This window comes from Saccharomonospora glauca K62, from assembly GCF_000243395.2.
Classification (GTDB): Bacteria; Actinomycetota; Actinomycetes; order Mycobacteriales; family Pseudonocardiaceae; genus Saccharomonospora; species Saccharomonospora glauca.
In genome coordinates, this window is sequence record NZ_CM001484.1 from 111256 (window position 1) to 167796 (window position 56541).

General features: G+C 69.3%; 54 protein-coding genes (2 of these 54 cut by a window edge). 31 read left to right on the forward strand and 23 right to left on the reverse strand.

Features of this window, described 5'->3' with window-relative positions:
• On the reverse strand, nt 1-294 hold the start of the coding sequence (locus SACGLDRAFT_RS00555; RefSeq protein WP_005460851.1) for a cytochrome P450. The gene continues 873 nt to the left of window position 1, outside the view; only the first 294 of its 1167 coding nucleotides appear in the window; the start codon lies at nt 292-294; its stop codon lies off the left edge, out of view.
• 31 nt (nt 295-325) lie between these two features.
• On the reverse strand, nt 326-913 hold the full coding sequence (locus tag SACGLDRAFT_RS00560) for a GNAT family N-acetyltransferase (protein WP_005460852.1): 588 nt from the start codon (nt 911-913) through the stop codon (nt 326-328).
• A 24-nt stretch (nt 914-937) separates the two neighbouring features.
• Here SACGLDRAFT_RS00560 and cutA point away from each other — a divergent pair, with 24 nt between their 5' ends.
• The 5 genes from cutA to SACGLDRAFT_RS00585 all read left to right on the forward strand — a co-directional run bounded on the left by cutA (nt 938) and on the right by SACGLDRAFT_RS00585 (nt 4135).
• Nucleotides 938-1264 carry a divalent-cation tolerance protein CutA gene (gene cutA, locus SACGLDRAFT_RS00565; protein ID WP_040918327.1) on the forward strand — a complete coding sequence of 109 codons (327 nt, stop codon included), beginning with the start codon at nt 938-940 and terminating at the stop codon, nt 1262-1264.
• A 106-nt stretch (nt 1265-1370) separates the two neighbouring features.
• Complete coding sequence (locus tag SACGLDRAFT_RS00570) at nt 1371-2249, forward strand: DUF5926 family protein (protein WP_005460854.1); 879 nt, start codon at nt 1371-1373, stop codon at nt 2247-2249.
• Nucleotides 2250-2263: 14 nt separating this feature from the next.
• Nucleotides 2264-2617 carry a DUF952 domain-containing protein gene (locus tag SACGLDRAFT_RS00575; RefSeq protein WP_005460857.1) on the forward strand — a complete coding sequence of 118 codons (354 nt, stop codon included), beginning with the start codon at nt 2264-2266 and terminating at the stop codon, nt 2615-2617.
• Nucleotides 2618-2714: 97 nt separating this feature from the next.
• The gene (locus SACGLDRAFT_RS00580) at nt 2715-3299 is read left to right on the forward strand and encodes a SigE family RNA polymerase sigma factor (RefSeq protein WP_005460858.1); all 585 of its coding nucleotides are present in this window, start codon (nt 2715-2717) and stop codon (nt 3297-3299) included.
• The gene (locus tag SACGLDRAFT_RS00585; protein ID WP_005460860.1) at nt 3296-4135 is read left to right on the forward strand and encodes a hypothetical protein; all 840 of its coding nucleotides are present in this window, start codon (nt 3296-3298) and stop codon (nt 4133-4135) included. Before SACGLDRAFT_RS00580 ends, SACGLDRAFT_RS00585 begins: the two co-directional genes overlap by 4 nt.
• Nucleotides 4136-4221: 86 nt before the next feature.
• Here SACGLDRAFT_RS00585 and SACGLDRAFT_RS00590 read toward each other — a convergent pair whose 3' ends face one another.
• From SACGLDRAFT_RS00590 to SACGLDRAFT_RS00605, 4 genes are all read right to left on the reverse strand, one after another.
• Nucleotides 4222-4770, reverse strand: a complete 549-nt coding sequence (locus SACGLDRAFT_RS00590; protein WP_005460861.1) for a ferritin — start codon at nt 4768-4770, stop codon at nt 4222-4224.
• Nucleotides 4771-4901: 131 nt separating this feature from the next.
• On the reverse strand, nt 4902-6155 hold the full coding sequence (arcA, locus tag SACGLDRAFT_RS00595) for an arginine deiminase (protein WP_005460862.1): 1254 nt from the start codon (nt 6153-6155) through the stop codon (nt 4902-4904).
• 147 nt (nt 6156-6302) lie between these two features.
• Nucleotides 6303-6494 (reverse strand): hypothetical protein, encoded by a 192-nt coding sequence (locus SACGLDRAFT_RS00600; RefSeq protein WP_005460863.1) that lies wholly within the window; start codon nt 6492-6494, stop codon nt 6303-6305.
• Between the two features lie 78 nt (nt 6495-6572).
• A complete protein-coding gene (locus SACGLDRAFT_RS00605; RefSeq protein WP_005460864.1) occupies nt 6573-7385 on the reverse strand; it encodes a CPBP family intramembrane glutamic endopeptidase in 813 nt (270 codons plus the stop codon).
• A 150-nt stretch (nt 7386-7535) separates the two neighbouring features.
• On the opposite strand from SACGLDRAFT_RS00605, the gene SACGLDRAFT_RS00610 reads away from it, so the two are divergent.
• Complete coding sequence (locus SACGLDRAFT_RS00610; RefSeq protein ID WP_005460866.1) at nt 7536-9239, forward strand: BCCT family transporter; 1704 nt, start codon at nt 7536-7538, stop codon at nt 9237-9239.
• Nucleotides 9240-9302: 63 nt separating this feature from the next.
• Here SACGLDRAFT_RS00610 and SACGLDRAFT_RS00615 read toward each other — a convergent pair whose 3' ends face one another.
• The gene (locus SACGLDRAFT_RS00615; protein ID WP_005460867.1) at nt 9303-10118 is read right to left on the reverse strand and encodes a DUF2470 domain-containing protein; all 816 of its coding nucleotides are present in this window, start codon (nt 10116-10118) and stop codon (nt 9303-9305) included.
• Between the two features lie 144 nt (nt 10119-10262).
• Between SACGLDRAFT_RS00615 and SACGLDRAFT_RS00620 the strand changes: the two genes are divergently transcribed.
• Nucleotides 10263-11117 (forward strand): hypothetical protein, encoded by an 855-nt coding sequence (locus SACGLDRAFT_RS00620; protein ID WP_005460868.1) that lies wholly within the window; start codon nt 10263-10265, stop codon nt 11115-11117.
• Entirely contained in the window at nt 11114-11746 is a 633-nt protein-coding gene (locus tag SACGLDRAFT_RS00625; protein ID WP_005460869.1) for an IclR family transcriptional regulator, read from the forward strand. Before SACGLDRAFT_RS00620 ends, SACGLDRAFT_RS00625 begins: the two co-directional genes overlap by 4 nt.
• Nucleotides 11747-11773: 27 nt before the next feature.
• Here SACGLDRAFT_RS00625 and SACGLDRAFT_RS00630 read toward each other — a convergent pair whose 3' ends face one another.
• Complete coding sequence (locus SACGLDRAFT_RS00630) at nt 11774-12376, reverse strand: TMEM165/GDT1 family protein (RefSeq protein WP_005460871.1); 603 nt, start codon at nt 12374-12376, stop codon at nt 11774-11776.
• Nucleotides 12377-12623: 247 nt separating this feature from the next.
• Between SACGLDRAFT_RS00630 and SACGLDRAFT_RS00635 the strand changes: the two genes are divergently transcribed.
• From SACGLDRAFT_RS00635 to SACGLDRAFT_RS00650, 4 genes are all read left to right on the forward strand, one after another.
• Nucleotides 12624-14117, forward strand: a complete 1494-nt coding sequence (locus SACGLDRAFT_RS00635; protein ID WP_005460873.1) for a cytochrome ubiquinol oxidase subunit I — start codon at nt 12624-12626, stop codon at nt 14115-14117.
• A gap of 144 nt (nt 14118-14261) precedes the next feature.
• Complete coding sequence (cydB, locus tag SACGLDRAFT_RS00640; RefSeq protein ID WP_005460874.1) at nt 14262-15272, forward strand: cytochrome d ubiquinol oxidase subunit II; 1011 nt, start codon at nt 14262-14264, stop codon at nt 15270-15272.
• Nucleotides 15269-18604 (forward strand): thiol reductant ABC exporter subunit CydD, encoded by a 3336-nt coding sequence (gene cydD / locus SACGLDRAFT_RS00645; protein ID WP_005460875.1) that lies wholly within the window; start codon nt 15269-15271, stop codon nt 18602-18604. Before cydB ends, cydD begins: the two co-directional genes overlap by 4 nt.
• Nucleotides 18605-18618: 14 nt before the next feature.
• A complete protein-coding gene (locus SACGLDRAFT_RS00650; protein WP_040919461.1) occupies nt 18619-19767 on the forward strand; it encodes a GAF domain-containing sensor histidine kinase in 1149 nt (382 codons plus the stop codon).
• Nucleotides 19768-19777: 10 nt separating this feature from the next.
• Here the strand turns inward: SACGLDRAFT_RS00650 and SACGLDRAFT_RS00655 are convergent, their stop codons facing one another.
• Nucleotides 19778-20425 carry a response regulator gene (locus SACGLDRAFT_RS00655; RefSeq protein ID WP_005460877.1) on the reverse strand — a complete coding sequence of 216 codons (648 nt, stop codon included), beginning with the start codon at nt 20423-20425 and terminating at the stop codon, nt 19778-19780.
• Between the two features lie 126 nt (nt 20426-20551).
• On the opposite strand from SACGLDRAFT_RS00655, the gene SACGLDRAFT_RS00660 reads away from it, so the two are divergent.
• From SACGLDRAFT_RS00660 to SACGLDRAFT_RS00670, 3 genes are all read left to right on the forward strand, one after another.
• Nucleotides 20552-21295 (forward strand): DUF427 domain-containing protein, encoded by a 744-nt coding sequence (locus tag SACGLDRAFT_RS00660; protein WP_005460878.1) that lies wholly within the window; start codon nt 20552-20554, stop codon nt 21293-21295.
• Between the two features lie 208 nt (nt 21296-21503).
• On the forward strand, nt 21504-23762 hold the full coding sequence (locus SACGLDRAFT_RS00665) for a hypothetical protein (protein ID WP_040918332.1): 2259 nt from the start codon (nt 21504-21506) through the stop codon (nt 23760-23762).
• Nucleotides 23759-24880: a hypothetical protein gene (locus SACGLDRAFT_RS00670; protein ID WP_005460881.1), complete on the forward strand. Its 1122-nt coding sequence runs from the start codon at nt 23759-23761 to the stop codon at nt 24878-24880. The genes SACGLDRAFT_RS00665 and SACGLDRAFT_RS00670 overlap by 4 nt, the downstream gene beginning before the upstream one ends.
• Before the next feature lies 1 nt (nt 24881).
• Here the strand turns inward: SACGLDRAFT_RS00670 and SACGLDRAFT_RS22435 are convergent, their stop codons facing one another.
• The 3 genes from SACGLDRAFT_RS22435 to coaA form a co-directional block, all read right to left on the reverse strand.
• Complete coding sequence (locus SACGLDRAFT_RS22435) at nt 24882-25025, reverse strand: hypothetical protein (protein ID WP_005460883.1); 144 nt, start codon at nt 25023-25025, stop codon at nt 24882-24884.
• Nucleotides 25026-25147: 122 nt separating this feature from the next.
• Nucleotides 25148-27880: an AfsR/SARP family transcriptional regulator gene (locus SACGLDRAFT_RS00675; protein ID WP_005460884.1), complete on the reverse strand. Its 2733-nt coding sequence runs from the start codon at nt 27878-27880 to the stop codon at nt 25148-25150.
• A gap of 55 nt (nt 27881-27935) precedes the next feature.
• Nucleotides 27936-28871, reverse strand: coding sequence for a type I pantothenate kinase (coaA, locus tag SACGLDRAFT_RS00680; protein ID WP_005460885.1), 936 nt, complete (start codon nt 28869-28871; stop codon nt 27936-27938).
• A 190-nt stretch (nt 28872-29061) separates the two neighbouring features.
• On the opposite strand from coaA, the gene SACGLDRAFT_RS00685 reads away from it, so the two are divergent.
• From SACGLDRAFT_RS00685 to SACGLDRAFT_RS00695, 3 genes are read left to right on the forward strand one after another with little or no spacing between them, the layout of a single operon-like run.
• On the forward strand, nt 29062-29607 hold the full coding sequence (locus tag SACGLDRAFT_RS00685) for a YbaB/EbfC family nucleoid-associated protein (RefSeq protein WP_005460886.1): 546 nt from the start codon (nt 29062-29064) through the stop codon (nt 29605-29607).
• 39 nt (nt 29608-29646) lie between these two features.
• Entirely contained in the window at nt 29647-29994 is a 348-nt protein-coding gene (locus SACGLDRAFT_RS00690) for a type VII secretion target (RefSeq protein WP_005460887.1), read from the forward strand.
• 14 nt (nt 29995-30008) lie between these two features.
• Nucleotides 30009-30962, forward strand: a complete 954-nt coding sequence (locus SACGLDRAFT_RS00695; protein ID WP_005460889.1) for a hypothetical protein — start codon at nt 30009-30011, stop codon at nt 30960-30962.
• Nucleotides 30963-31002: 40 nt separating this feature from the next.
• On the opposite strand, the gene SACGLDRAFT_RS00700 is transcribed toward SACGLDRAFT_RS00695, so the two are convergent.
• Nucleotides 31003-31614, reverse strand: coding sequence for a macro domain-containing protein (locus SACGLDRAFT_RS00700; protein ID WP_040918338.1), 612 nt, complete (start codon nt 31612-31614; stop codon nt 31003-31005).
• A 110-nt stretch (nt 31615-31724) separates the two neighbouring features.
• Between SACGLDRAFT_RS00700 and pheA the strand changes: the two genes are divergently transcribed.
• On the forward strand, nt 31725-32630 hold the full coding sequence (pheA, locus tag SACGLDRAFT_RS00705) for a prephenate dehydratase (RefSeq protein WP_005460900.1): 906 nt from the start codon (nt 31725-31727) through the stop codon (nt 32628-32630).
• Here pheA and SACGLDRAFT_RS00710 read toward each other — a convergent pair.
• From SACGLDRAFT_RS00710 to SACGLDRAFT_RS00720, 3 genes are read right to left on the reverse strand one after another with little or no spacing between them, the layout of a single operon-like run.
• Nucleotides 32608-33897 (reverse strand): MFS transporter, encoded by a 1290-nt coding sequence (locus SACGLDRAFT_RS00710; protein WP_005460903.1) that lies wholly within the window; start codon nt 33895-33897, stop codon nt 32608-32610. The two genes, pheA and SACGLDRAFT_RS00710, sit on opposite strands and share 23 nt — an antisense overlap.
• A gap of 5 nt (nt 33898-33902) precedes the next feature.
• A complete protein-coding gene (locus tag SACGLDRAFT_RS00715; RefSeq protein WP_005460904.1) occupies nt 33903-34253 on the reverse strand; it encodes a metallopeptidase family protein in 351 nt (116 codons plus the stop codon).
• 5 nt (nt 34254-34258) lie between these two features.
• Nucleotides 34259-35383 (reverse strand): septum formation family protein, encoded by a 1125-nt coding sequence (locus tag SACGLDRAFT_RS00720; protein WP_040918341.1) that lies wholly within the window; start codon nt 35381-35383, stop codon nt 34259-34261.
• A gap of 74 nt (nt 35384-35457) precedes the next feature.
• Here SACGLDRAFT_RS00720 and SACGLDRAFT_RS00725 point away from each other — a divergent pair, with 74 nt between their 5' ends.
• The 6 genes from SACGLDRAFT_RS00725 (at nt 35458) to SACGLDRAFT_RS00750 (ending at nt 40669) form a co-directional block, all read left to right on the forward strand.
• On the forward strand, nt 35458-36036 hold the full coding sequence (locus SACGLDRAFT_RS00725; protein WP_005460909.1) for a hypothetical protein: 579 nt from the start codon (nt 35458-35460) through the stop codon (nt 36034-36036).
• A 3-nt stretch (nt 36037-36039) separates the two neighbouring features.
• Nucleotides 36040-37206: a glutathionylspermidine synthase family protein gene (locus tag SACGLDRAFT_RS00730; RefSeq protein WP_005460912.1), complete on the forward strand. Its 1167-nt coding sequence runs from the start codon at nt 36040-36042 to the stop codon at nt 37204-37206.
• A 44-nt stretch (nt 37207-37250) separates the two neighbouring features.
• On the forward strand, nt 37251-37697 hold the full coding sequence (locus SACGLDRAFT_RS00735; protein WP_005460914.1) for a DUF350 domain-containing protein: 447 nt from the start codon (nt 37251-37253) through the stop codon (nt 37695-37697).
• A gap of 107 nt (nt 37698-37804) precedes the next feature.
• Nucleotides 37805-38725: a haloalkane dehalogenase gene (locus SACGLDRAFT_RS00740; RefSeq protein WP_040919468.1), complete on the forward strand. Its 921-nt coding sequence runs from the start codon at nt 37805-37807 to the stop codon at nt 38723-38725.
• A 54-nt stretch (nt 38726-38779) separates the two neighbouring features.
• Complete coding sequence (gene serS, locus SACGLDRAFT_RS00745) at nt 38780-40042, forward strand: serine--tRNA ligase (protein ID WP_005460919.1); 1263 nt, start codon at nt 38780-38782, stop codon at nt 40040-40042.
• A gap of 78 nt (nt 40043-40120) precedes the next feature.
• Entirely contained in the window at nt 40121-40669 is a 549-nt protein-coding gene (locus tag SACGLDRAFT_RS00750) for a DUF3558 family protein (RefSeq protein WP_005460921.1), read from the forward strand.
• Between the two features lie 24 nt (nt 40670-40693).
• Here the strand turns inward: SACGLDRAFT_RS00750 and lhgO are convergent, their stop codons facing one another.
• Nucleotides 40694-41884: an L-2-hydroxyglutarate oxidase gene (lhgO, locus tag SACGLDRAFT_RS00755; RefSeq protein WP_005460925.1), complete on the reverse strand. Its 1191-nt coding sequence runs from the start codon at nt 41882-41884 to the stop codon at nt 40694-40696.
• Between the two features lie 82 nt (nt 41885-41966).
• Entirely contained in the window at nt 41967-42902 is a 936-nt protein-coding gene (locus tag SACGLDRAFT_RS00760) for a hypothetical protein (RefSeq protein WP_005460926.1), read from the reverse strand.
• 246 nt (nt 42903-43148) lie between these two features.
• On the opposite strand from SACGLDRAFT_RS00760, the gene SACGLDRAFT_RS00765 reads away from it, so the two are divergent.
• On the forward strand, nt 43149-44849 hold the full coding sequence (locus SACGLDRAFT_RS00765) for a hypothetical protein (protein WP_005460927.1): 1701 nt from the start codon (nt 43149-43151) through the stop codon (nt 44847-44849).
• Here SACGLDRAFT_RS00765 and SACGLDRAFT_RS00770 read toward each other — a convergent pair.
• Complete coding sequence (locus SACGLDRAFT_RS00770) at nt 44846-45661, reverse strand: HAD family hydrolase (protein ID WP_005460928.1); 816 nt, start codon at nt 45659-45661, stop codon at nt 44846-44848. The two genes, SACGLDRAFT_RS00765 and SACGLDRAFT_RS00770, sit on opposite strands and share 4 nt — an antisense overlap.
• 80 nt (nt 45662-45741) lie before the next feature.
• On the opposite strand from SACGLDRAFT_RS00770, the gene SACGLDRAFT_RS00775 reads away from it, so the two are divergent.
• From SACGLDRAFT_RS00775 to SACGLDRAFT_RS00790, 4 genes are all read left to right on the forward strand, one after another.
• On the forward strand, nt 45742-46620 hold the full coding sequence (locus SACGLDRAFT_RS00775; protein ID WP_198283540.1) for an LLM class flavin-dependent oxidoreductase: 879 nt from the start codon (nt 45742-45744) through the stop codon (nt 46618-46620).
• A 201-nt stretch (nt 46621-46821) separates the two neighbouring features.
• A complete protein-coding gene (gene glf / locus SACGLDRAFT_RS00780) occupies nt 46822-48072 on the forward strand; it encodes a UDP-galactopyranose mutase (RefSeq protein ID WP_005460938.1) in 1251 nt (416 codons plus the stop codon).
• A complete protein-coding gene (locus SACGLDRAFT_RS00785; RefSeq protein ID WP_005460939.1) occupies nt 48065-48628 on the forward strand; it encodes a phosphatase PAP2 family protein in 564 nt (187 codons plus the stop codon). Before glf ends, SACGLDRAFT_RS00785 begins: the two co-directional genes overlap by 8 nt.
• Complete coding sequence (locus tag SACGLDRAFT_RS00790) at nt 48625-49554, forward strand: decaprenyl-phosphate phosphoribosyltransferase (RefSeq protein ID WP_005460940.1); 930 nt, start codon at nt 48625-48627, stop codon at nt 49552-49554. The genes SACGLDRAFT_RS00785 and SACGLDRAFT_RS00790 overlap by 4 nt, the downstream gene beginning before the upstream one ends.
• A 3-nt stretch (nt 49555-49557) precedes the next feature.
• Here SACGLDRAFT_RS00790 and SACGLDRAFT_RS00795 read toward each other — a convergent pair whose 3' ends face one another.
• Nucleotides 49558-52356 (reverse strand): arabinosyltransferase domain-containing protein, encoded by a 2799-nt coding sequence (locus tag SACGLDRAFT_RS00795; RefSeq protein ID WP_005460941.1) that lies wholly within the window; start codon nt 52354-52356, stop codon nt 49558-49560.
• A gap of 2 nt (nt 52357-52358) precedes the next feature.
• Between SACGLDRAFT_RS00795 and SACGLDRAFT_RS00800 the strand changes: the two genes are divergently transcribed.
• Nucleotides 52359-53912, forward strand: coding sequence for a hypothetical protein (locus tag SACGLDRAFT_RS00800; RefSeq protein WP_040918346.1), 1554 nt, complete (start codon nt 52359-52361; stop codon nt 53910-53912).
• A 7-nt stretch (nt 53913-53919) separates the two neighbouring features.
• On the opposite strand, the gene SACGLDRAFT_RS00805 is transcribed toward SACGLDRAFT_RS00800, so the two are convergent.
• The 3 genes in view from SACGLDRAFT_RS00805 to SACGLDRAFT_RS00815 are tightly spaced (each overlapping or abutting the next) and all read right to left on the reverse strand, a layout consistent with a single transcriptional unit that may run on beyond the window.
• The gene (locus tag SACGLDRAFT_RS00805; protein ID WP_005460947.1) at nt 53920-54534 is read right to left on the reverse strand and encodes a hypothetical protein; all 615 of its coding nucleotides are present in this window, start codon (nt 54532-54534) and stop codon (nt 53920-53922) included.
• Nucleotides 54534-55244 (reverse strand): hypothetical protein, encoded by a 711-nt coding sequence (locus tag SACGLDRAFT_RS00810; protein ID WP_005460949.1) that lies wholly within the window; start codon nt 55242-55244, stop codon nt 54534-54536. The genes SACGLDRAFT_RS00805 and SACGLDRAFT_RS00810 overlap by 1 nt, the downstream gene beginning before the upstream one ends.
• On the reverse strand, nt 55244-56541 hold the 3' portion of the coding sequence (locus tag SACGLDRAFT_RS00815; RefSeq protein WP_005460951.1) for a WXG100 family type VII secretion target. Its footprint extends 181 nt past the window's final position; 1298 of the gene's 1479 nt are visible here — the last part of the coding sequence; its start codon lies off the right edge, out of view — the gene reads right to left on this strand; it ends in the stop codon at nt 55244-55246. The genes SACGLDRAFT_RS00810 and SACGLDRAFT_RS00815 overlap by 1 nt, the downstream gene beginning before the upstream one ends.

A 56541-nucleotide genomic window follows, 5' to 3' on the forward strand; every position in this document is an offset into this window, starting at 1 on the left:
TCCCCGCGCGAAGGCGGAGGACACCAGGCGACGCAGTCGTGTGTGGGCCGGCGGTTCGTTCTCCAACAGCGAGTTGCGGTGGAGCATGTTGAACGACGCGAACTGTTCCGCGGGCGTGGCGTCCCGCCAGATCCGGCCGAGCCTGCGATCTCGCAGCACGGCCGAGGCGGAGGCGTGGGACACCGCGACGGCGAGGCCGAGTCCGTCGTGGCGGTGGACGGCGCCACGGGAACGGAGCTCGGCGAATACGGGATAGGGATCGGCGAGGAACTGCGGGTCACGAGGGTCGAACACCGGGAGAGCGTAAACCGGGGAAAAGCCCCGGTCACGTCTCGCGAGCGGTCCGCCACTCCGGGGCCAGCATGGAGAACAGCACCGAGTCGCGCCAGGCGCCGTTCGTGTGCACGTGGTCGCGCAGCACTCCCTCGCGGGTGAACCCCAGGTTCTTCACGAGCGCCATGCCGGCGCGGTTGTCGGGGCCGACCGCGGCGGTCACCCGATGCAGCCCCAGCGTCGTGAACGCGAAGTCCAGCACCGTGCGTACCGCGTCCCCCGCGTAGCCGCGGCCCTGGTGGTCGTAGGCGACGGCGTAGACGAGCCTGCCCGAGTACTCGTTGGTCCGATGAAGCCTGGTGAAGCCGACGGCCTTGTCGCGGTCGGCCGGAGTCTCGGGTTCGAGGGGCGTGATGGCGAGGTAGTACTCGCTGCGGGGACGTTCCCGTGCCCGCTCGACGATCATGCGGAGGAGTTCGTGCGCCTGCTCGTCGGTGCGGGTGTTGAACGAGAGGAAGTGGGTGACGCGGTCGTCCCCCACGATTCCCCGCACGCCGTCGAGGTCGTCGAGGGTGAACTCGCGCAGCCGGACCACGCGGCCGCTCAGTGCGACCGGTCCTTCGTCGTGCCGAGTCGTCACCTTCTCCAGGCTAGCCTGACGAGCATGGTCTCGGAACATCTTGTCGTGTCCACGACGACGGATTCGGAATCGGCCGCGCGGGAACTCGCTGCGGGAGCCGTCGAGGCGAGGCTGGGGGCCTGCGCGCAGGTGGTCGGTCCGATCACCAGCGTGTACCGCTGGGAGGGGCGGGTGAACACCGACCCCGAGTGGCGGGTGGAGATCAAGACGGCCGCCGACCGGGTCGACGAACTGGTGGCCTACCTCAAGAGGCACCACACCTACGACGTTCCGGAGGTCATCGCGACCCCGATCGTCACGGGGAGCGCCGAGTACCTGTCGTGGGTGGTGGAGGAGACCCGGTCCGCCTGATCGAAAGCCCGGTGACCGTCGGCCGCGCGAGACGGCCCCGTCACGCTTAGTCTGAACGCGGGTCGAGTAGCGTCAAGCTAACCGAACACGCAGGAGGGCGGCAACCGTGGGCAAGGGCGCACGTAGGAAGGGGCCGGGCAAGGCCGGCAAGCGGAAGGTTCGCGACGTCTTCGTGGCGCGTCCGTTCGAGGGGCTCGCGGCGGAACCGGAGCTCATCGCCCTACGCGAGTTCGTGCCGTCCGCCACCGCGTCGCTTCCCCTGAAGGACGCGGGCGACCGCACGGTGACACTCGCGTCCGTCCTGCCGGTGGCCGCCGCCGCGATGGTGCGGGGAGAAAGCGGCGAGATCCTCATCGGTATGCAGGTGCAGACCCGGTCGTCGGACATCAGCCGCGACCTCGGGCGCGCGCTGCGGTGGGCGCTGGAGGCCGAGCCGGGACAGGTGTTGTCGGTGCCCGACACCACCAGCGAACCGCAGCCGGGGGAGCGGTTGCAGGATCTGATCGACCCGAGTGCCGAGCTGGACGTCGAACTGCACTCCGACTTCAACTGGTGGCTCGCCGACGGCGTGCAGGCCACCGGTGAGGTCGCGATGTCGCTCGAACGCGCCAACGCCGCGATCATGCCCACCGAGCGGGTGCGTCCGGGCGCGTACTGGACGCTGGCCGGCGACAAGGCACATCTGCGTTGGGTGTGGCCCACCGACGAGAACAGGCTGCTCCAGGCCATGGCCCGGCTGTCGGCCGCGGGGGAGTTGTCCCTCGGCGAGGGCTCGCGTTACGCGGGTTCCTTCCGGGCGCACGGTCTGCTGGTTCCGGTGTGGGACCTCGACCCCGAGGCACACGCCAGGGAATGGAGCGAACCGGCCGAGCAGCTCGGCGCGCGCTTGGAGGCCGCGCTCAAGTCGTTGGACGACGAGCCGCTGAACGCCGCCGAACGGCGAGCCAGGGACGGTTTGATCGGGCGTCAGCTCACCCTCCGCTGACTACACTCCGTCGGGTGATCTTGCACTTCTGTCCCGCCCGCGACTGGGAGGCCGTGCCCGACGGTGGTTCGTACCGGGCCGCGTCGCTCGACGAGGTGGGTTTCATCCACTGTTCGGAGCGTGGCACCGTGCACCTGCCCGCCAACGCGGTGGCGGCGGGCCGGACCGATCTCGTCCTGCTGGGAATCGAGGAGGATCGGCTCGATACGCCCGTCCGGTGGGAGCCGGGAGACCCGGCCGAGCCGGAAGGCGCGTGGTTCCCCCACGTCTACGGGCCGATCCCCACGTCGGCAGTGGTATCGGTGGCTCCCTATCGTCCCGGCCCGGACGGGCGGTTCCGGCCTCCGTCCATGACGCCGGGCGGGTGACGGAGCCGACTCCGGGCAACCTGTCGACTCCTTCGCGCGTGACCACCGCGGCCGGAATGCCGAGGCGCACACACGTTCGCGTGAGGGAGGGATTACGGTGACTGCGTTCGTACCCGCTGCGCCCGCGCCCCCTCACGACGGCGGGTGGGCGACCATCGTCGGCCACAGGAAGGACTTGGTCGTGTCTGGCGACCTCACGGACTTCTCCGAGTTCGTGCAGGCCAGCCTGCCCTCGCTGCTGCGTTACGGGCATGCGTTGACGGGAAACCCGCACGATGCCGCCGATCTCGTGCAATCGGTCCTGGAGAAGGTCGGTTCGCGGTGGAACTCGGTGCTGCGCAAGACGGGCGACCCCATGGCCTACGTCCGTAGGGCGATGACGAACGCCCACATCAGTCGGTGGCGCCGGTTCCGGCGCGAGCGCCTCGTGGCCGAGGTGCCCGACTCCGGCGCGGTGGTGCATTCCGACCCGTTCGAGCACGAACCACTGTGGCAGGCGCTGCGAGAACTGCCGCCCCGACAGCGAGCGGTCATCGTGCTGCGGTACTACGAGGGCCTCAGCGAGGCGGAGATCGCCGCTTCGCTCGGAATCAGTCCGGGCACGGTGAAGAGCCAGGCGAGCAAGGCACTCACCACGCTGCGAGGCAAATTGCGCCGTGACGAGGGGAGGGAAGTGGCGTGAACACCTCCGACCCGGACTTCGACGACCTCGACGCCCGGTTGCGGGCGTTGTTCGCCGACTCTCGGCTCGACGTGACACTCGACGAGCGCGCCGGGGAACGGATCGTCGCGGGCGCGCGTCGCTTGCGCCGACGCAGGGCGGTGCTCGCGAGTGGCGGTACCACGCTCGGGATCGTGGCGGTGGCGGCGGCCGTCGTGGTCCTGGGGGCTCGTACGGCGGGGCAGGACGGCGAGACCCCCGTCGCGGCCTCACCCGCCGGGCCCCCGCCCGCCTCCGCGTCCGTGCTGTCGACGAGCGAATCGCCGGAGCCGCCCGAACTCCCGTCACCGGACGGCTCTCGGGAACCCGAGGCCGCGCCCTCCCCGCCGGACCTTCCCTCGAGCTCGTATCCGGGTGCCATGACGGCGATGAGCCCGCCGGTCCAGACCGGCTCGGTCCTGGCGGCCGACGCCGTCCTCGCTCCCGACGGCTACCGGGCGTTGAAGTTGGGCATGCCGTACCACGAGGCCGTGGCGACGAACATGCTCATGACCTCGGACGAGACCTCGCCGCCCTCGCCGTGCGCCGACTACGAGCTGGCGGAAGGCGACGAGTTGGTGCGAACGGTGACGATCTCCCGCCAGTACGGGGTCGTCGGTTTCGCCGCCAACAGCGCCGTCACCCCCGAGGGAGCGGGGGTCGGGACACCGTTCGACCAACTGAGGAGCCTGTATCCGAACGGCAGCCTGACCGAGGCGGCGTACACGGTGGCCACCGGTGCGGGCTTCTATGAGTTCCGGGTCCCCGACGGAGTCGTGGTGGAAGTCGCGTTGAAGGCCCGCGCGTCCGACTGCTGAAGCATCGGCCGCGGCCTCGGCCTCGGCCTCGGCCTCCCTTTCTCGGCGCCGAGGCGTGGGTGGGTCGTGCCGCGTCCGCTGGAGGGTCACAGCTTTCCACCGGCGACCGGAGGCATCGTCGGGTCGTTCTCGTCGCCCACCGATTCGCGGGCGAGGAACTGCTCGACACTGAACACGTCGCCCTTGGCCATGTCCACCACGTTGAGCAGTCGGCGCATGGAGGAGATCTCCTCGACCTGTTCCTTGAGGAACCACTGCACGAACTGCTCGCCCGTGTAGTCCTCCTCGTCGCGGGCCGCCTTCGCGAGTTGCTTGAAATCGTTCTCCACGCCGATTTCCTGATCGAGTGCGAGGGCGATCGGTTCCCGGATGTCGGAGAAATCGTTGCGCACTCGCGGGACCTCCGGGATCTCGACGTGGTGGTCGGTGTCGAGGAGGTACTGCACCAGCGCCATGGCGTGATTGCGTTCCTCCAGCGACTGCCGGTAGAAGTGCGCCGCCAGTCGGGGAAGATCGGAACCGTCGAACCACACTGCCGTCGCGAGGTACTGCTGGGAGGCGTGGAATTCGTTCCGGATCTGCGCCTGGAGCAGCTCGTAGAACCTCGACTGAGGGGTTTTCTTGAAGCTTGCCATGCCTCCACCATACGTGGAGAAAGCATTTCTCATCCACTTGGAATTGGTGATCTCGGTCCCATTTGGGTACAATTTATAAGATAAGCTTTCGCTTAATTAATTGAGCCTTCGCTTATTGTGAAAAGGCTTGCCTAACCGCTCGCCGAGACCGTTTCGCGCGCGATGGGGCAGGACATGCATCGCGGTCCGCCGCGGCCGGACCCCAGTTCGGAGCCCGCGATCCGAACGACCTCGATGCCGGCGTCCTCCAGGCGTTCGTTGGTCTCCGTGTTGCGCTCGTAGCCGATGACGACTCCGGGGGCGAGCGCGAGCGTGTTGTTGCCGTCGTCCCACTGCTCCCGCTCGGCCGTCACCGGGTCGAGGCCCGTGTCGATGACGTGCAACCGGTCGATGCCCATCGCCTCGGCTGCCGCCTCCAGGAACGGGGCGGGGCCGTGCACCCGCACGCCCTTCTCCTCGTCGGGGGTGAGCGTGTAGGCGATGAGGGAGTCCCTCGCCAGCGGATACATCACCACCGAGTCCGGTCCCACCATCGTGCAGACCGTGTCGAGGTGCATCGTGGCGCGGTCCTGGGCGATCGGCACGGCCAGCACCGTGTGCGCGAGATCGTCGGCGAACACGGAGCGCGCCAGCGACTCGGCGCCCGCCGGCGTGGTGCGCTCACCCACGCCCACGGCCAGCACACCGGGGGCGAGCACCAACACGTCGCCGCCCTCGACCGGGGCCGAGTGCGCGCCGTAGGCGCGAACCGCTCCCCGGAAACGCGGGTGGTAGGCGTAGATGAGATCCAGCAGGGCCGTCTCCCGCTTTCGGGCGGGCATCGCCAACGACGCGATGGCGACACGGTCGCCGATCCACACCGACGAGTCGCGCGTGAACAGCAGGTTCGGCAGCGGGTCGACCGCGAAGTCGTGCGCGTGGTGCATCCGGCGTACCAGCGAACCGCCCTCCGAGGTGGGCAGCTCCTCGAACGTCATGCCCGCCATGAGCACCTCGGCGAGCTCGGCGGGTGTCGCGCTCGACAGGTGTGACCGCAGCACGTCCGCGAGTTCGGCCCCCAGCCTCCTGTCGTCGACCGCGGCGTGGACCCCCGCCGCGTGAGCCCTCGGGTCCTCCAGTGCGGTCCGCAGCACGTCGGCGAGGAGCAGCACCTCCACGCCTCGGCTGCGTAGCACGGTGGCGAAGGCGTCGTGCTCCTCCTGGGCGCGGTCCACCCACGGGATGGAGTCGAACAGCAGTTGGTCGTTGTTGCGTGGGGTGAGCCGTCGGAGCTCGTTGCCGGGGCGGTGCAGCAGCACCGTCCGCAGCGGTCCCACTTCGCTGTCCACTCGGGTGGGGAGGCGCTCGGAAAGACTGCTGGAGCTGGAGGAAGTCGATTCGGTCACAGGGGCGAGATTAGTGACCGGGGCGCTCCCGCGCGGGATACGAAACGACACGGCGCGGCGTGGTAGCGCCTTCGGAACGAAAGGCTCTTTCGCCGCAACGAACAGGGCGCCCCGAGCGTGATTCGTTGCGTATCCCGGCGCACGGCGTCATTGGTGGGTGGCGGGCGTCCGCTCGGTGGAGCCGGTGGTGGACCCCACCGGTGTGTTGGTGTCCGGCACCGTGGTGAAGATCCAGTTGTGGACGCCGCCTCCCATGATCTCGGCGTACCGCTCCGCGGCGTCGCGGTGGGTGAAGCGGATCTGCTGACAGGTCACCCGGTGAGTGATCTCGCAAGCCATCGTCCCCTCCTGACCTGGCCGTGCCGGCGATTCGGCCGACCCGACGATTAGAACACGTGTTCGATTCGAAGGCAACTTTCACGGAAGCCAGTCGACGTGGTCGCGCAGTGCCGCGTAGCCGACGAAGGCCACCACGTCCAGTAGCAGATGCGCCACGACGAGTGGCCACAGACGGTTCGTTCGTTGCCACACCCTGCCGTAGACGAGTCCCATCACCACATTGCCGAGGAACCCGCCGAGCCCCTGGTAGAGGTGGTACGAACCGCGCAGCACTGCGGAGATCAGCAGGGAGGTGTTCTCGGAAAGGCCGAGTTGCCGCAGGCGCGTGAGCAGGTAGCCCACCACGAGCACTTCTTCGGCGAACGCGTTGCCGAACGCGGAGAGGGTCAGCGCGAAGGGACGCCACCATGCGTCATCCAAAGTGGATGGTTGTACGGCGAGGTTGAACCCGAGTTTCCATGCCACGAAGTAGAATGCCAGCCCCGGAATCCCGATTCCCGCCGCCAGTGCCGCGGCCCACGCCGTGTCCCTGCCGGGTCTCGTGAGGTCGAGACCGATGCGGGACAGTCGAATTCCCGCCCGCCACAACAGAAAGAGCCCGAGCGCTCCCCAGCCGACGAGTTGCACGACGCCGAGCAACTGCTTGAGCAGATCGATGAGGCCGAGTTCCGCTCGGGAGACGTTGATGGCGACCTGTTGCTGCGCAAGGGGTTCCGGACGGAACAAAGCGTCCAACAGGGATAACAGACTGCGCACACCGGAAAGACCCAGCGTGACCGAGAAAACGAGCACGAGTTCCACCACGAGCGTGCGTCGCTCGCGCGGGTCGGTGACGCGCTCGGGGAACACCGGGGGCTGCGGGAAGATCCAGTCGCGTGCTCGAAAGGCCACTGTGGCACGTTACATTAACTTGAATCTGTGCTGGTCAACGGCACGATCCGACGCCTCCGGGGCGCCTTTCTACATCATTTCGGGTTCATTCACCGCTGGAGACCACTAGGGTCTTACGGTCCGAAAAATCCCAAGAAGGAGGCAAGCCTCGTGACGGCGACGTCCGAAACTGAGGCCCAAGCGCCCTCGGGTTCGCGGCGGCCGTGGTACGCCACGGTGGCGCCGCGGGTCTTCTGGCCTTCGGCAGTGATCATCCTGGCCTTCGTGATCGTCACGGTCCTCGTTCCCGACACGATGACCGAGGTGATCGGCGACATCCAGGAGACGGTCATCGGGACGTTCAGCTGGTACTACATGCTGATCGTCTCGCTGTTCGTGGTCTTCTCGTTGTGGATCGGGTTGAGTCACTACGGTGACATCAAGCTGGGACCCGACGAGGAGGAACCCGAGTTCGGTCTGAAGTCGTGGTTCGCCATGCTCTTCGCGGCGGGCATGGGTATCGGCCTGGTGTTCTGGGGTGTGGCCGAGCCGCTGAACCACTACGCGGGCATCCCCAATCGCGCCACGGGGATCACGCAGGACGAGGAAGGCGCGCAGGGTGCCATCGTGCAGACGTTCCTGCACTGGGGACTGCACCCGTGGGCGATCTACGTGGTGGTGGGTGTGGCCATCGCGTACGCCATCCACCGCAAAAAGCGCCCCGTGTCCATCCGTTACGCGCTGGAGTCGCTCATCGGCAAGCGGGTCCACGGTTGGCTCGGTGACGTCATCGACATCGCCGCCATCGTCGGCACGCTGTTCGGTGTCGCGACCTCGCTCGGCCTCGGCGTCATCCAGATCGGTGCCGGGCTCGACTTCCTCGACGTGGTGTCCGATCCGGGCAACCTGACCTACGTGGTGCTGATCGGTGCGATCACGGCGCTGGCGATCTTCTCGGTGGTCACCGGTGTCAAGCGCGGCATCAAGTGGCTGTCCAACATCAACATGGGACTGGCCGCCGCGCTGCTGCTCGTCGTCCTGGTACTCGGCCCCACGCTGTTCATCTTCAAGGACCTGGTGCAGTCGATCGGTGACTATCTGCAGAACCTGCTGCAGATGAGCTTCAACACCACGGCCTACGAAGGTGCCGACGGCAACGAGTGGCAGGGCTGGTGGACGACGTTCTACTGGGGTTGGTGGATCTCCTGGGCGCCCTTCGTCGGCGTGTTCATCGCCCGCATCTCGCGCGGTCGTACGGTGCGTGAGTTCGTTGCCGGGGTGCTGCTGGTGCCCACGGCGGTCACGATGCTGTGGTTCACCGTGTTCGGCGGTACCGCGCTGTACCGGGAGCTTTTCGGTGAAGGCGGACTCGTGGGCACCGACGAGACCGGCGCCGCCACCGTCGACACCGAGGCCTCGCTGTTCGGCATGCTCGACGGGCTGCCCGCCGGGACGTTGCTGTCGGTGGGCGCGCTGATCCTCATCGTGCTGTTCTTCGTCACGTCGTCGGACTCCGGCTCGCTGGTCGTGGACATGCTGGCCTCCGGCGGTGACCCGGAACCGCCGAGGTGGAGCCGGGTGTTCTGGGGTCTGCTGGAAGGCGCGGTCGCCGTGGCGCTGCTGCTGGCGGGTGGTTTGAGCGCGCTGCAGACGGTGGCGATCCTCATCGCGTTGCCGTTCAGCATCGTGATGCTCGGCATGTGCGTGGCGATCTGGCGGGACTTCAGGGCCGAACGCAAGGCGATGCTGCGCGCTCAGCGCAAGCTGCAACGCGAACAGCTCACCGAGCACGTCACCAACACCCTGATCGACGACGGCCTCGTCGAGCCGAACGGCAAGGGTGGAAAGGGCGGCGAGAAGGTCCCGGTGTCCTGATTCGTCGTTCCCCTCGGGCTTGCGGCGCCTCCCGGCACGTGCCGGGAGGCGCCGCAGCCGTTCTCAGGCCTCGTCGTCCTGCTTGTGAGCCCCGGAGACGTGGTGGAGGAAGGGGCAGCCGACGAGCTTGCGCAGCTCGACGGCGAGCTGCGGCGGGTTCTCCACGGAACGGGAGAACGCCAGTCGCACGTCGTGGTCGTCGTCGGAGGTCTCCACGCGCAGGCGGATACCGCAGCGGTCGAGCCCCAGCGGCCGTACCCGGCTTTCCCGCAGTTCGGGCGGCAGCAGCCGCGCCAACCTGGCGACGACGTCGACGTGGTCGTGCTCCAGGTGCCGCAGCCACCGGCCCTCGTAGTCGTACAAGGGGTCGGGCATCGCGGCGTCGAAGGTGACCGGTGACAGCGAGTGAGTGCCCTCGCTGTCGGCCACGACCACCGAGACGGGGGTGAGCCGCAGCAGCGACAGGCCGTGCCCCACGTCGAGCAGGTGGGGATCGGGGTCGGCGGAGGCATCGGCGATGGCCACCGCCCGTGCGCGGGCGGAGCGGTCGTCGAGGCCGCGCAGCCAGCCGGTGAGCCACAGTAACCCTCGCACGGGCTGGCGTAGGGCGACCGGAGCTTCGTCGGTGACCTCCAGGGTGACGGCGAGTTCCGCGGTCGCGTCTCCGTGCAGCCCCGAGGCGAGCGGATCGTCGGTGGGCAGCACGACGCTGACGTCGTCTCCCGCGTGCAGGTGCCAGAGCACGGGCGAGGTCGGCTCGGACCGCGCGTCGTGGCCGATGGCGGGAAGCAGGTGCGCGGGGCCGCCGCGCACGGCGATGGTCTTGGCCCGCTCGGCGGGACGGGGAGTCGGGGGCCTGCGGGGCGCTGGTTCGCTCACAGCTCACCTCCTGTTAGGTAAGGCTAACCTTTGGATCTTGGGAGGGGAACGTGGCGTTGGGCACCCGCCTCCGAAATCGTCCGTAATACGGACAGTTTTGTCCGTATTACGTTCGCTACTAGCGTGGGGGACGTGACAAGCGCTGTGGAACTCCCGCCCCCAGGCCCACGTGGAATCCCACCCCTGCTCGCCCGGCTTGTCGACGATTCGGCGCTCTTCCCTCCCAGCGAGTCGACGATGGCCGACGCGCTGGCCGGTTACCTGGAACACAGGTCGGGGGAGCACGCCGGGGTGCAGGGGGTCTTTCTCTGCCCGGCCTCCCGGCTACCCGAGATGATCACAGAGCTGATCAAGATCAGGCCGAAGGAACCGCTGCCCCTGTCCTTGATCATCGACACCGGGCTCGGCGGAGTACCCAAGGCCATCTCCATCGTCGAGTCGCGTGAGGAACTGTTGTCCCTGCGCATGGTCGAGATGCCCGCGCCCTCGGACGTCGACGAGGTGTGGTTGGAGAGGGTCTCGGAGTTCGTCCCCGAGGACGTCCACCGCGTCGTCGAGCCCCGCAGGGGAGTGGGCTGGCTGGACGGTGTCCGCAACGTCATCGAGCACGGGAGCTGGCCGAAGATCCGCTGCGGTGGGGTCTCCAAGGAGAACTTCCCGAGCGTGGACGAGGTGGCCGACTTCCTCGCCGTGGTCAGCAGCGCACCCGGCGCGGCGTTTAAGGCCACCAACAGCCTCCACCGGGCCGTGCGGCACACCGACCCCGAGACGGGCTTCGAGCATCACGGATTCCTCAACCTGTTGGTCGCCGTGGCCCGCAGCCTGTCGGGCGGCAACGTGCGCGAGGCGTTGGAGAGCACCGACGGGGAGGCGCTGGCCGGCGAGGTGTCGGGGCTCGGCGACGAGGCGGCCAAGGCCGTGCGCTCGGTGTTCTCCTGCTACGCCTCGGCGACGTTCGACGAGTCGATCGCGGACCTGAAGGGGCTGGGCCTGCTGTGACGCGCGAGAGCTCGCTGACGCTGGATCGCGGGCTCGCACTGTTGCAGGCCGTGGCGGACGCCGCCGGAGCGTCCGCCACGGTGACCGATCTCGCCAAGGCCGTCGGCATGAGCAGGGCGGCCGTCTACCGCCTGCTGGTGCCGCTCACCGAACGAGGGCTCGTGTGGCGGGAGGGCAGCCGGGTCCGCCTCGGCGCGGGAGTGTTGCGCCTGGCCGAGCAGATGCTGCCGCAACTCCGGGCGTCGGCGCGTCCGATCCTGCGCGCGCTCGCCGACGACGTCGGCGCGACCGCCCACCTGTCGGTGGCCGAGGGCGACCAGGTGCACGTCGTGGCGGTGGCGGAGCCGACACTGACGACGTTCCACGTGGCGTACCGCCTGGGCAGCAGACATCCCGTGTCGCGGGGTGCCGTCGGAAAGGCGCTGAGCCTGCGCCCGAAGGGCCGGGGCTGGGCGGCCGCGGTGGGGGATCCGCAGCCGGGCGTCTACGGGGTCGCCGCCCCGGTGCGGGGCATCGTCGGGATCAGGGCAGCCCTGGGGGTGGTGTCGCTGGTGGCGCTGGACAACGCCACGGTCGGGGCGCAGCTCGTCGAGGCCGCGAGCGCGCTGGCCGACGCGTTGCGTGACTAGTCGGCCGAAGTCCGAACCGACGGGCGGTCAGCCCAGGAGCGCGCTGCCGAAGGCGAGTACCGACAGACCCGCGAAGACGAAGCCCGCGATGCGCTGCAGCAGCCGGGGCCGCAGCTTCGTCCGGATCTTGCGCCCCAGCAGCACGGCGAGCCCGGCGACGGCGACGAGGGCGGCGAAGGAGCCGAGGCCGACGGCCACCGGCTGTGCCGAGCGGGCGACGAGCCCGGCGGTCGCGAGCTGGGAGGCGTCGCCCCACTCCGCGGCGAAGAGCACGCCGAACGAGGTCAGCGCCGCGCGCCGGAACGTCACCGGCGTCGCGCTGCTTCGGGCCGCGTCGTGGGAGCCATCGTCGGCGGGGCGGTAGCCCTCCCGCAGCAACATGGCCGCCCCGACCCCGAACAGCACGCCGACCACCACGGAGACGAGTTGATCGGGCAGGAAGGTCAGGACGCTGCCGAAACCGACGGCGATCAGGGCCTGCACGGCGAACGCGGCCGTCACCCCGACGAGAACGGCTTTTCCGGGGAAGCGAGTGGTGAGGACCAGCGTCGCCACGAACGTCTTGTCGGGAAGCTCCACGGCCATGACCAGCGCGAAAGCGGTCACGAAAGCAATGAGAGCGGCAGACACGGCAGTTCCTCACCTCTTTCTTCTTCAACGATAAAGGGGGAACTGTGGAAATGCCTAGCCGGTCGATTCGGCGAATTGTTTTTTAAGGTGTGCTGAGAAATTTTCGACGGCGTGCCTGACAAATTTTTTCGGCATGCCGTAACCTTGGGAGTGACGGCGGCCACGAAATGGTCGGGACCTTGGTCCCGACCTTTCCGGGACCACGGGACCTGACGAGAAAGCCCAGGAAGAGGGCAGAGTCGATCTCGTGGAAGTTCTCGACCTCGCACGCTGGCAGTTCGGTATCACGACCGTCTACCACTTCCTTATGGTGCCGCTCACCATAGGGCTGTCCATTCTTGTCGCGGGTATGCAGACGGCGTGGGTGCGAACTGGTGACGAGCGTTACTACCGGATGACCAGGTTCTGGGGGAAGCTCCTGCTCGTCAACTTCGCCATGGGCGTGGTGACGGGCATCGTCCAGGAATTCCAGTTCGGCATGAACTGGAGCGAGTACTCGCGGTTCGTCGGCGACGTGTTCGGGGCGCCCCTGGCGATGGAGGGCCTGGTCGCGTTCTTCGTGGAGTCGACGTTCCTGGGCCTGTGGATCTTCGGGTGGGACCGGTTGCCCAAACGGGTGCACCTGGCGTGTGCCTGGGCGTTCTCGCTGGCCACGGTCGCGTCGGCCTACTTCATCCTGGCCGCCAACTCCTGGATGCAGCACCCCGTGGGCGCCGAGTTCGTGGACGGCAGGCCCACGATGACCTCGATCTGGGCGGTGCTGACGAACTCGACCGCGCTCGCCGCCATCCCGCACACGATCGCCGGGGCCTTCGCCGTCGCCGCGGCCTTCCTCGTGGGCATCGCGTGCTGGCACCTGTGGCGCAAGCGGCACACCGACGACCCCGACCGTCCCGTCTGGCGTTCGTCGGTGAAGCTCGGTGCCTGGACCGGCGCGGTGGCGTTCGCGGCGCTCGCGATCACGGGCGACGTCCAGGGCAAGTTGATGTTCGAACAGCAGCCGATGAAGATGGCCGCCGCCGAGGCCCTGTGCCACACCGAGCAGCCGGCCAGCTTCTCGGTCATCGCCGTCGGTGACGTGTCCGACGCCGACTGCGAGAGCGTGAAGACTTTCAACGTGCCGGCCCTGCTGTCGTTCCTGGCCCACGGTGACTTCACCACCGAGGTGAAGGGCATCGAGCAGTTGGTCGACGAGTACGAGGAGCGCTACGGCACGCACTACCCGGACGACCCGGCGCTGGGGGAGCTCGCGGGTAAGCCCGTCGACTACGTGCCGAGTCTGCCGGTGACGTACTGGGGCTTCCGCATCATGATCGGTTTCGGTGCGTTGAGTGCCGCGATCGGCATGGCGGCGCTGTGGCTGACGCGGGGCGGTCGCATCCCGGAGTCGCGGTGGTTCCCACGGGCGGCGTTGGCCGGGATCGTGTTGCCGTTCATCGCCAACAGCGCGGGCTGGATCTTCACGGAGATGGGCAGGCAGCCGTTCGTCGTGGTGCCCAACCCGACGGGCGTGGACGGCGTGTGGATGTACACCGCCATGGCCGTGTCGGACCTGACCGTCGGTGAGGTGTGGACCTCCCTGATCGCGCTCACCTCGATCTACGCGGTGCTCGCCGTCGTGGAGGTGTTCCTGATCGTGCGCTACGTGCGGGGCGGCGTCGAGGCGGCCCTGCCTCCGGGCGACGGACGCGGTCCGGACGACAAGCGGGGTTCGGACGATGCGTTGGCCTTCGCGTACTGAGGTGGGGAGAGCGGTGACGCGTCTTCAAGATCAAGTTTTCCACGGGCATCTACCTGCGGTTTGTGGACAACTTCGGGAGTTGTCCACAGGGTGTGGATCTTTTGTTTCACGTGAAATATCGATCTTCGGGGAAGGGGTTCGCTGATGGACCTGCCCACCCTGTGGTTCTGCATCATCGCCCTGTTCTGGCTCGGCTACCTCTTCCTCGAAGGGTTCGACTTCGGCGTCGGGATGCTGCTGCCCGTCCTGGGGCGGGACGACACCGAGCGCCGCGTCATGATCAACACGATCGGGCCGGTCTGGGACGGCAACGAGGTGTGGCTCATCGTCGCCGCCGGAGCCACCTTCGCCGCGTTCCCCGCCTGGTACGCGGGGCTGTTCTCCGCCGCCTACCTCCCGCTGCTCGTGCTGTTGCTCGCCCTCATCGGGCGCGGAGTGGCGTTCGAGTACCGCGGCAAGGTCGACTCTCCCCGCTGGCGGGCCAACTGGGACCGCGTCATCGTGCTCGGTTCGTGGGTCCCGCCGCTGGCCGTGGGCCTCATCCTGGCCACGACGGTGTTCGGGCTGCCGCTCGACGCCGACGGCAACCGCGTCGGGTCGGTGCTGGAGGCCGTGCGTTGGGAGACCGTGCTGGGCGGGGTGGCCGTCGCGGCGTTCTCGCTCGTGCACGGCGCGGCGTTCCTCGCGTTGAAGACCGAGGGCGAGCTGCGACACCGCGCTCGCGCGTTCGCCGTGCGGTTCGTGCCCGTCGCATTGCTGCCGATGTTCGCGCTCCTGCTGCTCGTGCAGTGGGACGAGGGCATCACGTGGACGCTGGTGCCGTTGCTGCTCGTTCCGCTCGCGGGCGTGGTCGCGTTGTGGCGACTGCTGCTCGGCCGGGAGGGACAGGCGTTCGCCGCGCTGGGGGTCGTGATCGCCGCCGCGGCCGTGACCCTGTTCGGAGCGCTCTATCCCGACGTGCTGCCGTCCACGTTGGACGCGGCGAACTCGCTCACCGTGGACAACGCCGCCTCCAGCCCGTACACGTTGACGGTCATGAGCTGGGTCGGGCTCTTCGGGGCGCCCGCCGTGTTGGTCTACCAGGGCTGGACGTACTGGGTCTTCCGTAAACGCATCGGCACCCACCACATCCCGAAGGTCCACACACCCCGATGAACTCGCCCACCCACACCCCCCTTTCCGCCGAGGTGTCCTCCGACCGAAAGACCCGAAGGGACACCACGTGGGTGGGTCGGGGCCCGCTCGGCGCGCTGCCCTCCCTGTCCGTGGCGGCGCGCCGAGCGTTGGCCTTCTCGGCCGTGCTCTCCCTGTTCAACGCGGGGGCGTTGGTGGCTCAGGCGTTCCTGCTCGCCTCCGTGCTCGCCGATCTCGTCGCCGGAGACGTCACCGGGCACGCGCCGACCGTGGCCGCGCTCGCCGGGGCGGTCGTGGCGCGTGGCGTGCTCGGCTGGGCGTTGCGCGTGGTGGCCGCCCGTGCGGCGGCGGGGGCCAAGGAGGAGCTGCGGGCCAAGGTCGTCGACCACGCGTTGCGACTGGGGCCCGAGTGGATCGACGAGCGAGGAGCGGGCAAGCTCACCGCGCTCACCACGAAGGGGCTCGACGCGCTCGACGCGTACTTCACCGAGTACCTTCCCGCGCTGGTCACGGCCGCCGTGGTGCCGTTCGCGGCGGGGCTCGCCGTGCTGGTGGCCGACTGGCCCTCGGCCGTGCTGATCGTCGTGACCCTGCCGCTGCTGCCGGTGTTCGCCGTGCTCATCGGCAAGCAGACCGCCGACCGGGTCGAGCGGGCCACCGACGCCGTGCACCGCCTGTCGGGCCACCTGCTGGAACTCGTCCGCGCGTTGCCCGTGCTCACCGCCTTCCGGCGGGCCGAGGCACAGGCCGAGGCGGTGCGCAGGGTGAGCGATCACCACCGCACGACCACGCTCGCGACCCTGCGGCTGGCGTTCGCGTCGGCGTTCGCGCTCGAACTCGCGGCCACGTTGTCGGTGGCCCTGGTGGCCGTGGTGATCGGGGTGAGGCTGGTGTCGGGGGACCTCTCGCTGGCCGTGGGGCTCGGCGTGTTGATCCTCGCCCCGGAGTGCTACCAGCCGCTGCGCACGGTGGGCTCCGCCTTCCACGCGAGCCAGGACGGGGTGGAGGCCGTCCGGCGGGTCGCCGACGTGCTGGCCGAGCCCGCGCCGCGGCGGGGGACCCGGAAGCCGAGGCGCGGGCCGCTGCGGGTTCACGAGCTGCGGGTTCGCCGCCGAGGCGGATTCGCGCCGGACGGCGAGACGTTCACCGTGCGTCCGGGCGAGCGGGTACGTCTTGCCGGTCGCAGCGGAACCGGCAAGAGCACCACGCTCTCCGTGCTGCTCGGCTTCGTCGCCCCCACCTCGGGGACGGTGACGGTGGGGGGCGTGCCGTTGGAGGAGCTCGATCCGTCGCTGTGGCGAGAGGCCGTCGCGTGGGTTCCGCAGTCGCCGGCGTTCGCGGGTGGCACGGTGCGCGACGAGTTGCTGGTGACCGGCGCCTCCGACTCCGAGGTGGCCGCGATGCTGGAGTGGTTGGACCTGGCGGGGCTCGCCGAGCGACCCGTGCACCGACTGTCGGTCGGGCAACGCCAGCGGGTCGCCGTGGCCCGCGCGTTGCTGAAGGTGCGGCGCGGGGCGTGGTTGTTGCTGCTCGACGAGCCGACCGCGCACCTCGATCCCGTGAACGCCGAGCGGGTGTGGCGGGCGGTGCGGCAGGCCCAGGACGCGGGGGCGGCGGTGGTGGTCGCCGCGCACACTCGCGGCGAAGTGGCCACGCCGAACGAGGGCGAGGTCTCGGGGACCGTTCCCGAGGACGAGTCCCACTCCTCGCGTCACACGGTTTCCCGGCCCGTTCCGCTGCGGGAACTGGGCGACCGCAGGCTCGCACGCGGCGTCGTGCTCGGGGCCGCGGCGCTGCTGGCGGGCGTGGCGCTCACGGCGACGTCCGGGTGGCTCATCGCCAAGGCGTCCCAGCAGCCGCCGATCCTCACGCTGACCGTGGCCGTCGTGGGCGTGCGGACGTTCGGGCTCGCACGGGCGGGGCTGCGTTATGTCGAGCGGCTCGTCACCCACGACGGCGCGTTCCGGGTGGCCGCGCGGTTGCGGGAGCGGCTGTGGCGGTCGTTGGTGCGGTTGGGGCCCGCACGGGTGCGCGCGCGGCACGGCGAGGGCCTGAGCAAGCTCGTCGACGACGTCGACACGATCCGTGACCTGCTGCCGAGGGCGGTCACGCCGCCGTGCGTGGCCGCGGTGGTCGTCACGGGCGCGATCGCGGTGCAGGCGGCCGTGCTTCCCGAGGCGGGATGGGGGCTCGCCGGAGCCGTGGTAGCGGCGGCCGTGGTGGCGCCGACGTTGGCCGTGCTGCTCGACCGGCGCGCGACTGCGACCTTGGCCGACGGCCGCCGGGACGTCGCCGCCCGCGTGCTGGCGTTGTTCGACGGCGCCGCCGAGCTGATCGCCTACGGCACGCACGTCGAGCGCAGGGCTCGGCTGGCGGAGCGGGACGCCCGCCTGGCCGCGCTCGCTCGCGGGCAGGCGTGGGGCGAGGGAGCCGCCGAGGCCGTGGTGACGGTGGCGACCGGACTCGCGGCCGTGGCGGGGACGATGTCGGCCGCCGACGCCATCGGTGCGGGAACGCTCGACCCGGTGCTCGCCCCCGTGCTCGCCCTCGTGCCGCTCGCGCTGGCCGAGGCGCTGTTGCTGTTGCCACCCGCCGCGCAGCACTGGGACACGCTGCGGAGGGCCCGGAGGCGGCTTTCGGCCACGTTGGACGACGTGGACCACCCGTCCCCGCCGTCGCTCGGCACGGTGGAGTTCGGAGCCGACGGTGGCCTGCGGTTGCGGGCCGTGGACGTGCGGTGGCCGGGTGGTCCACGGCCGGTGCTGTGCGAGGTCGACCTCGACGTGCCCCACGGCGCGTACGTGGCCGTGGTCGGTCCCTCGGGATCGGGCAAGTCGTCGCTGCTGGCGACCGTGCTCGGATTCCTCCGGCCGGAGCGGGGCCACGTCGTGGTGCCGGAGCGGGTGGCCTGGGCGCCGCAGGAGCCGCAACTCGTGTCGACCACGGTCGCGGAGAACCTGCGCCTCGCCGACCCGCACGCGTCCGACGAGCGGTTGCGATGGGCGTTGACCACCGCCTGCCTCGACGAGCTCGACCTCGACGTCGTGCTGGGCGACGCCGGGCGCGGATTGTCCGGGGGCCAGGCACACCGGGTGGCCCTGGCCAGGGCGCTGCTCGCCGCGTCGAACGCCGACCTCGTCCTGCTCGACGAACCCACCGCCCACCTCGACCGGGCCACGGCCGAGGCGGTGCTGGCGAACCTGCGTGCGGCGTTGGCCGGTCGCACGGTGCTCCACGTGACTCACCGGCCGGAGGAGGCGGCCGACGCCGATCTGGTGGTGGAGGTCGTCGACGGCCGGGTGCGTCTCCGTAGCGGTGCCGGCGACGTGATGAGGGCAGGTGAGCGGACATAAACTGGATGCTGCTCATGGAACCCACCCTGGCTGCGCGTGCACTGGCCGCGGCGACCGAGATCACGGCTTCGGCGTTGTCCGACGTCGATCCCGGCACCGTGTTGGGCACGGTGGTGCGCCACGCGGTCGAGCTCGCCGATGCCGACCTGGGGCTTGTGATGGTGCGGGCCGAGGACGGCAGCGTCACCGTGGAGGCCGCGCACGGCTCCGAGCGCGGCGACGTGCTCGGGTTGGTCCTGCCCGCCGAGTCGGCGGCGGGGCGCGTGGCGGCGGGGGGCGAGACCGTCGTCACCGACGACGTGACGAGTGATCCCCGCACGTCGCGTTTCGTGCCCGAGGTCCTTCAGTCGTTCGGCCCGTTCGCCGCCGCGTCGTTCGGCCAGGGCGGGCGGTTGCTCGGTTCGCTCACCGTGTACCGCGACAAGGGTGCGGAGCCGTTCTCGCCCGAGACGGTGGAGGTGCTCACGGCGTTCGCGGGGCAGGCCGGCGTGGTGCTCGCGCTCGCGGAGGGAGCCAACGCCCGGCATCGGATCACCCTGTACGAGGAACGCGAACGCATAGCCCGCGAGTTGCACGACGTCATCGTGCAACGCCTGTACGCGGCGGGGATGCAGCTCGACCGGGTCCGTCGTCGCATGCGGTGGCGATTCGCCCAGGCGGACGGCGCGCGTCTCGGTGAGGCCATCGACCAGCTCGACGCCACGATCGAGGAGATCCGCGGCACCGTGCGGGAACTGCGCACCACCGAGGTGGAGCCGCGGGAGCCCGCCGCCACCCGCACCGACCTCGCCGAGTCGGCACGGGGCGAGGTCCGCATCGCGGGCGAGCTGCTGGGGTATCCGCCCACGTTGGAGCTTTCGGGCGAGCTGGCCGACATCCCGGTGGAACGCGCCGACCACATCCGGGCCGCTCTCCGCGAAGCGTTGTCCAATGTGGTCAGACATTCGGGGGCCAGCGAGGTTCGCGTGACGCTGCACCGTGACAGCGAAGGGGTACGGTTGCGGGTGCGTGACAACGGCTGTGGAGTACCCCGTGACGTCGCCAAACGCGGGTTGCGTCACCTTGCCGAGCGGGCGGAGGGCGCCGGTGGGAAGTTCACCGTCAACTCCTCGCCCAGCATGGGCACCCTGGTGGCCTTCGATCTGCCTTTGGATTCCGATTAGGACTCTTCTGTTACCGTGTCCGGTGGTTGCCGTACCTGGCCACCCACGCCGCGGCCTGGGTGCGTCGCTGCATGCCCAGCTTGGCCAGCAGTGACGTGACGTAGTTCTTCACGGTCTTCTCGGCGAGGAAGAGCCGCTCGGCTATCTCCCGGTTGGACAGTCCTTCTCCGATGAGCTCCAACACGCTGCGTTCGCGTTCGCTGAGCTTGGACAGCGGATCCTGCTCGGCGGGGTTGCGCATCTTGTCGAGCAGGCGAGCGGTGGTGACCGGGTCGAGCAGTGATCGTCCCGCCGCGACCTCCCGCACGGCGTTGACCACGTCCTGGCCGCGCACCTGTTTGAGCAGGTATCCGGACGCACCCGCCATGATGGCGCCGAGCATGGCTTCCTCGTCGTCGAACGCGGTGAGCACCAGGCAGCGTGGGGCGGCGGGTCGGGACCGCAGCGCGCGACACAACTCGATGCCGTCGGTTTCGTTCTCCCCGAGTCGCACGTCCACCACGGCGACGTCGGGCTCGACGTGCATGGCGACGGCTAACGCCTCGTCGGCACTGCCCGCCTCGGCGACCACCTCGATGTCGGGCTCGTCGCTCAGCAGCTCCTTCAACCCGCGACGTACGACCTCGTGGTCGTCGACGAGGAGCACCTCGATCGCCATGACGTCGAGGGTAGTCGCCTCAGGGGGCCGGCCGCGTTGCCGTGACGTCGTCTCCGGTGAGAAGCTCACCTCCACCGTGCGGGAGGAGCCGGAATAACCCCGCGAGCAGTGGGCATTGAGGTGACCGTGGGCACACACGGCGATGTCGAGGAACGGAACCGGGGACGGATCGAGCGCGGCGCCAAGCGGGTGCGGGCCGTGTTCGCCGGCGAGGTCGTGGCGGACACGATCCGGCCCCTGCTGGTGTGGGAGGTGCCGTACTACCCGACCTACTACCTGCCTCGCGAGGACGTGAGAACGGAGCTGTTCGTGCCGACGGGCCGAACGCGGGAGTCGAGACAGCGAGGCGTGGGCATCGTGTCCCACCTGCGGATGGGCGATCGAGAGGCCGCCGACGCCGTCACCGAGTACTCGGACTCGGACGCTCTTCGCGGCCACGTGCGCCTGGACTGGAGCGCCATGGACGCGTGGTTCGAGGAGGACGAGGAGGTCTACACGCACCCGAGGGACCCGTACGTGCGGGTGGACGTGCTGAGCAGCTCCCGGCACGTGGAGGTGGTGGTCGACGGCGTGACGGTGGCCGACACGCGCGCGCCCAAGCTGCTGTTCGAGACCAACCTCCCGGTGCGGTACTACCTGCCGAAGGTCGACGTGCGCCTCGACCTGCTCGAACCCAGCGACACGGTGACCCACTGCCCGTACAAGGGGCGGGCCGAGTACTGGTCGGTGCGGGTGAACGGGGAACTGGTCGAGGACCTGGCGTGGAGCTACCGCACCCCGCTGCGGGAGAGCGGACCCATCGCGGGGCATCTCGCCTTCCCGCAGGAGCGCGTGGAGGTCTACGTCGACGGGGTTCGCGATCGGGGATGACGCTCAAGGGAAACACACCACCGAGGTGCTGCCGTCCTCGATGTTCGGCGTCGCCGTCGCCACGGTCGGTCGTGTCGGCCAGCGCGTCGAACAGCGAGGCGAACCCCGCCCGTCACGCACCCGGATGCAGGTCGTAACCCGCAGGGATTACTCAAAGCGCTGGTCAGAGGCACCCTTGGTTTACTCGGCTTGGACCGAAAGGGGTGGCATGACCGAGTGGCGTCAGCAGGCCGCCAGCGCGGTCGAGGCCGAGTTGGAACACGCGCGGCAGGCCGAGGAATGGAGTGTGCTGGGCCCGCTGCGGCGGACCGAGGACGGTGACTGCGTCGTCGATCTTCGGGGACGCCGGGTCCACCCGCTTGACGATGTCAGGATCTCGGGCTCCGAGGGGCCGAGGAAGGGTACGGCGGTGCCGGTGACCGCCGAGTTCTCGCGCGGCGTGCTGTGGCTGCACGACGTCGGGCCGGTGCCGTCCGAATGCGACCTGGTCTGGGCCCGCGAGGTGTCGCACGGCCACCAACTCGCCCGGCTCGCGCGCGCTCTGCGGGACCTGGGTGACGCGCCGCTGGCCGAGCGGCTCGCCGAAGGCCGGCTCGACCCGGCGGGTGAGGATGCCTACTCCACGTGTTTCGTCCCCGGCCTGCACTTCGTGTGGGGGCCGCCGGGCAGCGGGAAGTCACAGGTCGCCACGCGAGCGGCGGCCGAGTTGGCTCGGCGCGGCAAGCGGGTTCTGCTCGTCACCGAGGAAGCCGTGGCGGCCCGAGCGTCGTTGCACGTCGTGGACGACGACGGCGAGCGAATCGCGCTCCAGCGGGACCTCGCCGATCTGTCCGAAGTGGAAGAAGAACTCGCCCGGCTCGACGCCGAACTGCGGGACTACGACCACGAGGCCTTCCTCGTGGCCGAGCAACGGATAGAGAACGCCCAGCGGGCCGCGGCATTGGAGAACGAGTTCTCCGCCCTGTGCGAGCGACACTGGAAGCTGGCGCGGGAGGCGGCCGAGGCGGGGGAGACGTTGCGGTTGGCGCAACGCTCCCACGACAGAGTGGCGGGCGAGCACGCACGTCGGGCCGAGGCCAGGGTGCTCACCACTCGGCTGGCGAAGGTGGAGGAACGGCTCGACGAGCTGCGCGAGCGGGTGCGTACTCGGGGGTTGTTCCACCGCGGTCGCAAGCGTGATCGCCGGGAGTTGCGGGAGGCGGAGGAGGAACGTCGCCGCCTGGTGGCGCGCATCGAGGAGTGCCGACAGCGGGTGAACACGGTGTCGGACGACGTGCGCAAACTCGCGGCGGAGCTGGAAGGAGCACGGGCACGGGCTCGTGAGGCGGCACGGGCGGAGTCGGACGTACGCACGCAGCTCGAACTGGTGCGGGACGAGCTCATGCGGCTGAGCGCGGCCGGCCTGGGCGATCGGGACGACCACCGCTACTACGCCGACTGCCTGAACCGGGAACTGCCGCGGCTGCACGCCGAACGCCGGGCGTTGCGGGAACGGGCCAAGCACCGGGCCGCGCTTCGCGGCAGGTTCCAGGAGCGCCTGTGGTGGATCGGCGAACGCGGCTACGAGCTCCGCATGGCGGACGAGAGCCGTCGGTGGGACTCGGCGCCCGTCGTCGTCACGACGATGTCCGGACTCACCCACGTCGGCGGGACCTTCGACGTGGTGTTGGTCGACGACGCGGGCTCGGCTCGGCTGTGCGACGTGCTGGTGGCCGTCGCGCAGGCCCGTGAGACCGCCGTCGTGTTCGGCGACCTGGTGCAGCCGTGGCCGAAGGTGGCGCCCTCGGAACTGGAGGAGCTGCCCGAGGTCCGGAAGTGGACGTTGTCCACGCCGTTCAGCCACTGCGGCATCCTGACCTCGTCCGACGCGCATGCTCACCCCGGTTGTGCCGTGCTGCCCCGGCAGTACCGGGTCGGGCCCGCGGTCCGGACGATCGCCGACGACATCGGCTACACGGCGCTGGTCGCGGCCGAGGATCTCCACACGGAGGTGGTCCTGCTCGACACGGCCGGCGAACCGGTGGAGCGCGCGGCGTTGGTACGGCTGCTCTCGTCCGACGGCGGCGCCATCCTCGTTCCTTCGGACGAGGAGGTCGAGCAGTGGCGCGAGGTGCTGCGCGACACCCTCACCGTGGACGTGGGCACCGCCACCACGGTCACCGGCCACGAGTTCGGCACCGTGGTCCTCGACCTCACCACCGACGGTTGGTACGACAGGGTGCGGTCGTTCATCTCCGGCATCGCCCGCGCTCGCGACAGGCTGTACCTGCTGGCGGACCTCGACGCCGTGCGGAGCGCCCCGGCGGGTACTCCGCTCGGTGCGGTGAACTCCCTGCACCTGCGGGGCGGGCTGGTGGTACGTCGGCTGGGCGATGTGCTGATTCCGCGGCAGCGGGAGGAGTCCACCTCCGCACGGACCGCGACCGTGATCAACCACGTGGCGCCGGATGGCACGATAGCTGGGTGACCCACGGATCGGACCTGCGCGCGTTCCTGTTGTCGTTGGACGTGGAGACGCTGGTCGACTTCCTGTGCGAGCGGGCCGATCGGGACGAGGAGCTGCGGCGGCGACTCCTGGCACTCGGCGGGGACGGCGAGTCCTCGCCGGAGCCACCCGACGAGTCCGCGCAGGACGACACCGTGCAGTTCGACTCGGTGCTGGACACGGTCCAGCGGTTGCTCGACGCCGGTACGTCGGCCGATGTCACGCCACTGGCCAGGAGAACGGCCGATCGTCTCGTGATGGCGGTGCGGGAGAGCGACGAGCCCCCGGCGGGATTGGTCGATCAGCTCGAACGCGCCGTGTCGTTGTACGCGCGGGCGTGCGTGGCCCATCCGCCACCATGGCATGAGCTCGCCGAGTGGTTGGCCGACCTCGCGTTCGACGGTCCCGACGGCGTCGAGGTGTGTTTGACGGATTTCGCCGAAGCACTCGGTGCCGAAGGAGTGGAGTGGATTCGGTCGGTGGTCGACGCGGTGCTCGCCGAGGGCGACGACGGTCGTCGAGGGCACGTGGCACGCGCGTTGCGGCTACAGATCGCCGAGATCACCTCGGACGTCGACACCGTGGTGAGTCTGTTGTCCGAGGAACTGCCCCGGCTCGACGTCAGTTTGCGCATCGTGCGGGTGCTGCGAGCGGCGGGACGGCACTCCGAGGCCATCGCCCACGCCGCGAGGGCACTGGGTGACGCGACGGGCCGTAACGCCGCTCCGGCCCCGGTGGTGGAGGCGTTGGAGCGGGTGCGCACGCGGCAGTCGCCCGTCGATATCTCCGAGATCGAGTCCTTGCTGAACGAGGACCGCTGCGACGAGGCGTGGAAGGCCGTGTCGGGTTACGAGCCTTCCGACGTCATCCCGCTGTACCGCGACTGTGTCGAGCGGCTCATCGACTCCCGCAACCCGCGGCAGTACGAGCGCGCAGCCGTGCAGCTACGGCGGCTGCGGGTGCTGTATCGGCGCGCGGGTGCTCCTCGGGAGTTTGCCACCTACCTCGTCGAACTGCTCTCCCGCCACCGGCGTAAGACGCGGCTGTTCGACGAGCTGCGCAGGGCCCGTGTCGCCCTGCCGAAGGCTCTCGCCGGTTGAGTCACGGGGCCGGCGTGTTCGAGCCGCGGGCCCGGCGCGCTCCGCGCCTTTCGCCGTAGTCCAGGGCCACGCCGCCGAAGGCCATCGCCGTCAGCACCGTGATGCCCAGTGCCGCTCCCACCCAGGTCAGAATGTCCGCAAGCATCGTTGTCGCCTTTCGAAACGTCTGTGTGTCGTTCTTCCTCCAGGGTCACGGGCGAGTGATCTAGGGGGTATCGGCCAAGTGGTTAGAGCTCTCGGGGCGGCTCGGCCGATCGGCCGAAGGCCTTACGGATGCGCGGCGCCGAACGTGCTCGCCAACGACTTCGCCACGGCCCGAGCGGTTCTGGCCAGCGCCAGGTTCTCGGACGTACTGCGTTCCGCCTGTGCCCGTGCCAACGCCGCGGCGGCGCTCCTCCCACTGGCGAAGGCGACGCATCGCAGTCCGACGTCCACGCAGGCCCGCAAGGGACGGGGCGCCCGCATACGGTGCCAGTCGTCGAGGGTGAGTTGCAGCAGCTTGGCCGCCTCGGGCACGCGGCCAAGCGTGAGCAGCGCGTCCGCCAGCGCGGTTCCCGCCGACGCGGTGATCCAGGTGGCCTCGGCGGTCTTGGCCTTGGCCCGTGCCCGCGCCAGCAGGTGCGCGCCTTTGCCGAGGTCGGTGAGGCGCGTCGCGAGGCCCTCGGCGTAGGCGGCGAGGGCGACGCGTCGCGCGGAACCGGATTCGTGGGCGAACCGGGTCGCGAGTTCGGCGTTGCGGAGGGCTTCGGGGTGGTGCCCGCCGCGAGCCGCCACGAGCGACAGGAAGGCGTGCGCGTCGGCTTTGTGCTGGTCGGGGAGGTCGGGCAGCGCGAGCAGCTCGTGGCACACCGTGGCCGCGCGGTCGTCGTCGCCGAGGTCGTAGTAGGCACACACGAGGGTGTGCACGGCCGCCCAGTGTTGTCGCGGTGTGGAGGCCAGCTCCGCGGCGCGGGCCGCGAGCCGCAGGCCTTCCTCGGGAAGGCCGCACCGCAGCGCGGCGTCCGCTCCCGACGCCGCGGCCGGGGCGTGGCGGGACAGGCGGGGGTCGACGGCGCGCGCCACGGCGAGTTGCCACGGCAACAACTTGGGTACCGGACGATAGACGGTGAGGGCACCGACCAGCCCGGTCAGCTCCGCCGCCAGAGCCGGTTCCTCCCGGACGGCCCAGCGCAGCGCGGCGCACACGTCGTCCTCCATCCGGCGCAGTCGCTCGAAGCTCGCGAGGTCGTCGGTGGGGAGGTGGGCCACGGCGTCGGTGATCGCGTCGACGCACCACAGCGCGTGCCGCTGCCTGGCCTTGTGCTCGGCCTCCGTGCCCGTGAACCACTGTGTGGCGTGCCTGCGCACGAGGTCGGGCAGCCGGTGGCGCGCATCCTCGGTGGTGCCGAGCAACCCCGCGCGGGTGAGCTGGGCGAGGGTGTCGTCCACGGTGCCGTCGGCGTCCACCACCCTCCTCACCGCGTCGGTGGGGGCGTCCGCGCCGAACACGGTGAGTGCGCCGAGCAGTTCGCGCTGAGCCGGAGTGAGCCGAGAGCACGACCATTCGACGAGGTCGGTCGGCCAGGTGGCCGGCATCGTCCAGTCGTCGGCGACCACGTGCCCGGCGAGAACCTCCAGGGCCAGCGGGAGGCAGGCCGTGTGACGCAGTGCGGTCCGCGCCGCCTCGGCCTCCCGCTCGTCGCGGGGATAGTCGGTCTTCACGCGGCGGGCTCGATCGCGGAACAAGTTCCCGGCCCGCGAGAGCAGGGGATCGCGCACCCCGTCCCGCGCCAGCGGTCCCAGCGGCAGCACCTGCTCGCCCGCCAGGCCGAGTCGTACTCGGCTCGTGACCACGACGGTGACGTCCCGGCACCGGGACCGTAGCTTGCGGACGAGCGCGCGCACGGACGTCAGCAGGTGTTCGCAACCGTCGAGCACCAGCACGTGACGGCGTCCGCACAGGTACTCGGCGAGCACCGTGGGAAGGTCGTCGGTGGTGTCGTCGAGTCCGCGCGCGTGCACCCCCAACGCCGCGGCCACCGTCCCGTGCAGTTCGCGAGAATCGCATGTGGACAGGCGTACGAATGTGGCTGGAACCTCCGTCGTGGACAGTGCTTCCAGCGCCAGGCGAGTCTTACCGGAACCCGCGGGTCCCGTCACGGTGACGAACCGGTCCCGATGCATCATTGTGGACAGTCGAGCCAGTTCGTGGGTGCGACCGAGGAACGTCGTGTCGACCCGACTCGTCGCGGCGGTGTTCGGCGAGGGAGGTTCCCGGCCCGTGACGGAGCGATAGGTCTCGCGCAGCTCGGTGCTCGGACCCTCCCCGAGCTCGTCCTCCAACCGCTCGACGAGCTGGTCGTAACAGGTGACGGCGTCGTCGGTCATGCCGAGCCGGTGCAACGCCCACATCGCGTGACCGCAGGCGCGTTCCCGCAGCGGTTCCGCCGACAGCAACGCGAGCAGCCGCCCCGCCGCGTCCTCGACGGAACCCACTTCGAGCTCGTACACGGCGAGATCCTCGATGGCGCGGGCCCGCAGCTGCCGCAGCCGCACGCTCTCGGGGTGGTCCACACCGTCGCGACACAGGTCGGGCAGCGGATCCCCGCGCCACAGCGAGAGTGCGTGTTCGAGCGTGGAGATCGCCCCGTGTGGTGTGCACCAGCGGGCCGCCTCGATCATCCGCTCGAAACACACCGCGTCGATGAGTTCGGGCTCGATGGTCAGCACGCACCCGCCGGCCGTCCACGTGAGATCGGCTTCGGGGGTCAGCAGCGTGCGCAGCTTGGTGATTCGAGTCTCAAGGGCGTCGAGCGGGTTGGTCGGCCGCTCGTGCGGGGCCCATACGAGGTCGACGAGGGTGTCGGTGGACACGCCGCGGTTGGCGTCGGCGACGAGAGCCGACGCCACCACGCGCATGGCCTTGTCGGTGACGGGTTGCTCGGCCCCACGCCGACTGATGCGGAGTGGACCGAGAACGCTGACAAGCGGGGCGGTCGAGCTTTTGCTCACACCGGTCATGGTCGAGCCATACGCGAAGGTCAACCACTCGGAAAGCCACCGGACCGGGTGATTCCTACAGCTTGCGCAGTCGTACCCGGTTGATTGAGTGGTCGGCGTCCTTTCGCAACACCAGCGTCGCCCGTGGCCGGGTGGGACGGATGTTCTCGATGAGATTCGGCTCGTTGATCGTCTTCCACAAGTGTCGGGCCTCGGCCCTGGCCTCGTCGTCGGGGAGGTTGGCGAAGTGGTGGAAGTGCGAGGCGGGGTCGGAGAACGCGGTGTGCCTCAGTTTGAGGAACCGCTCGATGTACCACTGCTCGATGTCGGCGGTGTGGGCGTCCACGTAGATGGAGAAGTCGAACAGGTCCGAGACCGTGAGCCTGGGGCCGGGCTGCAGGACGTTGAGTCCTTCGAGGATCAGAATGTCCGGCCTGCGCACCACCTGCTCCTCGCCGGGGAGGATGTCGTAGGCCAGGTGGGAGTAGACCGGGGCCCTGACCTCCTCGGCGCCCGACTTCACCTCGGTGACGAACCGCAGCAACGCCCGACGGTCGTAGCTTTCGGGGAAGCCCTTGCGGTGCATCAGGCCTCGGCGCACGAGTTCGGCGCGTGGGTAGAGGAAGCCGTCTGTGGTCACGAGATCGACCCTTGGGTGGTCGGGCCACCGGGCCAACAGGGTCCGCAGGATACGAGCGGTGGTGGACTTGCCGACCGCAACGCTGCCCGCGATGCCGATGATGAACGGGACCTTGGTGCCGTGGGCGTCCTCGCCGAGGAAGGTGGTGGTCGCCTCGTACAGGCGCTGACGGGCCGCCACCTGCAGGTTGATCAGGCGAGACAGCGGCAGGTACACCTCGGCGACCTCGTTGAGGTCGATCTGTTCACCCAGGCCTCTCAGCCGATCCAGCTCCTCGGCCGTCAATGGCAACGGGGTCGAGCGGCGCAGCTCGCGCCACTGATCGCGTTGTAGTTCGACGTAGGGGCTGCGCTCTCGGACCCGTGGTGCCATTCGGTCACTCCTCGCCCGTCGATGGGCCTGGCGCGTACATCTGCTTTAACTGCGCTTAACGCGCATTCAACGTTAGGTCTTTCGAGGCCGTGGCGGGCTGTGACGTTCTACACCCGCGATCGTCACTACGGCCGCGCGTGTTCCGTTACCGTGTTCTGTCACCCGGTCTCGTGAACAAGAGGTGTCATCAGTGAACACACCCGATCCGCGTGCTTCCGATCCGATGAAGGTCGCTCAGGACCTCACCGATTGGGCGAAGGATCTGGAGCGCAAGGCAGCTCAGTACACCGAGTTGCAAGGACGCCTCGGCTCGGTGTCGGTGTCCGCGCAGTCGCCCGACGGAGTGGCGCGAGTCACTGTCGACTCCAACGGTGTCCCCACAGAGTTGACGATCACCGAGCGGGGGCGGGGCCTCGACCCCTCGCAGCTCTCCCGGACGCTGATGCAGACGTTGCGGCAGGCGCAGGCCAAACTCCGGGAAGAGGTGACCCAACTCACCTTGGCGACCGTGGGGGACGACGCCGCGGGGCGGGACATCGTGCAGAACTACCGCGAGCGGTTCACCGAGCCCGTCCAGGAGGAACCTCCCACCCCGCAGCCCCGCACCATGAACCTCGGCGTGCCGGCCGAGGAACCGCCCGCGCCTCCGCGCGCGGAACCGCCCCGCCCTCAGCGGCGTCCCAGGTCCGACGACGACGGTGATGACTACTTCGGCGGTCCGATACTGCGGCGCTGAGGCGGAGGCGGAAGACAGCTTCGACGGAGGAGGACGAACGTGGGTGCGCCCGGATACCAGGTCGACCCCGAACAGCTACGAGAGCATGCGGCGAGCATCGGGACGATCAAGTCGCAGGTGGCCGAGGCGGGCCAGGCCGGACACTACGTGGCCGGGCTCGACGACGCCTACGGCGCCATTCCGCGGATGATGTTCCTGCCCAACGCTCTGAAGGACGCTCAGGAGCGGGTGGCGAGCCTCATCGATTCGATCAGCGACCACCTCGAAGGCCTTGCGGACAAGCTGAAGGCCGCCGCCGAGAAGTACGAGGCGGGCGAAAAGGAGGGCCGGGACCGGCTCCAGCGCCCGAAGGACGACATCGACCGTACCGACATCGTCACGGTCTGAGAGACGGCAGGTAAATGGGAATCCTCGACGAGCAGCCGAGCAAGGAGCTGGCCGACAGCGGGTTGATCGACGACGGGATCACCGCTCGCGACACGTACGACTCGCTGCAGAGCCCCACCAAGGCCGCGGCCGGTGGTGCGCTGATGCTGGGGTTGGCGAACCCCGCGATGCTGCCCGTGGGTATCGCCGCGGGAGCCATGGGCGGTCAGTTCGACAACATGGGCTCCGCCTACGAACTCACCGCCGGGACCTCCATCGGCACGGCGTGGGACGCCTACAACCAGATCAGCAGCGGTGACTACGCGGCGGGCATCCCCAATGCGCTCATCGTGGGCGCCGACGTGGTCGGTGCCATCGGCGACCCGATCGCGGCCGTGGCCGGTCAGCTCGCCGGCTGGATGATGGAGCATCTCGAACCGCTGCGGATGGTGCTGCACGGTCTCACCGGTGAGCCGGCGATCGTGGAGAGCTACGCGAACACCTGGGGCAACATCGCCGAGCGGCTGGAAAGCCAGTACGGGGCCATCGGCGAGGCCGTCAACGGGCAGACGCACTGGAAGGGGGACGCCGCCGAGGCCTATCGCAAGGCCGCGGCCAACGTCCAAGCCTCGTTGTCGGGGGCGTACGCGGGTGCGAACGCCGTCAAGGAGGCGGCGATGAAGATGAAGGACGTCGTCGCGTCGGTGCGCAACATGGTGCGCGACATCCTCGCCGACCTTGCGGGCAGCCTCGTCAGCGCGGCCGTGAAGTGCCTGGTCCCGCCGCTGGCGGTGACGGCGATCCCCGCCGCCATCGCCAACATCGCCAAGGCGGCCATGGACATCGCGGGCAAGGTCTCCCGGCTCGCGCTCGTCATCACCCGTCTCATCGCCGTGCTCATCGACCTCGGCGAGTCGCTGAACCAGATCGAGCAGGCGAACCGGCAAAGCTCCAGCGTGCCCCCGCCGGGCGGGGTGGTCCGGGTCTAGGCCTTTGGACCGTTGAGGGCCGTCCTCGCGGAAACGGCCCTCAACGGTCGCCGAAGACCTCGTTCCACGCCGCGGCGATCTGGTGCGCGCACGTCCGCGGCGACACCCCGCCGACCCCGGTACCGAGACCCGGCATCGCGATGGTCTCGACGACGTCGCGGAAGCGCGTGCCGTTCTCGAACTGGCCGTCTCGCCACAGCAGGAACACCGCGCGCGCGGCCAGGTAGGGGTGGACCGTGTCGTCGGGCAGTCGCTCGCCGGGCTCACGCATGGTGGGAGCACTGATCAGCCATTCGGGCATGGCCTCGCCGGTGGGGACGACGACGGCCTCGCCGATCGGCAGCTCACCGCCGTGGTAGGCGAGGATCGTGCTGCGTACCTGTTGCTCGATGCCGGGGAATGCCTGCGCGTACACGGCGTCGACCCCGCCCCGCATCCAACCGTGGCTGTTGGCGGGGCTCACCACGGCCTGTGCCCGCACGTCCAATACCGAACCTCTGTGCACCCGCAAGGGGCCGTTCACGGTCTCGGCGACGCTGTGCCAGGCCGTCGCGAGGGAGTCGTCGAGTGCGCACAACACCAGCTCCGGGAGCGCGGGAGAGGTCGTTGCGCCTGTGCCGTTCCACGTGTGCGTGCCTGATTCGGCGGTCACGCTAACAGCATGGCAAAAATCCAGATCCCAGGTAACCGGGTATCCAGTCGGCTGGACGCGCGACATGGGTGAGGATCGTCTCATCCCGTGTGCCGCGTAGCCTTTGGTCCATGTCGCGTATCGCCTACTTCGGCCCCGCCGGGACGTTCACCGAGCAGGCCGCCCGGAGTCTTTCCACCGGGCAGGAGCTCGTGCCGATGGAGACGATTCCCGCCGCGATGACGGCCGTGCGCAAGGGCGACGCCGAATTGGCGTGCGTGCCGGTGGAGAACTCCGTGGAGGGTCCCGTCACGGCGACGCTCGACGGGCTGGCCGAGGACTCTCCCCTGGTCGCGGTGGCGGAGGCGCTGCTGCCGGTGCACTTCACGGTGCTGACGCGGCCGGAGGTGAGGACCGTTCGCACCGTCGCCAGCCATCCCCACGCACTCGCCCAGGTCAGGCACTGGCTCGAACGCAACCTTCCGGAGGCGAGGGTGGTCGTCGCCTCGTCCACGGCCGCGGCGGCCGTCGCCGTGCGCGACGGCGAGTACGACGCGGCCGTCACCGCGCCCGTCGCCGCGCAGACCTACCCCTTGAAGGTGCTCGCCGAAGGGGTCGCCGACGTACCCGACGCGCGCACCCGTTTCCTGCTGCTCTCCCCGCCGTGCCCGCCGCCCGAGCCGACGGGCGCCGACCGGACCTCGATCGTCGCCTCCATGGCCAACCGCACCGGTGCGCTCGCCGAACTGCTCAACGAACTCGCTCTGCGGGGGATCAACCTGACCCGCCTCGACGCGCGTCCCATCAAGGGCAACTTCGGGTTCTACCGGTTCTTCCTCGACTTCGAGGGCCACATCGCCGAGGCCCGTGTCGGTGATGCGCTCGCGGCCTTGAGACGACGTTGCGAGGTGCGTTTCCTCGGCTCGCACCCGAGGGCCGACGGCGTGCGCGCCACCGTGAGCGCCACGGCCACTGACTCCGACTTCGCCGCCGCGGCGGAGTGGGTGCGGGCCGTCAGGAGCGGCGAGCGGGCGTGAGGTCGTGGGCGCGGACCGAGGCCCACGCGACCAGCGCCACCAGCAACAACCCCGCTCCCGACAGAGCGAACGTCGTGCTCGCGGAGTCGAACAGCCGAGTGGTGAGACCACCGAGGAGCGCGCCGAGGGGCAGCGCGCCCCACGCCACCGTGCGCCACACACCGATTACCCGGCCCAGCAACTCCTCCGGCACCAGGAGATGACGGGCGGTGGCGAGCAGGACGTTGACGAGCACGACCGCCCCGGCGAAGACCCCGAAGAGCGAGCTCGCCACGACGGGGTTGCTCACCAGGCCCATCGCGAGGAAAGCCGCTCCGGCGGTCACCAGGCCGGAGGTGAGGGCGGCGGTACTGCCCAGGCGGTCGATGAGCCGGGACGCCACGGTGGCGCCGAGCAGCCCACCGATGCCGCCGGTGAAGCCGAACACGCCGAACGCCGCCTCACTGAGGCCGAGGTCGGTGAGCGCGTACAACACGAGCTGCGCCTGAGCCATCTCGCTGACGAGCCCGACCATCCCCACCACCAGCACCAGGCGTCCCAGAACGGGATGTCCGAGGACCCAGCGAAGGCCCTGCGCGATGTCCGCGCGCACCTCCGCCGTGACGGACCTCGAACCGGAGCGGTCGCGCTCCGGGCGGTAAGTCCCCGGCAACGTCACCAGGAGGACGGCTCCCAGCGCGAAGGCCACCGAGTCGAGGAGGAAGGGGAACGCGGCGAAGAGCGCGAACGTCAGGCTGCCCAGCGGGCCGCCGAGGAAGGTCTGCCCCACGATCTCCGCGGCCTGGAGCTTGCTGTTGGCCTTCGCCAGCCCGCTGCGTCCCACCACCGCCGGAACCAGCACGTTCGTGGCGCTGTCGGCCACCGTCTCCGCGATGCCCACTCCCAGGGCCGCGACGTAGACCAACCAGATGCTCGCCGCGTCGAAGTGGACGAGGAGGGCGAGAAGGCCGATCACCACGGCGCGGACGGTGTTGGCCACGACGACGGCGGTACGGCGGTCGACACGGTCGAGGAGCGCGCCCGCCACGACGCCGAACAACAGCCAGGGTAGGAACTGCGCCGCCGACAACCCGCCGATCAGCAAGGGGTCCCGCGTCACCTGGACGGCGAGCAGCGGGAACGCGACCTTCGCGATGCCGTCACCGAGGTTGGCGAAGACGCTGGAACCCACTAGGAGGTGGAGCTTTTTGCTCGGAACGGTGTCCACGCTCCGCGTGACCCCGTGACTGTGGCCGGTCTCCTCGGACGAGTCCGGGGAGGAACCCATGTCCCCTACCCCCAGCCGAGTTCGTGGAGCCGGGCGTCGTCGATGCCGAAGTGGTGCGCCACCTCGTGCACGACGGTGATCAGGACTTCCTCGACGACGTCCTCCTCGGTCTCGCAGATGGCCAGGATCGGCTCACGATAGATGGAGATGCGGTCGGGCAACACCCCACCGTAGTCGTGACCGCGTTCGGTCAACGCGACCCCGTGGTAGAGCCCGAGCAGATCTTCTTCCTCCTCGTTGCGATCTTCGACGAGGATGACCACGTTGTCCATCGCGGCGGCGAATTTGGGCGGTAGTTGGTCCAGGGCGTCGGCGACGAGCTCCTCGAACCGGGCGCGGCTCATCTCGACGGGCATGGTCGTCAGCCTCCGTTTTCTTGGTCGCCCGGTGAGTCGGGTTGATCGGTCGGTTCGCCGCCCTCGGCGTCGTCGCCGTTCTCGTCCTCGGAGCCGTCGGCGCCGTCTCCTTGATCGTCCTTTTCGGCGCCGTCCTTCTCGTCCTCCTTCTTGTCGTCTTTCTTGTCGTCTTTGTCCTTACTGTCCTTCACGCTGCCCTGTACGGGAGCCAGTCCGCTTTGGTCCTCCAAGGTGGCGCCCACCTTGCAGTTGACGAGCTTGGAGCCGGCCTTCCAACTCTCTTTCGAACGGGTGTCCCAGCTCAGGATCAGCCCGTCCTCGGCCAGCTCCTCGACACCCTTGCCGCCTGTGTAGTCCTCCACGAGTTCGGCGCAGGTCGGTTCCAGCCACTCCTTCTGCTCGTCCTCCGAGGGGTAGGAGTCGAACTCCTCGGAGAGGTCCACCGTCGCGACGATCTCGTAGGAGTGTTCCGAGTCACAGGAGACCGGGTCGCCCACGCTCTTGTCGACCAGCGCCAGACAGGTGCCGGGCTCCCAGACGTTCGACTGGTCGATGTCCTTCGCCGGCTCCGTCAACACCTGTAACCCGCCGCCGGGGCCGACCCACTGGAGTCCGCAGTGCAGGGCGCGGTCCCCGTCCGTCCACTGCTTCTCGTCCGGCCGCAACACGCCGATGGTCAGCTTGCCCTCGGGGTCGAGCGGGCCGTCGAGGTAGTCCTCGACGAGCGGGCCGCAGTATTCCTTGGTGAGTTCCCGCCACGTCCGCTCCTCCTCCGGAAGGGGAGCCTTCGGCCCGTACTCCGGTGTGAGGTCGGCCAACCCGACCACCTCGAACAAGTGTTCCTCGTCGCACGACACCCGGTGCACGTCGCTGGCGTCCACCGTGGTCCAATTCAGGCAGCTTCCCGGTGGCGAGCGGAACGCCTCCTCACGAGCCTTGGCCACCTGCTCGGCCTTCTCCTCGGCCTGCCGCTGCGCGACGAGCTGCGGGCTCTCGGGTACCCAGGAGAAGATCCAACTGAGCGTCATGGCGACGAGGGCACCGAGAAAGGCACCCCCCATCAACACGCGGGTGCGCAGGGCCGAGTCGTTCGGCGAGCGGTCGGGTTGGTCGGACATCAGCACCATCATGCCTGTTTCGGCGTGCGACCGTGAGTGAGTGGTTAAGGTGACATACCGCATGGTCCGCGGTCTTGGAGTGCGCGATGACGGATAACAACGAAAAGGATGAGGAACGGCGCGGTTCTATGCGTTTCCAGGATCCTGAGACGACCACTCCCCGAGAGCCCACGCTCGCCGAGAAGCGAGCTCGGATGAAGGCGATCGAGGAGAACCAGCGTAGGGCCGAGGAGGAGCGGAGACGGCGCGAGGAGGCCGAGGCCAAGGCCCGGACCCGGCGCAAGGTGCTCGCGGGCGGTGGCGTGACGCTCGGACTCGTGGGGCTCGTGGCCGCCTGGTACGTCGTCGCCATGCCGGAAGAGGTCACCGCCGTCTGCACCACCCCCGACGGCACCATCGTCGACGACGACTACTGCGACGACCGCTACGTGAGCTCCCACGGCGGCTACCACAGTGGTGGCTGGGTGTTCATTCCCTCCCCCGGTGGGGGCTATCAGCAGTACCGGTACAACTACGGCGGTACCGGGACGGTGGGCCAGAAGGTGAGCGGCGGTACGTACACGCGTCCCGCCAACGCGTCCATCAGCACCAAGTCGGGCACCACCATCCAGCGTGGAGGTTTCGGCATCAGCGGCGGCAGCTTCGGCAAGGGCGGGGGATCTTAGACAGTGCGCAGGGAGACGGGAACGCCTCGACCGGGGTGGGAGAAGATCGTCGCCGAACAGGGGCTCGTGTTCGGCACCCCGGCGCGGGACGGCGCGGGACAACCCCGTCCGTACTGGGACGAGTCCGTGCACTACGTCCTCGACATGGAGGAAGTGCTCTCGCTCGAAGCCGATGTGGAGCTACTGCACTCGATGTGCCTTGAGGCCGTGGACCACGTCGTGACCGCCGAGCGGTACGCCGAGTTCGGCATCCCCGAATGGGTGTGGCCCCACATCGCCGAATCGTGGCGTCGTGCCGATCCGCACGTCTACGGTCGGTTCGACCTCCGTTACGACGGCCGCAGCCCCGCGAAGCTGCTGGAGTACAACGCGGACACGCCGACCTCTCTGCTCGAAGCCGCCATCGTGCAGTGGTACTGGAAGGCCGACGTCCACCCCGACGACGATCAGTGGAACTCCCTGCACGAACAGCTCGTCGAGCGGTGGCGGACCATCGGCGCCAAGCTTCCCTCCAACGAGGCGCACTTCAGTTGGTCGGGCGCCGACCCCACGGGCGAGGACCATCTGACCGTCACCTATCTCCAGGAGACCGCGGCGGAGGCCGGGCTCGACACGGTGGGTCTCGTGATCGAGGAGATCGGCTGGGACCCGCTGCTCAAGAGGTTCGTCGACCTTGAGGAAGCTCCCATGAACACGGTCGTGAAGCTGTATCCGTGGGAGTGGGTGATCGACGAGGAGTTCGGTCGCTACGCCGTCGAGTCGCTGCCACAGACACTGTGGATCGAGCCGTTGTGGAAGATGCTGCTGTCCAACAAGGCTCTCCTCGGCATCCTGTGGGAGAACTATCCGGGACACCCCAACTTGCTGCCCGCGTTCAACGACCAGCCCGGCATGCTCACCGAGTACGTGCGTAAGCCGAAGCTCGGGCGGGAGGGAGCGAACGTGAAGATCGTCGCTCCCGGATACGAGACCGAGACGGGTGGTGTCTACGGCTCCGAAGGCTATGTCTACCAGGCGTTCGACCCGCTTCCCGAGTTCGACGGCTACCGTCCCGTGCTGGGGGCGTGGATCGTCGGCGACAACGCGGCGGGGCTCGGTATCCGGGAGTCGTCGGGGCTGGTGACGGACGACGGAGCGGCGTTCGTCCCGCACCGCATCCCGCAGTCGTGATAGGACACGCCTGCAACCTTGCTCACTCGACCCGGGAGACCTTCGTGCTCGTAGCACTGTCCGACACCTTCGGTACCGATCTGGCCAGGGGCATCGGGGCGATCATGCTGTACGCGATCGTCGGCCTGGTGCTCATGCTGTTGGGCTTCTACGCCATCGACCTGACTACTCCGGGCAAACTGTCCGAGTTGGTGCGCAGGGGCCTGCCCAACGCCGTGGTGATCACGGCGTCGGGAATGGTGTCGATGGCGTTCATCGTGGTGGTGGCCATCTGGGCGTCGGCGAGCGACCTCGTGGAGGGCCTCATCACCTCGCTCGTGTACGGCCTGGTGGGCATCGTCGCCCAGGTCATCGCGGTGCGGCTGTTGGAGTGGGTGACGCGCATCGACGTCCGCTCCACCCTCGAAAACGACAGGTACACGCCGGCGAGCCTCATCGTGGCCGCCGCCCACCTGGCGCTCGGCCTCGTGGTCGCCGTCTCGATCTCCTAAGGTTCTCGGGCTCGCGGGCCTCCGGCCGGGGGCCCGCGGAAAACCGGACGTATCTCCTTGATTGCGGCCACCCGCTCGGGGCGTGATCGTCCACTACCGTGTGGCACGTGCGGTTACTGAGGACGCCCGAGGACCGGTTCGACGACCTGCCCGACTTCGACTTCCCCGCTCGCTACGCGGACGTCGACCACCCGTTGCACGGGATCATCAGGATCGGTTACGTGGAGGTGGGGCCGCCCGACGGACCCACCGTGCTACTGCTCCACGGCGAGCCGAGCTGGTCCTTCCTCTACCGGAAGATGCTCCCCGTGCTCGCCGAGGCGGGCCTTCGGGCCGTCGCGCCCGACCTCGTGGGATTCGGCCGCTCCGACAAGCCGACGGACGTGGCCGATCACACCTACGCGCGGCACGTCGAATGGATGCGTGCCTTCGCGTTCGACGTCCTCGACCTGCGTGACGTCGTGCTCGTGGGGCAGGACTGGGGCGGCCTCATCGGACTGCGTCTCGTGGCGGAGAACCTCGACCGCTTCGCCGGGGTCGTCGCGGCGAACACCGGGCTCCCCACGGGGGACGCCGGCATGCCTCCGCAATGGTGGGCGTTCCACGACGCGGTGCGAAAGGCGCCCGTGCTCGACATCGCCCGGTTCGTGCAGTCCGGCTGCAAGCGCACACTCAGCGAGGCCGAGCGCGCCGCCTACGACGCGCCGTTTCCCAACGAGACGTACAAGGCGGGGCCGCGCGCGCTGCCCACGTTGGTCCCCACCAGGCCCGACGACCCCGCGTCCGAGGCCAACCGAACGGCGTGGAGGACGCTGTCGGCGTCGTCACTGCCGTTTCTGTGCGCGTTCTCCGACGGTGACCCGATCACCGAGGCCGCCGGGCCGCTCCTGCGGCGCGTCATGCCGGGTGCGGCGGGGCGGGAGCACCCCACCATCGCGGGCGCGGGGCACTTCCTCCAGGAGGACGCGGGCGAGGAGCTGGCCGGGGTGGTGGTCGAATTCGTGCGCGGGTTGGGTCGAGGAGCCTGAAACGAGTGACCAGGTGAACGCGGCCCACCACACCCCGGTCTACCCTGGCTAACCGTGATTGACCTCAGGACTCTGCGCGAGGAACCGGACGTCGTGCGCGCCTCGCAGCGCGCCCGCGGTGAGGACGTCGGCGTTGTGGACAGGCTGCTGTCCCTCGACGCCGAACGCAGGTCCGCCATCGCCAAGGCCGACAACCTCCGCGCCGAGCAGAAGCAGCTCGGTAAACGCATCGGCAAGGCGTCCGGGGAGGAACGCGAGTCCCTGCTCGCGCGTGGCAAGGAGCTCGCTGCCCAGGTCAAGGAGGCCGAGGCCGAGCAGAACCGCGCCAGCGAGGAGTTCGAGAAGCTCCACCGGGTGGTGCCGAACGTCGTGCACCCCGCCGTGCCGGCGGGCGGCGAGGACGACTTCGTCGTGCTCAAGCACGTGGGAACGCCGAGGGAGTTCGACTTCACTCCCAAGGACCACCTGGAGCTTGGTGAGGCGCTCGGCGCTCTCGACATGGAACGCGGTGCCAAGGTCTCGGGCGCGCGGTTTTACTTCCTCACCGGTGTCGGTGCCCAGCTCCAGCTCGCGTTGCTGAACATGGCGGCGGCGCAGGCGGCCGAGAAGGGCTTCCAGCTGATGATCCCGCCCGTGTTGGTGCGGCCGGAGATCATGGCCGGAACTGGGTTCCTCGGGGCTCACTCGTCGGAGGTGTACCGCCTGCCGGACGACGACCTCTACCTGGTCGGGACGTCGGAGGTGCCGCTGGCGGGCTACCACGCGGACGAGATCCTCGACCTCTCGGACGGCCCGTTGCGGTACGCGGGCTGGTCGTCGTGCTTCCGCCGCGAGGCCGGCTCCTACGGTAAGGACACCCGCGGCATCATCCGCGTCCACCAGTTCGACAAGGTGGAGATGTTCGTCTTCTGCGAGCCCTCCGACGCCGAGGAGGAGCACGAGAAGCTGCTCGCCTGGGAGGAGGAGATGCTCGCGAAGATCGAGGTGCCCTACCGGGTGATCGACACGGCGGCGGGTGACCTCGGCGCCAGCGCGGCGCGCAAGTACGACTGCGAGGCGTGGATACCCACGCAGCAGGCGTACCGCGAGCTGACCTCGACGTCCAACTGCACCACCTACCAGGCGCGCAGGCTGGCGGTGCGCTACCGCGACGCCGACGGTCGTCCCCAGATCGCCGCGACCCTGAACGGCACGCTCGCCACCACGCGGTGGATCGTCGCGATCCTGGAAAACCACCAGCAGGCCGACGGTTCCGTGCGGGTTCCCGAGGCGCTGCGCCCGTTCCTGGGAATGTCCGAGCTTCGGCCGCGAGACTGATTTCCCGCGACGCTCCCGGTCGCCTTCCGTGCCCTCTACGCTGAGCGTGCCAGCCGGAAGGCGACCCTGGGAGGTCACGTGCGTAGGACGGCGCTCGCCGGTCTCGGCTTCGCGGCGTTGCTGCTGACGGGATGCGGCACCACGGTGACGGGCACGGCGTCCCCGATCTCCTCGGCCCCGAGTGGGGAGGCGACGGAGCCCGCCGAGCCCACCGGGATCGCCGGTCAACCCTGCGAGCTGCTGACTCCCGAGCAGGCCACGTCCCTGGGCTACGGGGAGGAGGGCGAGTTCTCGCCCGGCAGACCCGAGCAGTTGATGCCCGCCCGTTGTACGTGGGATCCCGCGGCCGGCGACGGGGACCCGCTCACCGCCTACTTCTCCGTGGACATCTCGTTGGCCGACTACGTCGCCGGGGTCCAGCCGGATTGGGAGAAGGACCTCGGCGCCCTGACCTGGGAGCACTACCCCGACCCGCTCGGCCTCGAGGGGACGTGCATGCTGGCCGCCGAGCTGTCTCCCTCGTCCTTCGTCGCGCTTTCGAGCAGCGACTTCCTCGACACGTCGAAGGCCTGTGAGCGGGCCGAGGCCGCCGCGCCGTACGTGTCCGCGAATCTCTCCGGCGGTTGAGTCGGGGCCGAGCCCGTGCGTGGCTCAGGCGTGGGCGGTCACGCGATCGACGATGTGTGAGGCGATCTCCAACGCGCTCGTGGCGGCGGGAGACGGTGCGTTGAGCACGTGTACCTGGCCGCGGCTCTCCTCGACGAGGAAGTCGTCGGCGAGCCTGCCGTCGGGCAGCAAGGCCTGGGCCCGCACCCCGGAGTCGTGACGCACGATGTCGTCCGGCGTCACCGCGGGCACGAGCCGGGCGAGGCTCGCCGCGAAGCGCCGCTTCGACAGTGAGCGCCGCACCTCGTCCCATCCCACCGGGAACGCGTAGCGACGGGCGAACCGCCACGTGCCGGGGAAGGTCAGCGTGTCGAGGAGGTCGCCGGGGGAGACGTCCCGCCAGCGGTAGCCCTCGCGGCGCAATGCGGGCACGGCGTTGGGTCCTGCGTGGACACTGCCGTCGAGCATGCGCGTGAGGTGCACGCCGAGGAACGGCAGGGCCGGGTCGGGTACCGGGTAGATCAGTCCCCGGACGAGGTGACGTCGCTCGGGACGCAGCGTGTAGTACTCGCCTCGGAAGGGCACGATCCGGGCCGACGGCGTGAACCCGGCCAGCCGGGCGACGCGGTCGGAGTGCAGGCCCGCGCAGTTGACGAGCACGTCGGAGGCCACCACCCCGTGAGGTGTGGCGACCTCGACGCCGCCCCGGTCTCCGGTGCGGATACCGAGGGCGGGCGAGTTCAACCGCAGGTCCGCACCGGCGTCTCGGGCCAGCGTCGCCAGCACCCGGCACACGGCCGGGAAATCGATCACCGCGGTCGAGTGCACGCGCAACGCTCGCACGCACGTCACCTCGGGTTCGTACTCCGCGGCCTGCGCGGGTTCCAGCATCGTGGCGGGCACGCCGTTGGCCTCCGCCCGCTCGGCGAGCACGCCCAGCGCGGGCAGCTCCGCCTCGGAGGTCGCGACCACCAGCTTGCCGCACACCTCCACCGGAACCCCGTGCTCGCGGGCGAAGGCGACCATCGAGCGGTTGCCCGCCACCGAAAGCCGTGCCTTCAGCGAACCCGGCCGGTAGTACAGCCCGGCGTGCACGACGTTCGAGTTGTGGCCGGTCTGGTGAGCCGCCCAGTGGTCCTCTTTCTCCAACACGGTGACGCGGTAGCCGCGCCCGGTGAGCTTCCAGGCGACGGCGAGGCCGATGATGCCGCCGCCGATGACCGTCACGTGCCGCACGGTGCGGCAGCCTACGCCGTCGGGAGCGTTCCGATCGGGGCCACTGCGTCACACCTCGGGAAGGAGAGCAAAGACTCGGTGCTCAGTCCCGGAACTCGGGAAGCTTCGGCCAGACGAGCGCGGCGAGTTCTTCGGCCACGTCGCAGGCGCTCGGGTCGAACGTCGTGGCCGACACAGTGAGGATCTCGCGTTCTTGCGGGTAACCCCCGGCGAGCGGGATGTGTGGGGTGGACACGTCGCAACGCAGCTCGCTCCCCGTCACCCTCGTGGGGCGGCCTTCGAGCTTCGTGGAGAACTCCGCCAGGTCCACGGGCATCTCCACCCCGAAGGTCAGCTCGACCGAGGGCCCCATCGGCGGACCCCAGGTGCAGCCGTGACCACCGACCCGCTCGTGAGCGACCAGGTCGTCGTCGAGCGCGTCCGAGGCGGCGGTGTCGTCGAGCAGCGCGCACGCCTCCAACTCCGCGAGCGACCCCTCCCCGAACGTCCTCGGGAACGTCTCCTCCGAGAAGGCGGCCTCGACGACCCCGTCGGTCACGGTGTCGGCGACGCGGCAGAGCTCCTTCATGTCGACTTGCTCGACACCCCGCAGCCCCTGCGCGAAGACCTGTATGCCGATCTCGTCGGCGAACAGCAGGGTTCGCAAGCACCCTGCTTCGGTGTCGAACGTCTGGCGATGCACGGAACGCGACAGCGCCTCGTCCTCCGAGGGCAGGTTTCCCTCCTCGGCGTTGTCGTACAGCCCGCCGATCATCACGGTCATCGTGGTGGCGGGAGCGTCGACCCCGACGAGGCAGTGCCGGAAGTCCGGGACCATGAAGTCGATGGTGGCGTCGGTTTCTTCGAGGGCTCGTACGTCGAGCAACTCGCAGTAGTCGATCGCGCCGAGGTCACCGAAGGCTTCCTCCGCCGTCAGCGGTGGCTCCGCCGGTTTCCCGGTGCTGCCGGCCGGCGCCGCGACACTGCTTTTGTCGGTCTTCTCGGGCTCCGAGGCCGAGCACGACGCGGTCAAGACCACCGCCACTCCGGCTGCAAGGAGTCCGAAATGTTTCTTATGCACGGTAGAGGTATCGGTCTCCCGTGGGTGGCATAACGGGACCGGCTCTTTCGTGACGATCCCGAGAGGGCGTCGTTACGTCCCGTTCGCCGGTCCGGGGTCCCGGTTGTCGGCGACACACGCGCTGCGAGTGACCCCTTCGGCCGTCGGGAGCAAGTAGCTTCGTCACGGAAGGGGTGCACGTCGGTCTAGCGGGCGAGGTGTGGGGTGGCAGCGGTCACGATCGGTTCATGGCTCGTGCTGGCCGTGTTCCTGATCGGGTGGTGGCCGCGTATCAACGCCAGACGCGTCTGGCGGTTCTCGGCGTTGGGCCTTGCCCTGCTGCTGTCGCTGTTCCACCAGCTCGCCTATGCCACCATCGCCGGTGACGCCTACGTCACCTTCCGTTACGCGCACAACATCGTCGAAGGCTACGGCGCCGTCTACAACCTCGGTGAGTACGTCGAGGGATACGCGAACTTCCTGTGGCTGATCCTCGTGGCCCTGCCCGGCGTCGTCCTCGGTGACTCCGGCGCCATCGTGCCGACCGCCGTGATCCTCGGCGTCGGCAGTGCCCTCGGATGCGTGGTGCTGGCCTACCGGCTGACGAACCGGATCGTGCGCCTGGCCCAACCGGAAGGGCCGGGCATGCCCGGCCTCGGAGTGGTGGCGGCGGCGCTCACCGCGGGGTCGAGCTCGCTTTCGGCCTACGGCGCCTCGGGGCTCGAAGCGCCCCTGTTCGTGCTGCTGACGCTCACCTTCTGCCTCGCGCTCGCGTCCGGTAGAGCGGTGGTGGCCGGGGTGGTGGTCGCGTTGGCGGTCATGACGAGGCCGGAGGGCCTGTTCCTCGCCGTGGTCGGCCTGGTGTGGTTCGCCGTGGAGGCGGTGCGTCGCAGGCAGCTGGAAGCGGCCGCGGTGGCGTACGTGGTGGGTGCCGCCGTGCTGTTGGTGCCGTGGACGGTGTGGCGGCTCACCATCTACGAGCACCTGCTGCCCAACGTGGTCGTGTCGCGGTGGAGCGGAGCCTGGTCCGACCGGCTGGCGGGCGGCTGGGAGTACGTGGCCGAGTTCGCGTTGGCCTACCAGGCGTTCGTGGCACTCGCGGTGACCGCGCTGGCGCTGCTGCTGACCCGCCGCGGGGTGCCGAAAGGCGTGGCACGCGCTCGCTCGGTGGTGTGGCTGCTGGTGGCACTCGCCCTCGGGATCGTGGCGGGTGTCGTGGTCTGCGGTGGCGGCTGGATGCCGGCGTGGCGGTTGCTCGCCCCGGTGCCCGTGCTGCTGGCGGTGGTGGGTACGGCCGCGTACGGGCTTTTCGCCGTGACCGCCCCCGCCAGGGACACGACCACGTCCGGCGGGACGGGGACGCGGGCGCCGCTCGCGCGCAGGCGCACGGTCGCCGTGGTGACCATGGCGCTGTGCGGGTTGTCGCTCGTCGTGACCACGGTGCATCCTCGCGCGCTGCCCGCGATGCGGGAGCTGCGTGCCTCCACGGCCCAGCTCTCCGAGATCGGCAGGTGGCTGGACGAGTCGTTGCCGGCGGGAACGGTGATCAGCACCCACAACACGGGGGCGCTGGCGTACGCGGCGGGACCGTCGATCACCGTCGTGGACGTCTTCGGCCGCACGGACGAGCACATCGCGCACGAAGGCGAGCCGGTGCGGGTGGGAGGTCGCGGCATCTACCTCGCCCGCGACTTCGACTATGTGGTCAACGTGCGCGAACCGGCCGTGGTGGTCGAGGAGTCCGGCTACACCACCGAGCAGGGGTGCGGCATCAACCCCGCCTACGCGGAGCTGTACGAGGTGGCGAGCTTCCGCAGGGAGGGCACTCCGTACTGGGTGTCGGTGTACGTGCGGCGGGCGGGGGCCACGTACCTCGTCGAGCTACTGGACTCCCACCCGGATTTCACGTACGTGTCGTGCCTTTAGAACCAGCGCTCCAGCACCTGCGCCACGCCGTGCTCGGCGTTGGAAGCGGTGATCTCGTCGGCGGCCTCCAGCACCGTCGGGTGGGCGTTGGCAACGGCGACCCCGTGTCCGGCCCAGGTGAGCATCGGCAGGTCGTTGGGCATGTCGCCGAACGAGATCGTCTCGTCGGCCGTCACGTCCAACCGCTGGGCGACTTCGGCGAGTCCGCTAGCCTTCGTGATGCCGGGCGAGGAGATCTCGATCAGCCCGCCGCCGGTGGAGAAGGTGATGTGCACGCTGTCGCCCAGTACGCTGCGGGCCGCGACGGCCATCTCGTCGGACGTCATCTTGCGGTGGCTGACCAGCAATTTCACTGCCGGATGCCCCAGTACCTCCGCGCGCGGCACCACGAAGCCCTCCCCGTCGTCCCACGGGTTGTAGTACTCCGCCTCGATCACGAAGTTGGGCAGGTCGTCGTCCACCGCCTTCGTGCCGATGCGCTCGGAGGCCAGGGTGCATCCGGGAAGTGCGTGGTCGAGTGCCTCGGCCAGGTCGGTGAGCTGCACGGGATCGAGCAGACCGTGCACGTCCACGACGCGGTCCGCGCCGATGTCGTACAGTACGGCGCCGTTCGCGCACACCGCGTAGCCGGTCAGGCCGGTGGCCTCCGCGACCGGCGGGATCCAGCGCGGTGGCCTGCCGGTGACGAGGATGACCGGTACGCCGTCGTCGACGGCGCGGGTCACCACGGCGGCAGTGCGAGGTGCCACCTCCTCCAGGGGGGTGAGCAGGGTGCCGTCGACGTCGGAGGCGATGAGCCGGGGTTTCTCCACATCACCAGTCTCCCAGAACCTGCCCGTGCTGCGGGGTGGCGTGTTTCACCGATAGCGTCAACGACGTGCGCGTAGGCATTGTGATCCTCCCCGAGGACAGGTGGTGGGCCGCCGAACCGAAGTGGCGGGCCGCCGAGGAGTACGGTTTCGACCACGCGTGGACGTACGACCACCTGGGATGGCGTTCGCTGGTGGACGGGCCGTGGTTCAGCGCGGTGCCCACCCTGGCCGCCGCGGCCATGGTCACGACCACTATCAGACTCGGAACCTTCGTGGCCTCCCCCAATTTCCGTCATCCCGTGCCGTTCGCTCGGGAGGTCATCACCCTCGACGACCTCGCCGACGGACGCCTCGTGCTCGGGATCGGCGCCGGGGGTCGGGGGTACGACGCGTCGGTGCTCGGTGGGGCGGAACTGTCGGCCGGGCAGCGGGCCGACCGGTACATCGAGTTCGTCGAGGCGCTCGACGGGCTGCTGCGCACGGACGGCTACGACCACTCGGGCACCTACTACACGGCCAACGGCGCGCGGAACCTTCCCGGCTGCGTACAGAAACCGCGCTCGCCCCTGCTGCTGGCCGCGGACGGCCCGAGGACGATCGCCTTCGCCGCTCGTACGGGCGACGGCTGGATCACCACGGGGCGCCCGGAGGAGGGCCAGACCCAGGACGAGTGGTGGAGCCGGGTACGGGAGTTGTCGAGCAGGTTCGACGACGCCCTCGCCGAGACGGGTCGGGAGCAGGTGGTGCGTTGCCTCAGCTTGGACGCCGCGCCGGTGTTCTCGCTGTCGAGTACCGAGGCCTTCGCCGAGGCGGTGGGCCGGGCGGAGGAGCTGGGCTTCACCGACGTGGTGGTGCACTGGCCGCGCAGTGGCACGCCGTACCAGGGCAAGGAGTCGGTGTTGGAGGAGATCGCCGCCGACCTGCTGCCCCGCGTGCAGGGCCGGGATCAGACCAATTGAGTAACTGGAACGGGTGAATCACGCAGGGTAAGGAACCAGTGCGGCCCCTGGACCGTCGGATGTGACGCAGGACCACCGACAGGCGCCCGGGGATATAAGGGGTACCAGGAAGCGCGCGGCCCTCGTGCGGAGAGGCGGGAGCGGCGTGGACGAACCACTTAACAGGGGTTTCATAACCACGGCCTCACCGCACGGGGGTCGATGCGCGTCGGTAGCCTTTCGCTCGTGAGCGCGGACACGAACACCACAGACATCACAAACGGCGCATACACCGGTTTCGATTTGATTGTCGTCGGCTCCGGTTTCTTCGGCCTCACCGTGGCCGAGCGCGTCGCCAGCCAGCTCGACAAGCGCGTCCTGGTGCTGGAACGGCGTAACCACATCGGGGGTAACGCGTACTCGGAGGCCGAGCCCGAGACCGGCATCGAGGTGCACCGCTACGGCGCCCACCTGTTCCACACGTCCAACAAGCGGGTCTGGGACTACGTCAACCAGTTCACCGACTTCACCGGCTACCAGCACCGCGTGTTCGCGAAGTACCAGGGGCAGGTCTACACGTTCCCGATGAACCTGCACCTGATCAACCAGTTCTTCGGCAAGTCGCATTCGCCCGACGAGGCTCGCGAGCTGATCGCCGAGCAGGCCAGTGAGATCGACACCAAGGACGCCAAGAACCTGGAGGAGAAGGCCATCTCCCTCATCGGGCGTCCGCTGTACGAGGCGTTCGTCAAGGGCTACACGGCCAAGCAGTGGCAGACCGACCCGAAGGAACTGTCGCCTTCGATCATCACGCGGCTGCCGGTGCGTTACAACTTCAACAACCGGTACTTCAACGACACCTACGAGGGCCTGCCCGTCGACGGCTACACCGCGTGGCTGGAGAAGATGGCCTCCCACCCGAACATCGAGGTGCGCACCAACGTCGACTACTTCGACGTGCGCGACCAGATCCCGGAGGGGACGCCGACGGTCTACACCGGCCCGCTCGACCGGTACTTCGGCTACTCCGAGGGCAGGCTCGGCTGGCGCACGCTGGACTTCGAGCAGGAGGTCGTGCCCACCGGTGACTACCAGGGCACGGCGGTCATGAACTACAACGACATCGATGTGCCGTACACCCGTATCCACGAGTTCCGGCACTTCCACCCCGAGCGGGACTACTACCCCACTGACAAGACGGTGATCGTGCGGGAGTACTCGCGGTTCGCCTCCGAGGGCGACGAGCCGTACTACCCGATCAACACGCCCGAGAACCGGCAGAAGCTGGAGCGCTACCGCGAGCTGGCGAAGAAGGAGGCGGCGGAGCGCAACGTCCTGTTCGGTGGCCGCCTCGGTACGTACAAGTACCTGGACATGCACATGGCCATCGGGTCGGCGCTGTCGATGTTCGACAACAAGATCGCCCCGCACCTCACCGAGGGTGCTCCGCTCGACGGGTCGATCGATGCTTGAGAAGCGTCCCGCCGACAGGGCCGTGGGGGAGGAGGTCCCACGGCCCTCGGGCGAACTCGCCGTTCTCGCGGGCGTGCAGCGGGCGATCGCCCGCCCCGCCGTCGTGAAGGCGGCGCGCGGTTTGTCCCACTTCGGCGAGCACAGCGCGGGCTGGTTCGCACTGGGGCTCGTGGGCGCCGCCGTGGACTCGCGGCGACGCCGGGAGTGGCTCACCGCGGCGGCGGGCGTCGTCGGCGCGCACGCGGCCTCGATCGCGGTCAAACGGGTCGTACGCAGGCGGCGGCCGGAGCATCCGGCCGTCACCGTGGGTGTCGATACCCCCAGTCGGTTGAGTTTCCCGTCGTCACACGCCACGTCGACCACCGCGGCGGCTGTGCTGTACTCGGGGCTGGTGGGGCGTAACCTCGTGCCCGCCCTTGTGCCGCCGATGCTCGTCTCGCGTCTCGTGCTCGGCGTGCACTATCCGACCGACGTACTCGCCGGCGCCGCCCTCGGGGGTGTCGTCGGCGGCATCCTGCGCCGCAGGCTGACCTCACGGAAGCGGACACGACGATGAGTGAGACGACCGAGCGTGCCGATGTCAGGGACGGTGCCTCCACCCGAAAGGGACCGATCCCGACGTTACTCGGCGTGGCCAGGACGGCCCGGCCACGGCAGTGGGTGAAGAACGTCCTGGTGTTCGCGGCACCGTTCACCGCGGCCCAGATCACCAACGTCGACGTGCTCGTCGACGCCGCGGTGGCGTTCGTGGCGTTCTCACTCGTCGCCAGCTCGGTCTATCTCATCAACGACGCGGTGGACGTCGAGGCGGATCGCGCCCATCCCACCAAACGCAACCGGCCGATCGCCGCGGGCGTGGTGCCGATCCCGTTGGCCTACGCCTCCGCCGTGGTGTTCTTCGGTGCCGGCCTCGGCGTCGGTTTCCTCGCCGACTGGCGGTTGCTGATCGTGCTCGTCGTGTACGAGGCGGTCCAGCTCGGCTACTGCTTCGGTCTGAAACACCAGCCGGTGATCGACCTGGTGATCGTCGGATCGGGCTTCCTGATGCGGCTGATCGCGGGTGGTGTCGCCACCGGCATCAGCCTGTCGCAGTGGTTCTTGCTGGTCACCGCGTTCGGCTCCCTGTTCATGGTGGCGGGCAAGCGTTTCGCCGAGGTGATGCTCTACGAGCGAACCGGGGCGAAGATCCGGTCGTCGCTGAAGAAGTACTCCGCCAGTTACCTGCGGTTCGTCTGGGCTACGGCGGCGGCGATACTGATCATGACGTACTGCCTGTGGGCGTTCGAACAGCAGCAGCGCGTGCCGGGCACCGTGTGGAGTGTCATCTCCATCGTGCCGTTCGTGATCGCGGTGCTGCGTTACGCCGTGGACGTCGACGGCGGCAACGCGGGCGAGCCCGAGGAGATCGCGTTGCGCGACCGCGTGCTGCAGGTGCTCGGCGCGGCCTGGGTCGTCACGCTGGCGTGCTCGTACTATTTGTGAGCGTCACCTCGCCATGCCGTCCAACGGCGGGGCCACGTAGTCGAACCGGAACACGCTGATCTCCTCCCGCAGTTTGTCTCCCCGCAGGTACGTGGGTATCGGAACAAGGTTCGCGACGTCCAACAGCGATGCGTAGGGCCCGCCCGCGGCCGTGGAGTAGGACATGCCGGTGAGCCAACGGCTGTCCGGCCCCACCGAGAACAGGTGGGTCACCGGCTGGGTGACGCCGTGGGCGACGGCGGCCGGTCTTCGGCACGGCAGGAAGAAGGCGTCCACCCAGTCGAGCGCTACGGGCCGGGAAATCGGAACGTACTCGGTGACCGGCACGACGTGCGGCAGCCGAGGATTGCCCACCGCGAGCCATCCGCCGTCGCCCCGGTCGACGGCGATCACCCGGACTCGCTCGGCCTCACCGGGGTCGAGTCGCGCCTCGCGCCACGAGCCGTCACCGAGCCGGAGCCGTACCTCTCGGTCGACGATGCCGTCGCGGTCGCCGAACTGCACGGTCGCCGACACCGGGCCGCGCCCGGCGAGGGGCACTACGAGCGGGGGCGCGTCGGCGGAGGCCGCGTGCGCGGGCAGCGGATACCACGGACTGGTCCACGACCCCGCCGTTCCGCCACTGCCCCACACCGGTGCCGCGTCCGTCCCGTAGGGAGCGGGTGGTGGGGCGTCGTCGGGATAGCCCGCGTTGCGACGGAAACCGAACCCCGACCCTTCGCGGGGTTCTTCGGGCCGGAGCACGCCTTTCCGCACGTCGGGTTCCACGTCGAGCCAGTCCTCGATGCCGCAGCTTCCGGAGAACGAGGTCGCCGTGGAGTACGCGACGCTGTAGGTGCCCGACCGGGAGTGCAGCGGGTAGGCCAGCGATCCGAGCTCGACTGCCACGGTTCCCATGGCGAGGAGTGGGAGTAACCAGGCCGGGGACGGTAGCCGCCGCCACGCTCCGAGTAGTCCCGCCACGGCCAGCAGCAGGCCGCCGCCGAGCACGACGGTGGCGAGATCGATCTCGCCGATGTCCGGTTGTTCCCGCGACCACGGCACCCCGAGGGTGGCGACGAACCACCAACGCAGCGGCGCGCCGAGCGCGTAGGCCGCGGTCGCTGCCACGGCGACGACGAACAGCGAGCGTTCCACGGGCCGTCGCAGCGCCCCCGAACGCACGGTGTGCACCACGGCGGCCAGCAACACCGCGGCGATGCCGCCGATGGCGCCGAAGTGGTGCGTGTACTTGGTGGGGGTGAAGGCCAGGGCGACGAAGAACAACACCGCGACCAGCACGGCTCGCCGGGTGGGACGGGTCGCGAGTCCACGGGCCCGCCGAGTGACCAACAGCAGCGCGAGTACCAGCAGCGACAGCCACAGCAGCAGCAACGGCATACGGCGGTTGAGACCACCCCGGAGCGGGTCGAACACCTCCTCGTACCGCCTTGGCTCGTCGAACACGCCGTAGGCGGGACCGATCGCGGTCCGTACCTCTGTGGAATGCAGCACCGCCGCCAGCGACTGGTCGGCGAACATCACCAGGAGGGGCAGGGCTGCCGCACCCAGCACGACGGGCACCAGTTTCGCGCCGTGATGCCGCAGCAGCCGCACGAGGCCACCGGCGGCGGCGAGGAACGGCGCGAGCGCCACCACCCCGGTGGGGGTGACGGCCACGGTCAGTCCCGCCGTCACGACGGCGGTGGCCAGCGCGGGCGCACTCCGCGTGGCGACGGCACGTTCGACCAGGAGGAACACCAGGACGGTGCCGAGCATCACCCACGGCTCGGGGCGCAGGCCCACGCCGAACTGGACGTACCAGAGGGCGAAGGCTCCCGCCGCGCCGAACCGCGCCGGCGTGCTCGGTCGTCGGGCCAGCCGGGGGAGCAGGAGCCGGTCGACGAGCAGCCACAGCACGAACCCGAGGAGGACGGAGGGCAGGCGAAGCCACCACACGGCGTCGTCGACCGCGACGACGAGCCGATATAGCTCGTAGAACCAGCTGAACGGTGCCTCGGGAGCGTTGAACCAGCGGAAGTAGTTGCCGACGAAGTCGCTGTCGTCGGCGGCCTTCAGCATGGTGACGATGTAGCCGTCGTCCACCGTGGGCGCCCCGATCACGAGCCAGCCCACCAACGCCCCGGCCACGAGAACGTCGGGCCCCCGCGGTCTCCACCAGCCACGGGGCAGCAGCCGTAGTCGACGGGCGCGTTCCGAGTGCGCCCGAATCAACAGCCCGAACATCGTCGCCGCCGCCGTCAGCGCCACGATGGCCAGCACGATCCGTGCCGGGCCGGGAGTGCTTTCAAACCTCGTGTCCGGCACCACCGTCACGCGTAATTCGGTTTGGTCGACGAGATCGGTGAACATTCCCGTCACCACGGGCGTGTTCTCGGTGTGGGCGAGCCGTTCGCCGTCGACCGAGACGACGGTGCCGTGCGGTCCGGACGAGACGGACCACTCGCAGTCGTGGTTCACCCTGGAGGTGATCAACCGGAGGTCCCCGACCCGAACCGTGACGACGTCCGCGGCGACGTCGACGGTGAGTCCACCGCCGACGTGATTCGTGACGGGCGCTTCACGAGGTGCCGTGGTAGACAGCAACAGGCCATCACCGAGAGTGTTCACGTCCCTACAGGTGAACGTGACGTCCAATCGGTGGGGCTCGTAGGGAAGAAGCGGCAGGATCCTGTTCCCCGCCGGGGTGTCCGGCCATTCGTACACCGACATCCGCGTTTCCACGGGCGCGAGCACGAACAACCCGGCTGCCACCACGGACAGCACGCCGCATATTGTGATCAACCAAATACGGAAGGTCACCGTTGGAGCGTAGAGAACGGACAACCGACCCGGCTCGGCGGGCCACTGCGCTGGTGGTCGCCGGGGCGGCGTTACTCGCAGCAGGGGTCTTCGTCGTCGTGAAGGACAGCCTCATCGACGACGCCTACATCACGCTGTCCTACGCCAAGAACCTCGCCGTGCACGGCGAGTGGGGACTCGTCCCGGGGATGCGGGCGAACTCCGCCACGTCACCGCTGAACGTGCTGCTGCTCGGCGCCCTCACGCTGATGACGCGGGTGTCGGGTTCGGCCCATCCCGTCGTCGCGCTCGGGGTGTTGACGGTGGTGGCGACCGCCGTGCTCGCCTGGGGATGGACCCGCCTGACGCGCGCGTACCGGCTGCCGTGGCCGGTGGCGGTGCTCGGGGTCCTGGTGGTGCTGTCCAACCCCTTCGTCCTGTCCGCCATTGGGCTCGAAGTGCTGCTCATCCCGGCGGTTCTCGTGCTACTCACCGTGTTCGCCGTCGAGGGACGTCCGGTGGCGTTCGGCGTGGCCGCGGCGCTGGCCGTGCTCACGCGACTCGACCTCGTGGTGTTCGTGCTGGTGATGGCGTTGTGCGCGGGGCCGATCCGGCGGCGCATCGGCAGGGCCGTGCTCGCGGGGGTCGTCGTGGCGGCGCCGTGGTACGTGTTCAGCTGGGTCGTCCTCGGCTCGGCCGTGCCCGACACCCTCGTCATCAAGCAGGACCAGGACGGGCTTTTCGGCAGGTGGACCTACGCGACGGGGCCGGTGATGTACTACCTCGGCCAGAAGTTCGCCGTCGTGATGGCGTTCGCGCCGGCCTTGGTGGGACTCGTCGCCTGGTTCGGTCTCGTGGGCCTGCGATTGGCCCGACGCTGGACGCGGTTTCCCGATCTCTCCGCCCTCGTCGGCCTCGGTGGAGGGGCCATTGCCTACTACCTGGTCTACACCGCGCTGGGCGTGGGACCGTACCACTGGTACTACGTGGCCCCCGCCACCGCGCTGGGCACGTTCGCGGTGGCGGCGCTCGGTGTGTGGCTCGTGAAGGCCGGGCAGGACGCCAGGTTGGTGGAGCGCACCCCGCTGGCCGCGCTCGGTGCCGTGGCCGTGTTCGTGGCGGGGGCCGTGGCCGTGGCGGTGACGCGGGACATGCCCTGGCGTTCTCCCGTGATCTTCGGCAACTGGGCGAGTGCCTCCGACTACGCGCACGTCGGTCGGGAACTCGGGGAACGGGTCGGCGAGGACACCGTGTTGTCGCCCGGCGAGATCGGCACGCTGGCCTACTACTGCGAGTGCCGGATCATAGACGTGTTCTCCGACCGCGGCCGGGTGGCCGAGCTCGTGGAGGACCGCCTCGCCGAGGCGGGGCCGGTGTCCTCGGCGTTGCTGAGGCTGAACTACCTGTTCTTCGACGAGGACATCGAGCGCGCGCCGATCGACCACCGGCTGCGTTACGAGCGCGGCCCCGGAAGCGGGGAGAACACCTGGCAGGTGTTCTCCGACGCGCTCGGCGTCGGGCACTTCACCCTCCTGCCGGAGGAGGAGCGGGAGCCGGTGACCACCGCCCAGCGGTGAACCGGGTTCAGCGCAGAGCGTGAGTCCGTTCCCGCGCCCTGCGCACCTTCATCACCGCGTGGACGTCCCGCGAGTACAACTCGGAGCCGTCGGCGAACCGGAACGCGATCACGGGGCGCGGCGGAACGCTGCGGCCGAGGAACGGCGCGTCGAGGGCTTCGAGGTGTCCGGCGTCCATCTCCTCGAACGTGGCGAACACGCCCGAGTCGGGGGCCGGATCGCCGGCGAGGTGTTTCGTCGGATACACCACCGCGATCCTGCGGTCGGTGACGACCACGCGTGCCTCACCGTGGCTGACGGCCAGGTGGTCGGCGAGCCTTACGGCGATCTGGCCTTCGTGGTCGGCGCGGACCCAGTGGCCCAGCGTCGGGTCGTCGGTCCAGTCCTCCGGCGGCAGGTTCTCCACGGGCAGCGGCCACCGTGGTCTCTCCAGCCGCACTTCCGGCAGCTGTCGACTCGGCACGTGCGGCGCGCGCCGCCGGCCACCCACGAACGCGCCGACGTGTGCCCGGATGGGCGGGCAGCCGAGGATCAGTCGCTCGCCCTCCGCGAGCCAGTACCGGGCGAGCTCGGTCTCGACGATCTCGTCGTTCTGGGCCGCCTGCCTCGGATTCTCTTCCATCAGCGGTCTCCCCGGCTCAACGTCAGCATCCATTCGAACACGCTCTCGTCCTCCACACCGAGAAGCAGGTCGATGCCGGAGCCGTCCACGAAGGACATCCGAAGACACGGTTTGGTGCGCATCCGCAGCCTGCGCCGGGACACGGCGAGTCCGCTGATCCGATCGCGGTCGACGGAGGCCGACACCGCCATCGGCGGGCAGGTGACGGGAACGTCCGCGACGTTCTCGCCGTACTTCTTCGTGCGGTCGGTGACGATGTTGACGATGTCCATGCCCCACCCGATCGTCTTGCGCAGCAGCGAACCCTGCCTGGGCGGGCTGGGTTCCCGGACGACGTCGAGCACGAGCAGTCGGGCCGAGGTCAGCGCCCACGTCCGCCAGTTGCTGCGGGCGGCGAGGGGAACGTCGCGCAGGGCCGTGTGGGCCAGGCAGTCGGGGCCGTCACCGAACACGACGACGTCCGGCGGCAGGTCGGCCCCGCCCGGATCGTCCTCGATCCCCGCCACGAGACCGACGGCCACGTTCGCCGCTCCGCGACCGAGCGCTCCGAGTCCCCTGGAGACCGCGCCCGCCCGCGGCTGGCCCTTCTCGTCCAGCCGCGCGACGTCGTAGACGAACCGGCTACCGTGGGCGGCCCACAGCACCGTCTCGCCCTCTGCGACCACTTGTCGGGCCAGCGTGGCCGGCCCAGGGGCGTCGGAGAAGCTCATTACAGGTTGAACCCTCGCTCGATGTCCTCACGACGCTGTTCCTCGTCGGAGGTCGTGGCCTCGTGGTAGCCGCGCTTGATCCCCTGCTCGACGGCGGCGCCCGGCAGGTTCTCCATCGCGGCGTTGTACGCCGCGGTGGTCTTCCTCGTCGTGCCGCTCATGCCCAGGGTACGAAGGCCGAGCTCGCTCAGGTTCGTCGCGAGGGCGTCGGAGCCGGTGTCGCTCAGTCCCCTCCGGCCCACGAAGCGGTTCGACGTGATGGAGTTACCGGCTTCGTCGGCGTTGGTGACGATGCGGTACAGCGGGCTCTGCGACCCGAGCCGACGGTGCAGCATGCCGCCACCTCGCATGTTCTGCAGCCGCTGCGACTGCTGCATGACCCGACGCAGCGGCCCGTTGCGGAGGGTCACCAGGATGTCCTCAAGCTTGTTCACCAGTGGCCCGAGCTTGCTGAAGAGCTCCCTGACCTTCATGCCGAGCCGGGTTCCGGTGATGCCGACCTGTGCGGTGGTGGTGGCACTCGCCGCGGCCACCGAGGCGCCGGCGGTGATCCACGAGGCCGCGAGCGCGGCCAGCCACTCGATGATGAGCCCCATCACCAGCTCGGTCAGGAAGTCGACCACCGTCTCGACGAACAGGTCGAACAGATCGGCGGCCGTCTCAAGGATCTGCTGGAGGTCCCTGATCTCGTCGGCGAACGCGGCGGAGCCGTCGCCGAATTCGGTCATCTGAGTGCGGAAAGCGTCCCCGGCCGGGCCCTGCCACGCCTCGGCGGTGGCCTCGGCCCGCTTCTTCTCGTCTTCACCAACCGTGTCGAGCCATTCGGCGACCTTCGCCCAGCCCTCGGCGGTGCTCCGCATCTGGTCGGGGTCGCCGACGGCGGGTTCGAGGATGAACTCCACGAGCGGACTGATGACGATGCTGACGAGGAAGCCCAGCCCGTTGTCGAAGAACGCCTGGCCCGGACTGGTGATGAGCTGGAGCTGCTCCATCCGCATGTGGACGGTGTCGATGACGATGTCCGGCGGGCTGGAGGCGGTGGAAAGGCTTTGGGACGCGCTCATCCACGACGAGCCGTAGCCGCCGTGCTGCTCCAGGTAGCTCCGCCTGCCGTCGTCGCCTGCCGAGTTGAGGTCCGCCAGCGAGCCCGGCCCGGAGCTGACCTGCGACAACGCGCTGTCGATCTGCTTCATGCCGTCGACCACCGCGTCGTCGGATTGCTGGTACATCTTGGCGGCCTGAACGGTCTTCTCCGCGATTTCCTCGAGGAAGTTCTTGGCGTCACTGGCCAGGCCCT

Excerpts from the sequence above, each read along its gene's own strand:
- coaA (WP_005460885.1), bottom strand. The coding sequence starts at position 28,871 with ATGGCACCACGGGTCCGAGAGCGCAGCCCCTACGTCGAACTACAACGC.
- cutA (WP_040918327.1), top strand. The coding sequence starts at position 938 with ATGGTCTCGGAACATCTTGTCGTGTCCACGACGACGGATTCGGAATCG.
- SACGLDRAFT_RS00790 (WP_005460940.1), top strand. The coding sequence starts at position 48,625 with ATGAGTGAGACGACCGAGCGTGCCGATGTCAGGGACGGTGCCTCCACC.
- SACGLDRAFT_RS00805 (WP_005460947.1), bottom strand. The coding sequence starts at position 54,534 with ATGGAAGAGAATCCGAGGCAGGCGGCCCAGAACGACGAGATCGTCGAG.
- cydD (WP_005460875.1), top strand. The coding sequence starts at position 15,269 with ATGAACTCGCCCACCCACACCCCCCTTTCCGCCGAGGTGTCCTCCGAC.
- SACGLDRAFT_RS00695 (WP_005460889.1), top strand. The coding sequence starts at position 30,009 with ATGGGAATCCTCGACGAGCAGCCGAGCAAGGAGCTGGCCGACAGCGGG.
- SACGLDRAFT_RS00675 (WP_005460884.1), bottom strand. The coding sequence starts at position 27,880 with ATGACCGGTGTGAGCAAAAGCTCGACCGCCCCGCTTGTCAGCGTTCTC.
- SACGLDRAFT_RS00710 (WP_005460903.1), bottom strand. The coding sequence starts at position 33,897 with ATGGGTTCCTCCCCGGACTCGTCCGAGGAGACCGGCCACAGTCACGGG.
- SACGLDRAFT_RS00720 (WP_040918341.1), bottom strand. The coding sequence starts at position 35,383 with ATGATGGTGCTGATGTCCGACCAACCCGACCGCTCGCCGAACGACTCG.
- SACGLDRAFT_RS00665 (WP_040918332.1), top strand. The coding sequence starts at position 21,504 with ATGACCGAGTGGCGTCAGCAGGCCGCCAGCGCGGTCGAGGCCGAGTTG.
- SACGLDRAFT_RS00725 (WP_005460909.1), top strand. The coding sequence starts at position 35,458 with ATGACGGATAACAACGAAAAGGATGAGGAACGGCGCGGTTCTATGCGT.
- SACGLDRAFT_RS00655 (WP_005460877.1), bottom strand. The coding sequence starts at position 20,425 with ATGGCGATCGAGGTGCTCCTCGTCGACGACCACGAGGTCGTACGTCGC.
- SACGLDRAFT_RS00715 (WP_005460904.1), bottom strand. The coding sequence starts at position 34,253 with ATGCCCGTCGAGATGAGCCGCGCCCGGTTCGAGGAGCTCGTCGCCGAC.
- glf (WP_005460938.1), top strand. The coding sequence starts at position 46,822 with ATGCGCGTCGGTAGCCTTTCGCTCGTGAGCGCGGACACGAACACCACA.
- SACGLDRAFT_RS00785 (WP_005460939.1), top strand. The coding sequence starts at position 48,065 with ATGCTTGAGAAGCGTCCCGCCGACAGGGCCGTGGGGGAGGAGGTCCCA.
- SACGLDRAFT_RS00590 (WP_005460861.1), bottom strand. The coding sequence starts at position 4,770 with ATGGCAAGCTTCAAGAAAACCCCTCAGTCGAGGTTCTACGAGCTGCTC.
- SACGLDRAFT_RS22435 (WP_005460883.1), bottom strand. The coding sequence starts at position 25,025 with ATGCTTGCGGACATTCTGACCTGGGTGGGAGCGGCACTGGGCATCACG.
- cydB (WP_005460874.1), top strand. The coding sequence starts at position 14,262 with ATGGACCTGCCCACCCTGTGGTTCTGCATCATCGCCCTGTTCTGGCTC.
- SACGLDRAFT_RS00810 (WP_005460949.1), bottom strand. The coding sequence starts at position 55,244 with ATGAGCTTCTCCGACGCCCCTGGGCCGGCCACGCTGGCCCGACAAGTG.
- SACGLDRAFT_RS00650 (WP_040919461.1), top strand. The coding sequence starts at position 18,619 with ATGGAACCCACCCTGGCTGCGCGTGCACTGGCCGCGGCGACCGAGATC.
- pheA (WP_005460900.1), top strand. The coding sequence starts at position 31,725 with ATGTCGCGTATCGCCTACTTCGGCCCCGCCGGGACGTTCACCGAGCAG.
- SACGLDRAFT_RS00600 (WP_005460863.1), bottom strand. The coding sequence starts at position 6,494 with ATGGCTTGCGAGATCACTCACCGGGTGACCTGTCAGCAGATCCGCTTC.